The following is a 56,394-nucleotide window of genomic DNA, read 5'->3' as shown; positions in this document are numbered from 1 at the left end:
ACGGGTTGGCCGAAGTGGCTGCCCGTTACCGCTGAGACGCCGGAAACCACTGCGCCTCGGAATGGAGGACCGATCCGGAGAACCGTGACCACCGGAACTTCCGTGACTGCCGAAAGGAGTGCGATGCCCACTCTGACGAGCGCTGAGGCACGTGAGCGGTTCGCCGCGGCGCGCATCGCCCACCTCGCGACGACCGGCACCGACAGCCGCCCGCACCTGGTGCCGGTGGTGTTCGCCCTGGACGGCGACACGGTGATGCTGGCCGTGGACCACAAACCGAAACGGACGATGCGGCTGAAACGCCTGGCCAACATCGCCGCCAACCCATCGGTCTGTCTGCTCACCGACCACTACGAGGAGGACTGGGAACGACTGTGGTGGGTGCGGGCCGACGGTGAGGCCCGCGTGCTCCCCCCGCCGGACCGCTTCCCCGAGGCCGCCCGCCGGGTCGGCCTGCTCACGGCGAAATACCGGCAGTACGCCGACCGCCCTCCCGACGGACCGATGGTCGAAGTCTCGGTGCTGCGTTGGAGCGGCTGGCGCGCGTCCTGAGCCGCGCGGCCATACGACCGGGCGGTTCTCGGCCAACGTCGTCGCAGGCCGGTGCGGGACCTGCCGACGAGGGTTTCGTGGCCGTGGAGCCTCAGAGCGGCTCCCGGATGTCGCCGGCCGCAGCCGTCACTGTGCCCGCCCCGAGCGCCGCCGGCTCCTCCCGCGCGGTCGGCAGTCGCTCCGGCCTGCGGCCCGCGATCATCAGATCCGCGCCGAGCCGGGCCCGGCGCCGAGGTCGACGGGCTTGCGGTACGCGACTGGCCGGGCACCGCGCTGCGCGGCGTCATCGAGGGCTTCTACGGCACCCCGTGGTCGCACGAGGCCCGACTCGACCAGCTCGACTACTACGGCGAGCACAAGATGAACATCTATGTGTACTCGCCGAAGGACGACGCGTACCTCCGCGAGAAGTGGCGCGACCAGTACCCCGCGGAGCAGCTGGCGCAGATCAAGGAACTGACCGACCGGGCCGTGCAGCGGCACGTCGAGTTCACCTACGCCCTCTCGCCCGGACTCTCCGTCTGCTACAGCTCCGACGCCGACGCCACGGCGCTCGTCGACAAGTTCCAGGCGATCTGGGACATCGGCGTTCGCACCTTCGCGGTCCCGCTCGACGACATCAGCTACACCAACTGGAACTGTGCGGCGGACAAGGCGAAATGGGGGACCGGCGGCGGTGCGGCGGGCGCCGCGCAGGCATATCTGAACAAGGTGAACAAGGAGTTCATCGGCACGCACCCGGGCGCCCAGCCGCTCCAGATGGTGCCCACCGAGTACTACAACGTCTCGACCACGCCCTACAAGAAGGCGCTCGCCGAGCAGCTCGACCCGCATGTCCTCGTCGAGTGGACGGGTGTCGGCGTCATCGCACCGACGATGACCGTTGCCCAGGCCAAGACCGCCCGCACGGTTTTCAACCACCCGATCCTGACCTGGGACAACTACCCGGTCAACGACTACGTCACCAACCGGCTGCTGCTCGGCCCGTTCAACGGCCGGGAGAAGGGGCTGCCGGGGGAGCTGGCCGGGATCACCGCCAACCCGATGATCCAGCCGTACGCCTCCAAGCTCTCGCTCTACACGGTCGCGGACTACTCCTGGAACGACGCCGCGTACGACGAACGGGCCTCGTGGCTGCAGGGGCTCCAGGAGTACGCGGGCGGTGACGCCCGCACCGAGAAGGCGCTGCGTGCCTTCGCCGACATCAACTGCAGCTCGGCCCTGAACAAGCAGGAAGCGCCCGACCTGGCGGGCGAGTTCGCCCGCTACTGGCAGTACGGCGACGCGGCCCGGCTCACCTCGGTACTCCGTGACCTGGGCAACGCCCCGGACCGCCTGCGCGGCAGTCTCCCGGACCGCGGCTTCATCGACGACTCGGGCCCCTGGCTGGACGCCACCGAGTCCTGGGCGACCGCGACCCGGACGGCGCTGCGCATGGTCGAGGCGGCCCGCGCCGGAAAGGGCGCGCAGGCGTGGGAGCTCCGCCAGCAGCTGCCCGCACTCGTCGCCGAGGCGCAGTCCTTCACCTACACGGGATTCGACGGCCGCAAGGTGCCGGTCACCGTCGGCAACGGGGTGCTGGACGGATTCATCGACAAGGCCACCGCCGAGCACGACCGGATCATCGGTGTGAGCGGCAGGCCCACGGCATCGACCAGCCTCGGTACGTACCAGACCAACACCGTCGCCCGGATGATCGACGGCGACGACTCGACGTACTTCTGGAGCAGCGGTGCGCCCGCCGCCGGTGATCAGGTCACCGTCGACCTGGGCCGCGTAAGGGAGATCGGCGGCATCAGCCTGCCCATGGCCAAGCCGGGAAGCACCGACGACTACCTCCACGACGGGGTGCTGGAGTACTCCGCCGAAGGGCAGACCTGGCAGCAGCTCACCGCCTTCTCCGGGAAGCCGGACGTCACCGCGACCGCCCCCGCCGGGACGAAGGCCCGCTATGTGCGGGCGCGGGCGACCGCGGGCCAGACGAACTGTGCGGTGACCGGCGGACCGTCCGCCGCCGCCGGATCCGCCCTGCGTTCGGCGGCCGACGGTGACCTCGGCACCGTCTACCGGGCGGCGCGCGCGCCCGAGGCCGGTGAGGCGCTGGAGCTGGGGCTCGGCTCCGCGCGCTCCGTCGGGTCCGTCACCGTCCTGCAGCCGGCCGGGTCCAACGCCCTCGCGGACATCCAGCTGCGGGGCACCGACGGGACCTGGAGGACCGTCGGTGCGCTCGACGGTCCGTACACCAGGGTGACTCCGGCCGACCGGACGGCCGATGCGGTACGTCTCGCCTGGCGCGCCTGGCGCGCCGGGTCCGCAGCACCGCAGATCGCCGAGCTGGTGGTCGGTTGAACCGGTAGGGGCCGTCTCGGAGGCCCATGACCCCGGCCGACCCTGCTCCGGCCGGCCGCGCGCCCGGCATGCCCGTACCTCCCGGGGCGTGCCGGGCGCGCGGTCATCTCTCGGTCCGGTCGAAACGGTCCAGGGCGGGTTGTTCCCAGAGAGGCAAGCGACCGCTTAGTATGCCCGAGAGCAGTGGTAATGCCGACAGTGTTGTGGAGGCCCCTCATGCAGGCATGGCGAGTGCACCGGAACGGTGAGCCGAACGAGGTGATGCGGCTCGAAGAGGCGGACCGGCCCACGCCCGGCGACGGGCAGGTGCTCATCGAGGTGCTCGCGGCGAACATCAATTTCCCCGACGCACTGCTCTGCCGCGGCCAGTACCAGGTACGGCCGCCGCTGCCGTTCACCCCGGGCGTGGAGATCTGCGGTGAGACGCCGGACGGACGCCGGGTGCTCGCCACCCCCGCCCTGCCGAACGGCGGCTTCGCCGAGTACGTCGTCGCCGACGAGGCGGCGCTCCTGCCGGCCCCGGACGCCCTGGACGACGCCGAGGCGGCTGCCCTGCACATCGGCTATCAGACGGGCTGGTTCGGACTGCACCGCCGGGCGCACCTCCGGGCGGGCGAGACTCTTCTCGTGCACGCCGCGGCGGGCGGAGTCGGCAGCGCGGCGGTCCAGCTCGGCAAGGCCGCCGGGGCCAAGGTCATCGGTGTCGTCGGCGGCCCCGAGAAGGCCAAGGCCGCCCATGAGCTCGGCTGCGACCTGGTCATCGACCGGCGCACCGAGGACATGGTCGCAGCGGTCAAGGAGTTCACCGGCGGACGCGGGGCCGATGTCGTCTACGACCCGGTCGGCGGCGACGCGTACGCCAAGTCCGTCAAGTGCGTCGCCTTCGAGGGCCGGGTGATCGTCGTCGGATTCGCGAGCGGCGGCATTCCCACTCCTGCGCTCAACCACGCCCTCGTCAAGAACTACTCGATCGTCGGACTCCACTGGGGTCTGTACAACACCAAGGACCCGGCAGCGGTGCGCGCCTGTCACGAGGAGCTCACCGCGCTCGCGGCGCAGGGCGTCATCAAGCCACTGATCAGCGAGCGTGTCGCACTCGACGCGGCGGCCGCCGCCGTTCAGCGTGTCGCCGACGGCACGAGCACCGGCCGGATCGTCGTCCTTCCGGGGGGTGCCCGATGACGACCGCCGACGCGGCCGAACTCCGGCGCCTCACCCGCGAACTGCTCACTGCCCACCCCCCGGCCACCACCGACCGGACCGACTTCCTGAAGGCCCGCTTCGACGCCGGACTCGCCTGGGTCCACTACCCGGCCGGGCTGGGCGGACTCGACGCACCGCGCTCGCTGCAGCCCGTTGTCGACGCCGAACTCGCTGCCGCGGGAGCCCCCGACAACGACCCGCGCCGCATCGGCATCGGCCTGGGCATGGCGGCCCCCACCATCCTGGGTTTCGGCACCGACGAGCAGAAGCAGCGCTTCCTGCGACCCCTGTGGGTAGGCGAGGAGGTGTGGTGCCAGCTCTTCAGTGAACCGGGCGCCGGGTCCGACCTGGCGGCGCTCGGCACCCGCGCCGTCCGGGACGGCGAGTACTGGGTGGTCGACGGGCAGAAGGTCTGGACGTCCAGCGCACATGTGGCCCGCTGGGCGATCCTCATCGCCCGCTCCGACCCGGACCTGCCCAAGCACCGTGGCATCAGCTACTTCATCTGCGACATGACCGACCCGGGCGTCGAGGTGCGGCCGCTGCGTCAGATCACCGGCGAGGCCGAGTTCAACGAGGTCTTCCTCACCGGCGTACGCATCCCCGACAGCAGGCGGCTCGGACCGGTCGGCGACGGCTGGAAGGTCGCCCGGACCACCCTGATGAACGAGCGTGTCTCGATCGGTGGATCCCGTATCCCACGCGAGGGCGGCATGATCGGCCCCGTCGCCAGGACCTGGCGCGAACATCCCGAACTGCGCACCCACGATCTCCACCAGCGCCTGCTCACCCTCTGGGTCGAGGCCGAGGTCGCCCGGCTCGCCGGTGAGCGGCTGCGCCAGCAACTCGTCGCCGGACAGCCGGGCCCCGAGGGCTCCGGCATGAAGCTCGCCTTTGCCCGTCTCAACCAGGAGATCAGCGGCCTGGAGGTCGAACTCCGCGGCGAGGAGGGGCTGTTGTACGACGACTGGACCATGCGCCGCCCTGAGCTGGTCGACTTCACCGGACGCGATGCGGGCTACCGCTATCTGCGGTCCAAGGGCAACTCGATCGAGGGCGGTACGAGCGAGGTACTGCTGAACATCGTCGCCGAACGCGTCCTCGGACTGCCCGCCGAGCCGCGCAACGACAAGGACGTCGCCTGGAAGGACCTGTCCCGATGACAGCGCAGACCGAAGAGACCCTGGCGCCCGATCTGCTGTACTCGGAGGCCGAGGACGATCTGCGGGCCGCCGTACGGTCGTTGCTGGCCGACCGGGCCGACGCGCCGACGGTGATCGCCCGTATCGAGTCCGACACGCCGTACGACGCGCAGCTCTGGAAGGCCCTCGGCGCGGACATCGGCGCCGCGGGGCTGCTCGTGCCGGAGAAGCTCGGCGGTCAGGGTGCAAGCCATCGCGAGGCTGCGGTGGTCCTGGAGGAGCTGGGCCGCAGCGTCGCCCCCGCCCCCTATCTGACCAGCGCGGTCGTCGCCACCGAGACGCTCCTCGCACTGGGGACGGAGGACGGACCGGTCGGCGAACTCCTCGGCGAGCTGGCGGCGGGCCGCAAGGTCGCGGTCCTCGCCGTGCCGTTCTCCGCAACGGCCGGGACCGTGACGGTGACCGGCACCCTGGACGGGACCGTCACGGCGGCCGCCGACGCGGCCGCGGCCGATCTGCTGCTCGTGCCGACCAGCGACGGCCTGTACGCGGTCGAGGCCGGTGCCACGGGCGTCACCGTCGAGCCGCTCGTCGCGCTCGATCCGACCCGCCCGCTCGCCACCGTCACCCTCACCGCAGCCACCGGCACCCGCCTCGCGGACGCCGAGGCCGCACGCCCCGCCGTACGCCAGGGGCTGCTCGCCGGTGCCGGACTGCTCGCCTCCGAGCAGCTCGGTCTCGCCGAATGGTGCCTGACCGAGACGGTCCGGTACACCCGCGAAAGGCACCAGTTCAACCGGCCCGTCGGCTCGTTCCAGGCGCTCAAGCACCGGATGGCGGAGCTCTGGCTCCAGGTCGTCTCGGCCCGCGCCGCCGCGCGCAACGCCGCGGATGCCCTGGCGTCCGGCAGCCCCGACACGCCGCTGGCGGTGGCCGTGGCGCAGGCGTATTGCTCCGGGGTCGCGGTCCGTGCGGCGGAGGAGTGCATCCAGTTGCACGGCGGCATCGGCATGACGTGGGAGCACCCCGCGCATCTGTATCTGAAGCGGGCCAAGGCCGACTCGATCGCGTACGGCACGGCGGGGCGCCATCGTGAGGCCATCGCCGAGCTGGTGGAGCTGCCCGCACCGTAGAGCAACTGCCTCGCGAACAAAGGGACGTGGGGCGGGGTTGCCTGGCAGCCCCGCCCCTTCGTCGTTCCCGGCGGGCGGTTCCTGGTCGTCCCTGCCCGGTGGCAGCGCCGAGGCGCAGCTGAACCTGTGGAGCTGCAACGGCGGCAACCAGAACCGCGGCGGCGCCAATCCGTGCTGGACGAACCCGGCCCGGCCGGGGAACACCAGTCGACGGGCGGACGACGCCCGGATCAACTCTTGGCAGGTACCTGCCCGGCGGAGGTGCCCCGGACCCATACTCGGTCGGGTCCGCCCGTCCGGTCCGCACCCTGATCCCAGGAGAACCCATGGCGTTCCCGACCCGCCGCCGCGTCGTCACCACCGCCCTTGCCACGGTCGCCGCAGGCGCAGCCATACCCCTCCAGTCGGCCGCGGCCGCGGAGCCCGCCGCAGTCGCCCGCCATCACCCCCGCCCCCTCCGGCAGGCCCACGCGCACAACGACTACCTGCACACGCACCCCCTCCACGATGCGCTCTCCCACAGGTTCACCAGCGTCGAAGCGGACATCTTTCTCGTGGACGGAGAACTCCTCGTCGCCCATGAGGCCTCCGGTCTCGACCCCGCCCGCACCCTCGCGTCGCTCTACCTCGACCCGCTGCTGGCCAGGGTCAGGGCCAACCACGGAGCCGTGTACCCCGGCCACCGCGACCCCGTACAGCTGCTCATCGACATCAAGACGGACGGCGCCGCCGCCTACCTCGAACTCGACCGGCAGCTCCAGCGCTACCGCCGGATGCTGACCTCCTACCACGAGGGCCGGGTCCGCGCAGGCGCAGTCACCCCCGTCATATCGGGCGACCGGGCCGCCCGCGTCCCCCTGGAGGCGCAGCGCACCCGCCTCGCTTTCTACGACGGCCGGCTGGACGACCTCGGCACCGCGGCAACCGCCTCGTTCATCCCGCTCATCAGCAGCAACTGGACCCAGAGCTTCAGCTGGCGGGGCGCGGGCGCCTTCCCCACCGCGGAACGGGACAGGCTCCGCGCCCTCGTCACCGCCGCCCATCGCGAGGGCCGGCGTGTGCGCTTCTGGGCCACGCCCGACGTGGCGGGCCCCGAACGGGACGCCGTCTGGTCCGAATTGCTGGCCGCCGGGGTCGACCACCTCAACACGGACGACCTGGCGGGGCTGGAGCTCTTCCTCCGTGCGAAGGGCAGGGGTGCCCGGGGCGGCATCTGACAGGCCGTACGGCCCGAGGTGGTGACAGCCAGTCAACACCCGGATGGCGGACATGCCAGTCCGCCGGATGGTCCCTCCGCTACGCCACACTGGCGGCCGAATGCCGCATTCCGGCGCGGCGGAGGAGGTTGGCCATGGCCATTTCGATCTCACTGGTGCTGCTTCTGCTGATGCTTGCGGTGCTTTTTCTCCGCAACGGCGGACTGAAACCCTCGCATGCGATCGTCTGCGCGATGCTCGGATTCTTCCTTGCGGGTACGAGTATGGGGCCGACGATCCAGGAGGGACTGACGGCCACGGCGAATGTTGTCAGCAGCCTCCAGCCCTGACGCGGCCGATCCAGGTCCAGCCCTTGTGTTCACGGACGCCCTGCCACACCAGCCCGGCGCCACCGATCTCGAACAGGGCGGCCAGGATGAACAGGGCAATGGAGCGAGCGACAGTCATAGGCGTGGACCGGACGCTACCGACGGGCCTGACCGGTGATCTTCACCGGGTCGTCTGCTGCCTGGCAGCCGCATCCGCCTTGCCCGGCGGTGAAGGCGGCGCAGGAGCGCCGGCGCCGGGAGTACCACCAGGTGCCGACGGCCAGCGCGGCCAGAGCCAGGGCGAGAGCGGGCAGCCACCCCACCACGGCGGAGGCTCCGGCGCCGACGACGCCTGCAGCGATCAGAACAGGCAGCAGGCAGCACGCCACGCAGGCCAGCCCGGCCAGGGACGCGAGGGCCTTCGGGGTGCGTTGCTTGGGACGCGGGTCAGCAGCACGGTCCGGCATGGCGTTTCTCCTCAGCGAGGTCGGTGAAGGGGATGGGACAGCAGGCGCTCTCAGCACAGACGGTCAGGTCGTCGCATCCGGCCTCGACGGCCTCGACGGCCGCGACCAGCGCGGTGCGGATGGTGGTCAGGTCCGCGATCTTCGCGTCGACCTCGGCGAGCTTGGCGGCCGCGCGTTCCTGCAAGCCCGCGATGGGGCGGCCGTGGCGGTGCCGCCCGGCCTCCAGCAGCTCGGCGAACTCATCCAGGGTGAACCCCAGACGCTGGGCTGCCTTGATCACCCGCAGCACGGTCACTGACTCACCCCCGTACAGGCGGTGACCACCCAGGCTGCGCTCCGGCTCCGGCAGCAGGCCGCGCTGCTCGTAGTAGCGCAGGGTCTGGACGTTCACCCCGGCCGCCTCAGCCACCTGGCCACTGCGCAGCGCACCGGCGGGGGTCAGCGCACGGTGGGGCTGCGGCGTTCGACGAGGACCACGTCGCGCCACTTCCCGTGGTGGCGGCCGATGCGCTCGCGGGTGCCGATGACGCGGAACCCGGCCCGGGTGTGCAGGGCGAGGCTGGCGGTGTTCTCCGGGAAGATCCCGGACTGCACCGTCCAGATGCCCGCGGCCTCGGTCGAAGCCAGTAGCGCGGTCAGCAGCGCCAGGCCGACGCCACGGCCACGGACTGCGGGGTGGACGTAGACGGAGTGCTCCACGACGCCGGCGTACGCGCACCGGTCGGAGACCGGCACCACGGTGGCCCAGCCCAGCACCCGGCCGCCGTCATCGAGGGCGACCAGGCGGTGCTCGGGCAGCTTGGCGGCGTCGAAAGCCTCCCAGACCGGGGCGCTTGTCTCGAAGGTGGCGTCGCCCTCGTCGATGCCGAGCTGGTAGACCGCCAGGACCTGCTCGGCGTGCTCGGGCCGCATCGCCGTGACGTGCACGCCGGTCGCGGCGGCGGTCATTCCCCCGCCCGGACGCCGAGCTCGGCGAGCAGGCCGCGGATGCGCCGTTCGATCTCATCCCGGATCGGCCGGACGGCCGCCACACCCTGCCCGGCGGGGTCCTCCAGCTTCCAGTCCAGGTACCGCTTGCCGGGAAAGTACGGGCAGGCGTCCCCGCAGCCCATCGTGATCACCACGTCGGAGGACTGCACCGCTTCGACGGTGAGGACCTTGGGAGTCTCGGCAGTGATGTCGATGCCGACCTCGCGCATGGCCTCCACCACGGCCGGGTTCACGGCGTCCGCAGGGGCGGAGCCGGCCGAGCGGACCTGGACCCGGTCCCCGGCGAGGTGGGTGAGAAACGCTGCGCCCATCTGGGAGCGGCCGGCGTTGTGCACGCAGACAAACAACACGGACGGGGCGGGAGTGCTCATGAGGTCAGGGCGCTTTCTTCAGCAGGTCGGGCGGGTTCGGCGGGCTGCTGCCCGCGGTGCGGGACGACTGCCTCGTCCCCGGTTGCGGGGGCCGGGCGGCCGAAGCAGGCGGCGACCAGGGCCAGGCCGAGGACGGCGCCGATCAGTTGGGCGGCGAGGAACGGGGCGACGGAGGTTGGGGCGATCCCGGCGAAGGTGTCGGTGAACGCGCGGCCGATGGTCACCGCCGGGTTGGCGAAGGATGTGGAGGAGGTGAACCAGTACGCCGCCCCGATGTAGGAGGCGACCGCGACCGGGGCGAGGTGCGCGCGGCCGGTGCGGGCCAGACCGAAGATGAGCCAGACCAGCCCGGCGGTGGCCACCACCTCTCCCAGCCACAGGTGACCGGCCGCCCGGTCGTGGGTGGAGAAGTGCACCAGCGGCCTGGTGAACATCGCGTCCGCGAGCACCGCGCCGCCGATCGCCCCGGCAATCTGCGCCGGTACGTACGCGGCGACATCGCGCAGGCCGGGGCCGTCGCCGGTCCGGCGGCCGGTGAACCAGGCGGCCAGGGTGACCGCCGGGTTGAAGTGCGCCCCGGACACCGGGCCGAGGAACGCGATCAGCACGCCCAGGCCGAAGACGGTGGCCAGCGAGTTGGCCAGCAGTTGTACCCCAACGTCGCGGGTGAGCTCGGTGGCCTGGATGCCGGAGCCGACCACAACCGCGACCAGCGCGGCCGTGCCGAGCCCCTCGACAGCAGCCCGCCGGGCCAGCGGCGCCCCGGCGCTCACGCGAGGGCCTTCGCGGGCACGGCGGAGATCTGGAGCAGGGCGGACAGCTTGGCCAGGGCCTCGGGCAGCACCCAGTAGTACACCCAGGTCCCGCGCCGCTCCGAGCCGACCAGACCGGCCTCCCGCAGCACCTTCAGGTGGTGGGAGATCGTCGGCTGCGAGACGTCGAACGGGCCGGTCAGGTCGCACACGCACGCCTCGCCGCCTTCGCGAGAGGCGATCAGCGACAGCAGCCGCAGCCGGACGGGGTCCGACAGCGCCTTGAACATCCGCGACAGCTCCGCCGCGGACTCCTCACCCAGCGGCTCGCGGACCATCGGCACGCAGCACACCTCGTCCTGCCCGAGCACCGGCAGACCAGATTGTTTCGACATACCTCTATGTTGACAGCCATCTAAGCCGGTGCCAAGGTCGACTGTATCGACAGATGTCGAAACAAGCTGCTTCCTGATGGGAGACCGCCATGTCCCGTGTCCAGCTCGCCCTCCGCGTCGCCGACCTGGAAGGCTCGATCGCCTTCTACTCCAAGCTGTTCAACGCCGAGCCCGCCAAGCGCCGCCCGGGTTACGCCAACTTCGCCATCGTCGAGCCCCCGCTCAAGCTCGTCCTGATCGAGGGCGAGTCGGGCGAGGAGACCCGCCTGGACCACCTCGGCGTCGAGGTCGCCTCCACCGAGGAGGTCACCGCGGCCACCGAGCGGCTGAAGGAGGCGGGCCTGGCCACGTTCGAGGAGAACGACACCTCCTGCTGTTACGCCCTGCAGGACAAGGTGTGGGTCACCGGCCCCGGCAAGGAGCCGTGGGAGGTCTACGTGGTCAAGGCCGACGCCGACACCCTCGGCAAAAGCGCCGTGGACGCCCCGGAGGCGAGCTGCGGCACCACCGCCTGCTGCACCCCCGACAAACAGGCCGCCGACCCGGCCCAGACCCCGGCCGAGGCCAAGGCAGCCGCCGGGTGCGTCTGCGGCAGCTGACCCGAATCGTCAGCTACCCTCCTCCGCCTCGGCCGCCCGCGGGTCATGCAGGGGCCGCAGCCCCCCGCCCGCCGGGGTGGAGGCGCGGAAGCTGTAGCGGCCTACTGGCGCAGAGCACTTGTTCCGCAGCTGTCGTATTCCTGAGCAAGAAGGTCCGGCCGTGCTGACCCTGCTGTCCTGGCCCGGCACCTTCGGCGGTTCCGGGCGCTTGCCGGCGCCGTATGACTCCGTCACTGTGGGTGTCGTCGCGCTCATCGTGTTCGCATGGGCGGTGCGCTCGGGCGTCGACCATCTGCGGACCACTCCGACCGCTCCGACCGCGGCGCCGTCCGTCTGAGCGGATCACGATGCGCCGTACCCCCTGTGTGCCGACCTGACTGACAAGGGGCGCCCTTCCCCTGTCCGCGCGACGGACGACACGACGCGGCCGGCCGGCGGGGGACAGGCGCGAGCCCGCCGCACCACCATGCAGCACTCCCGTGCAGAGCAGGGCTCCCCGCACCGGCAGCCGTGCTCCCGCTCCCCGTACCGTGGCGCTCACCTCGTCATCTCGCCTACAGGAGTACGCATGAGCTTCGATGTCGACGCCGTCCGCGCCCAGTTCCCCGCCCTGAAGTCGGGCTCCGCCCGCTTCGACGCCCCCGGCGGCACCCAGACACCGCAACCGGTGATCGACGCCATCGCGGACGCACTGGCCAATCCGCTGGCCAACCGGGGCCTTACCACCGAGGGCGAGCGCAACGCGGAGGCTGTTGTGACCGGCGCCCGCCGCGCGCTGGCCGACCTGCTGGGCGCCGATCCGCGGGGCATCGTCTTCGGTCGCAGCTCCACCCAGCTCGCCTACGACCTGTCGCGCACCCTCGCCAAGAACTGGGGCCCCGGCGACGAGGTGGTCGTCAGCCGGCTCGACCACGACTCCAATATCCGCCCCTGGATCCAGGCTGCCGAGACTGTGGGCGCCGCCGTCCGCTGGGCAGACTTCGACCCGGCCACCGGTGAGTTGACCACCGACGACATCGCGCAGGTGCTCTCCGCGCGCACCCGCTTGGTCGCCATCACTGCAGCGTCCAACCTGATCGGCACCCGCCCCGACATCCCGGCTGTCGCCGACCTTGTACACCGGGCCGGAGCACTGCTGCATGTGGACGCGGTGCACTACGCCTCGCACGCCGCTGTCGACCTGCCCGGCCTCGGCGCGGATTTCCTGGTCTGCTCGCCGTACAAATTCCTCGGCCCGCACCTCGGTGTGCTGGCGAGCCGCCCCGAGCTGCTGGAGACGCTGCGGCCGGACAAGCTCCTTCCCTCCACCGACGCGGTTCCCGAGCGCTTCGAACTGGGCACGCTGCCCTACGAGTTGCTCTCCGGTGCCCGCGCGGCAGTGGACTTCCTCGCCGGACTGGCCCCCAGCACCGACGGCACTCGCCGGGAACGGCTGCTCGCCGGCTTCGAGGCGATCGAGACCCACGAGGACGCCCTGCGGGCCCGTATTGAGCAAGGACTGGCCGCCCTCGGCGGTGTCACGGTGCACTCCCGGGCCGCCCACCGCACGCCGACCCTGTTGCTCACCCTGGCGGACCGAAGCGCCACCGTCGCCTCGCGATATCTGGCGGAGCGAGGTGTCGACGCTCCCGCCGGCTCGTTCTACGCGCTGGAGGCATCCCGCAGGCTCGGACTGGGCGACGAGGGCGGACTGCGGATCGGTCTGGCCCCCTACAACAGCGCCGAGGACGTCGACCGGCTGCTGGACGCCCTGTCCGGCTTCCTGGACACCTCGCCCGCCACCGGCTGACGCGGGCGGCCCACTCGCGAGGTGCTGGTGTGCGGTGGGTGTCCTGGCGCCGGGCCGTTGCCGACGGCGCGACGAGACGGGCGGCGTCGTCGGCCAGGGCCCTGCCATGCGGGGCCGGGCCTTCGAGCAGGAGAACATCACATGGGCCGAGCGGGCCCTGCGCGCCCTGGAACAGCGCACCGGCGTGTCCCGTTAGGTGGTGGCGGCAGCGACGACCGGCGGAGCAGTCATCCCGGGCGCGCCGCACGCCACACGCCGAGGTCCTGTGCGGCGGCGTCGAGCAGGCGGCCGGGGTGCGCGGTTTGCCCGGCCGGTGCAACGGCCCGGATCCGTCGTCATTCCCCACGCCGCCGGTCCGCCGACGGCTGATCGAGGTGGCGCGCTCCTGGTGGGCCTGGGCTGCTACCGTTGGTCGGATCCCATCATCTTCATTTGCCCGTTCTTGCGGTTTGCCGGCTTCTCCGCCTGCCGGGAATTCCTCGATACGTGCCGCACATCGAGGAAGGCTCGTCATGAAGCACCCAGCTCGCACGGACACCACGCAGGGCGAGTTCGCCCTGCCGGAGACGATCACCCCGGCCCTGCCGGCGGCCGCGTCGTTCGCCGACCTGGATCTTCCGCCCGCCCTGCTGAAGACGCTCACCGGCCTCGGCGTGAACCACCCGTTCCCGATCCAGGCGGCCACGCTGCCCAATTCCCTCGCGGGCCGGGACGTCCTGGGCCGGGGCCGCACCGGATCGGGCAAGACCCTCGCTTTCGGTCTGGCGCTGCTCACGCGGATCGCAGGCCGGCGCGCGGAGCCGAAACGGCCGCTCGGGCTGATCCTCGTACCGACGCGGGAGCTGGCCCAGCAGGTCGGCGAGGCGCTCACGCCGTACGCCCGGGAGCTGAAGCTGCGGATGGTCACGGTGGTCGGCGGCATTTCGATCGGCAGGCAGGCCGGCGAACTGCGGGCCGGGGCCGAGGTCGTTGTTGCGACGCCCGGACGCCTGCACGACCTCATCGGGCGCAAGGACTGTCGCCTGGACCGGGTGCGCATCACCGTCCTGGACGAGGCCGACCAGATGTGTGACATGGGCTTCCTGCCCCAGGTCACCGAACTGCTCGACCAGGTGCGACCCGACGGCCAGCGGATGCTGTTCTCGGCCACCTTGGACCGCGACGTCGACCTCCTGGTCCGCCGCTACCTCCACGACCCGGTGGTCCACTCGGTCGACCCGTCGGCAGGGGCGGTCACGACGATGGAACACCATGTACTGACCGTCCACGGCGCCGACCGGTACGCCGTCACGACCGAGATCGCGGCCCGGGACGGACGGGTGCTCCTGTTCCTGGACACCAAGCACGCGGTCGACCAGTTGACCAAGCACCTGCGGGCCAGCGGTGTCCGCGCCGCCGCGCTGCACAGCGGCAAGTCCCAGCCCCAGCGCACGCGCACCCTCGCACAGTTCAAGAACGGTCAGGTCACCGCACTGGTGGCCACCAATGTCGCGGCCCGGGGCCTGCACGTGGACGACCTCGACCTGGTGGTCAACGTCGATCCGCCCAGCGACCACAAGGACTATCTGCACCGTGCCGGGCGCACCGCCCGTGCCGGTGAATCCGGCAGCGTCGTCACCCTGGTCCTCTCGAACCAGCGCCGCGACATGAGCCGGCTGATGGCCGACGCCGGTATTACGCCGAAGATCGCCAAGGTGCGCTCCGGTGAGGCGGAACTGAGCCGGATCACCGGTGCCCGTGTCCCGTCCGGCCTTCCTCTCGACGGCGGTCCAGCCGCGGCGCGTCCCGCCGGCGGCCACGCGCCGTTCCGTGGCATGGGCACGGCCCGGGGTGATTCCGGGCGCGCCGGTGGCGGGTCCCGCCGCGGAGGCGAGGCCCGCAAGATGGCCGAGGCCCGCAAAGCCGCACGGGTGCGCCGCGGCTCGTAGCGGGGCCGGGACCGGGGAGCGGAGGGACCGCGGACAACGACCGGCTGCATGCGCGCACCGAGCCCGGCGGAACATCGAGGCGTTCCGGCCGGTCCTGAGCCACGTTCCGTCCCGACCGGCACGGGCGTGCCGGAGGTGCTCATGCTGCCAGAGGCCGGTCCCCTGGCGTGATGGGAGCCGGCAGCACGGTGGAGCCACTCAGGAACCGGTCCGTCGCGGCCGCGGCGGACCGGCCCTCCGCGATGGCCCACACCACGAGGGACTGGCCACGTCCCGCGTCACCGGCGATGAAGATCCCGTCCATCCTGGTGCGGACCGTCTGCTCGACCGTCTCGGCAGCGAAAGCGGCATCCCGGGCGAAGTTCCCCCGGTCGTCCAGGGTGAGCCCGAGTTGCTTCATGAGACCGGTGCCCCGTTCGGGACCGTGGAAGCCGAGGGCGAGCAGGACCAGATCCGCCGCCATCAGATGCTCGGTGCCCGGCCGCGGCCTTCTGACCACGGGTTCCACCTTCGCCAGGCGCAGTCCGCGCACGTGGCCGGTCTTGTCCCCTTCGAAACGGAGGGTGGCGGAGGCGAAGACTCTCGGATCCGCGCCCTTCCGCCCCCGGGCCTCCTCATGGGCATGGGAGATCCGATAGACCTTCGGATACGTGGGCCAGGGCTCGGTGTCCCGCCGGGTCTCGCCGGGCTCCGGATTGATATCCAGCTGCACCACGGAGCTCGCGCCCTGGCGCAGGGCGGTGCCGAGACAGTCCGAGCCGGTGTCCCCGCCGCCGATGATCACCACGTGCTTGCCCTCGGCGGTGACGGGAGGCGAGACGTAGTCGCCCTCCCTGACCCGGTTGGCGAGGGTCAGATAGTCCATGGCCTGATGAATGCCGTCCAGCTCGCGACCGGGGACGGGCAGCTCACGTTGTCCCCTGGCCCCTACGGCGACGACCACCGCGTCGTGACGTCTTCTGAGTTCGGTGGCGTCGAGATCGCCGCCGACGTCCACACCCGTGCGGAACTTGGTCCCTTCGGTCCGCATCTGCTCGATGCGGCAGTTCAGGTGGTGCTTCTCCATCTTGAATGCGGGGATCCCGTAGCGCAGCAGACCGCCGATGCGGTCGGCCCGCTCGTAGACGGCAACGGTGTGACCGATGCGAGTGAGCTGTTGCGCTGCCGCCAGTCCGGCGGGTCCGGAGCCGATGACGGCGACCGTCTTCCCACTGAGCCGCTCGGGCGGTTGCGGTGTCGCGTACCCGCACGCCCAGATCTGATCGGCGATCGCCTGTTCGACGTTCTTGATCGTCACTGGATCGGCATTGATGGTGAGCACGCACGCGTCCTCGCACGGCGCCGGGCACAGCCGCCCGGTGAACTCCGGGAAGTTGTTCGTTGCGTGCAGTCGCTCGGCGGCGGCCCGCCAGTCGGCCCGTGCCGCGTAGGCGTTCCACTCGGGGATGAGGTTTCCCAACGGGCAGCCGTGGTGGCAGAACGGTATGCCGCAGTCCATGCAGCGTCCCGCTTGCTCGGACACGAGCGGAAGGCGTGGCTGGCCCGCGTAGACCTCGTCCCAGTCGCTCAGTCGTTCATCGACGGGGCGTGCCGGGGCGGGCCGGCGGGGAACTTTGAGGAAGCCGAAAGGGTCGGTCATGCGCCGCCTCCATCGCCCCTTGCGGTGTACCGGCGTTTCGGCCAGCCTACGCCTGCTTTCTACCGCTTTCATCGGCCTGCGGACTCCGGGACCCGTCCGGGCGGTCCTGCGCGGCTCCTGTGATCGGGTCGTGGACCGAGAACTCTCCGGGCACCTGGTTCCCCTTGAGGCGGTCAGGGGGGTGCTGCCAGGGAATTGCCGCGGGTGGCGCGGGCGCCACCTGGTCTCGTCCGCTACCTCGTACCTTGCGTGCGAGGGCCTCCACGAGGGTCTCCCCGGCCTCGACGGTTCAGGTCGAGGTCTTCGCGGGCTCCGGCTCCGTGGTCCCTGTCGTGGTGGGCTTGTCGAGGCGCTTGCCGAGCAGGACGAACAGCAGGATGAGCCCAACCGTGAGGAGGGTGTGGCCCAGGCCGGCGATCCCCGGCACGGCCTCGGGGACATGCTTGCCGAGCACTGTCTCGGTGCCGTGGACGCCCATCATGATGACGGTGATTGCGATGCCCGCGTTGTAGAACCAGAAGAACGCGGTGAAGAGTTTCGTCCCGGACAGCTGGAACTGCTTGTCGAGGGCGAGGACGATGAGGAAGCCCAGCATGCCCAGGGCGAGCAAGTGGGTGTGCATGACTGCCAGTTGCGTGTCGCCCCGAAAATCGTGGGCCTTGGTGAACTCCCGGTAGAACAGCCCGGAGATCACTCCCAGAATCATGTAGACGTGTGCCGCTATGTACGACTTCCGCATCTCCGCGCCAGCCCCCTGCCGATCAAGTGCCATCCCGACGAGGGTCATTGAAGCACTCCGAGTGGTAGCTGTCTGCCGGGTTCGGGAGAACGCACAAAGCCGGGTCGAGCGGACCTCGCCTGCCCCTGCAGTGGTCTGAGGGTGCGCCGGCCTCCCCGACCCGGGCCGCAGCCCTGCTCGGCGCCGTACACCTCGCCGCCCACCATCACTCTGCCGGTCCTGCGGGCGAAGCAGTCGCCGCACATGACGCACGTCAGCGCAGCACGGAACGCGCGATGCGGAATCCTACGTCGTCGATCTGGAAGGTCGGGTGGCTGCGTCGCCGCACCGAGGCCCGGCAGCTCCAGTGCTCGTCAAACCATCCACCGCCACGCAGTACCCGATAGCTGCCGTAGACCTCGGCATCGTAGATGTCCCAGCACCACTCCCACACGTTGCCCAACATGTCGTACACGCCCCACGCGTTGGGCTGCTTGCCGCCCACGTCGTGAATCCGCTCGCGGGAGTTGCCGCGGTGCCAGGCGATCTCGTCGAGCTGCCCGTACCGCGCGTCGGCCGTACCGGCACGACATGCGTGCTCCCACTCGGCCTCGGTCGGTAGCCGGTACCCGTCAGCAGATGCGTCCCACTCGATGCCCTCGGCGTCCGCGCGGAGGCGATAGGCGGCTGCCAACCCCTCCTGCTGGGAAAGGGTGTTGCAGAATCGGACCGCGTCCCACCAGGACACGCCCTCGACGGGCAACTGGTCGCCTTGCGCGCTGCTCGGGCGCTGACCGGTGACCTGCGCATAGTGCGCCTGAGTGATCGGGAACGCCGCCAACCGATAGGGCGCGAGCTCGGTCGACCAGCTCCGCTGCGTTCGTCGGTCCGACAGTGTCACCCGCCCCGGCGCAACGGCGATCAACTCGATTCCTGCGTTCACGTCCATAAGCAGGCGATCATACTGATGCGTGATCGTCGTCGTCTCGGAGCTGCCCGTGGGTTGGGCTGCGGAATTTCCGGAATCAGGTGTCGGCCGACACCGGCGCAGCAGGCGGGGGCGGCCAGGAATGACGAACGTCTGTGGCGTGGGACGGGCTCCAGAGCGGACACATCGCACCACCCCGACAAGTGACGGCGGGGTGGTGCTCCTCGCGCCCGAGGGCAGTCAAGGGGATGTCGAACGAGGCGATGCCCGTGCCGTTCCTGGTTTGCCGAGAACGTTGCGGATGCGAGTGGCAACGTGCAGGTTGAGCCGGGTCTCGACATCGCTGAGATCGTGGTCGGTGATCTCGCGGATGCGCCGGAGGCGGTAGCGCACGGTGCTTCGGTGGATCTGCAGAACGTCAGCTGTGGTGTCGTAGCTGCCGCCGCTCTCCAGGTAGTGCGAGAGCGTGGTGACCATGTCGGTGTGGTGTCGGGCGTCGTACTCCAGAAGAGCTCCGAGCCATTCCCTGACGAAGCGGTCGGTCTCCCGTTCGCCGTCCCCGGTTCCCATCATCCGGCAGATGCCGATGTCCTGGAAGCTGGTGCTGCCGTGTGGTTCCGGAGATCTGCGCCGTACGGTGAGGGCACGGACGGCCTCGTCGTAGGAGTGCGGCAGGTCGGTGAAGAGGTCGCAGCGGCTGCCGATGCCGACGGCCCCGGTCGCCGTGCCGAGGTCCTGCGCCACGGCTCGGTACAAGGCATCGCCGGGATCGGGACCTGCCACCAGGACGACCGTGGTGGTTTCCCGGGCACCGATGAGCACATCCAGTCCCAGGCACTCGGCCGCCCGCGCGACGGCGTCGCCCAGCGTCACCTCTTCCGCTGCTCCGTCCCACTGCAGCACGGCGATGCGGTGCGGCCCGTGCAGGTCGTGACCGAGGGCGGCGGCATGGACGAACACGCCGTCGGTCGCCTCACCGGAGATCAGTCTTTCGACCAGGTCGTGGCGCAGCCTCGGCTCCAGCTCGGCGAGAGCGCGTTCGTGGGAGAGCTCGGGAGCCAGGGCCAGGCCCGTCTCCTCCAGAGCCGCGGTGTCCAGCTTCCCCGCACGTCGGTCGGGGTCCACCAGGGCGACCAGTCCGAGCAGGTCGCCTGCCGCCGCGATGGGGACGACCAGTCGGTCCCGGTCGCGGACGGCGCCCTGCCGGCGCCGCACCTGCCGCAGCAGCTCGTCCCGGGGCCGGTTCGCCGATCCGGGGCGCGGTCCGCCGCGGCTGGGGCCTGCCCACGCCCGCAGATTGCCGAAGGGATCCTCGGTCAGTGCAGAGAACCCCGTGTGATCGTGCAGGGCCTGGAGCATCCCCTTCTCACCCTTGCCGGAGGCCCCGACACGGGTGAGGGCTCGGTGAAAGGCGTTCTGGTACGAAAGGGCGGACACGGTGGCGCTGAGATCGACCCCCGGTCCGGATTGCTCCGCCGTCGGCCACTGTTCCCTCTCGGCATGGGCGGGCTTCTCGCACGGCCGGCTCAGTCCCGCGAGTGCGGCTGCGGCCTGCCGGGCGAGCAGCTCGGCATCGGTGGTCTCCTCGGCCGAGGGGGTGTCCAGTATCCGAACGACGAGGTAGCCGAGACATCGCCCGCGGTGGCGCAGCGCCAGGGCCCACAGGCAGTGGCCGTCCTGGTCGTCCCAGCGCCCGCTGCGGCCCTCCAGCGCACCGATCCACCGGTCGACGCCGTCAGTGGCCGTCGGGTCGTCGTCCGCCACGGCGGGCTCGGCCGCCGTGGCGTTCACCGCCACGACGCCCGGCCGGGAATGACCGGAGCCGGCCGTGGAACACGGGCGGCACCGCTGGGCGACGCCGTGGTGAGCCGCATAGGCCGCTTCTGCCGCGAACGGCCCGGTGACGGCGATCGCAGCCATGGCCGCCCACACCACCTCGCGTTCGTCGGTGGCGTCGAACATCGCCGTGGTGAGTCGGAGGAAAGTGTGCCGGCCGGCCCAGCGCTGCGGGATCGGGCGCACAGCACCCACCGTCGATGATCCGGAGCGGACAGCATCCATCGGAGATCCATTCGTGTCTCGACACAGCAGCTCTCCGCCTTTCACGCTACGCCGTCCGGCGCAGGGCCACCTCAGCCGGCCCTGCGGATGCCCTGACCTCGCGGGACGGGCGGGCCTGCCCGGATTGGTCCTGCCGGGGCAGGGAAACGCGTGCGTCACCGCGCCACCCTTTCCCCATGTGTGGCCGCGAGCGGGACCGTGCCCCCGGCAGCCGCGGTGTTCGGTCAGTGCCGCGACGGAGGAGAATCTCATGGCCAAGGCAGTAGGTATCGACCTCGGCACCACCAACTCGGTCATCGCGGTCTGGGAGGGCGGTGAGCCCACCGTGATCCCGAGTGCGGAGGGAGCCAGGACCACCCCCTCGGTGGTCGCCTTCTCCGACACCGGCGAGCGGCTGGTCGGACAGCTGGCACGCCGGCAGTCGATCCTCAATCCCAAGGGCACCATCACGTCCGTGAAGCGGTTCATCGGCCGTCGCTTCGACGAGGTCCCCGAGGAGGCCAAGGCGGTCTCCTTCGACGTGGTCGAGGGACCGGGCGGGGTGGCCCGCTTCGAGGTGAACGGCAAGCACTACGCGCCGGAGGAGATCAGCGCGCAGGTGCTGCGCAAGCTGGCCGAGGACGTGGGGAAGTCGCTCGGTGAGCGGGTGACAGAGGCTGTCATCACCGTACCCGCCTACTTCAACGACGCTCAGCGACAGGCCACGAAGGACGCGGGAAAGATCGCCGGTCTGGAAGTTCTGCGGATCATCAACGAGCCGACCGCCGCAGCCCTGGCCTACGGTCTGGACAAGAAGGGCCATGAGGCAGTCCTGGTCTTCGACCTCGGTGGTGGCACCTTCGATGTCAGCATCCTCGACATCGGCGACGGCGTGGTGGAGGTAGGGTCCACGGCCGGCGACTCCCATCTGGGCGGCGACGACTTCGACCGCCGGCTGGTGGACTATCTGGCGGACGCGTTCCAGAAGACCGAGGGCATCGACCTGCGCAAGGACCCGCAGGCCCTGCAGCGCCTGTTCGAGGCGGCCGAGAAGGCGAAGACCGAACTGAGTTCGGTCACCCAGACCCGGGTGAGTCTGCCGTTCGCCACGGCGGATGCCTCCGGGCCCAAACACCTCACCGAGACCGTCCGCTGTTCCACCTTCGAACAGATCACCGCGGATCTGGTGGAGCGCTGCCTGGCCCCGGTCAAGCAGGCGATGGGCGACGCGAAGATCAGCGACAACGACATCGACGAGGTCATCCTGGTCGGCGGCTCGACGCGTATCCCGGCCGTACAGGCTCTGGTACGGCGCCTGACCGGCGGCAAGGACCCCAACATGAGCGTCAATCCGGACGAGGTGGTGGCGCTGGGCGCCGCCGTTCAGGCCGGGGTGCTCAAGGGCGAGGTCAAGGACGTCCTCCTGCTGGACGTCACCCCGCTCTCGCTGGGCGTGGAGTCCGCGGGCGGCGTCATGACGAAGATCATCGAGCGGAACACCACCATCCCCGCCCGACGGTCCGAGGTCTTCTCCACGGCCGAGGACAACCAGCCGGCCGTCGACATCGTGGTGCTCCAGGGCGAACGCGAACTGGCCGCCGACAACAGGGTGCTGGGCCGCTTCAGGCTGGAGAACCTCAGGCCCGCCCCCCGCGGGGAGACCCGGATCGAAGTCACCTTCGACATCGACGCCAACGGCATCCTCAAGGTCAGCGCCAAGGACAAGGACACCGGCGCCGAACAGTCGATCACGATCAGCGAGGGATCCAACCTCGACCAGGCCGAGGTCGATCGGATGATCGAGGAGGCCGAGCGCAACCGCACCGCCGACCAGGCGCTGCGCCAGGCCGTCGACGCCCGTAACGAACTCGATGCTGCCGCGTACCAGGTGGAGCGCCGGCTGGCAGAACTCGGTGACGCCGCGCCGCAGCACGAGCGCGCCCGCGCCGAAATGGTCATCGAGGAGGCGCGTACCGCCGTCAAGGACGAGGCGCCGGTGGAGCGCGCCCGCGCCCTCACCTCCGAACTCCAGCAGATTTACGCCGCACTGGCCACCCACTCCGCCGCGGCGGCACAGACCGCGGACCAGGGCGCAACGTCCGCCTGGGGCGGACCCTCAGGTGGCGACGACGACGTCGACGCCGAGTTCGACCGGGGCTGAGGTGACGTCATGCCGGAACATGACCAGGCACCTCCCGCCGAGGACGCAGCCCGGACGGAGCATCCGCGGGACGAGGCACCCGCACCGCAGGGCCCGTCGGCCCTCGACGCCGAAGAGCTGGAGGACCGGTGGCGGCGAGCCCTCGCCGATCTGGACAACCTCCCCAAGCGGTATGCCCGCGACCGCCCCGGGGAGCTGGAGGCGGAACGAGCCAGGGCCACGGCCGCCTGGCTCCCGGTCGTCGACAACCTCGAACTGGCCCTCGCCCACGCCGACGCGGATCCCGAAACGATCGTCATTGCACGGTCCTTCGAGCCCGGTGAGGACTGGCGCTGGTGTTTCGTCCACGAAGCCATGGTCTGAGGTCCCGCCCTCATCTCCGCCCGAAGGGAAGTGCACCGTGACCGCTGAAACGCCCACGCCGTACGACGCGTACCCGCAATTGACGGATGACCAGATCCAGGTGCTGAGCGCCTGTGGACAGCGGTGGCCGACCGTCGAAGGCGAATTGCTCTATCAGGCGGGCCGACCCAGTCAGGAGTTCTTCGTCGTCCTCAGCGGCACGGTGGCCGTGGTAGAAGGCCATGGCGGTCGGGAGAGGACCTACCAGCTCCATGGCCCAGGGAGTTTCCTCGGCGAGCTCGGCCTGCTGGAGGGTCAGGCCGCCTCCCTCACCGCCGTGGTCCGTGCCCCCGGTGAGGTCCTGGCGGTCGGTTCGGCCGAACTGCGCGACCTGCTCGTCCGCGAACCCGCGCTCGGCGACCTCATCCTGCGCGCCTGCCTTCTGCGTCGGACACTGCTGGCCGGGATGTCCACCGGATTCAGGATCATCGGCTCCGCGTTCTCCCCGGACACCCGGAGGCTGCTCGAGTTCGCCGCCCGTAACCGGCTCCCGCATCGCTGGATCGATCTGGAGAAGGACACCGAGGCCGAGGTGCTGCTGCGCCGTGTGGGAGTGACACCCGAAGAGACCCCCGTGGTGGTCTGGCATGACGACCGGGTGTTGCGCAACCCCACCGACGCAGAGCTGGCACGGGTGATAGGCCTGCGCTCCGACACCCCCACAGAAGCCGTCTGCGACCTGCTGGTGGTCGGCGCGGGACCCGCGGGTCTGGCCGCGGCCGTGTACGGGGCCTCCGAAGGACTGGCCACGGTCGTCCTGGAAGCCGTGGCCACCGGCGGTCAGGCCGGAACCTCCTCCCGGATCGAGAACTACCTTGGATTCCCCGCCGGGATCTCCGGCACCGAACTCGCCGAACGCGCCGCCGTCCAGGCCGACCGGTTCGGCGCCCGGATCACCGTCCCCGCCGAAGCCGCACGCCTGGAACAGCGGGACGGGTCCCACGTCGTGACGCTCACCGACGGTGCCACGATCTCCGCCCACACCGTCGTGGTGGCCACCGGCGCCCGGTACCGGCGCCTGCCCGCAGCCGGCGTCGAACGCCTCGAAGGAGCCGGGGTCCACTATGCCGCCACCCTCTGGGAGGCGAGAAACTGCCGTATGGACCCCGTGGCCGTCGTCGGCGGCGGCAATTCCGCCGGCCAGGCCGCGCTGTTCCTGGCACGTCAGTCGCCCGCCGTGCATCTGCTCGTACGTGGCGGCGACCTCATCCACAGCATGTCCCGCTACCTGATCGACCGGATAGAACGGCACCCCCGGATCGATGTGCTCGTGCACACCGAGGTCCGGCAGGTCACCGGCAGCGACCGGGTCGAGTCCGTTCTCGTCCAGGACAACAGAACCGGCGAACGGCAGGTGCTGGCAGCGAGCGCCCTGTTCGTCTTCATCGGCGCGCACCCCGCCACATCCTGGCTCGACGCGGCTGTCGGCCTGGACCCGCACGGCTTCATCCGCACGGGCCAGGACGTGGTCGACGTCCCCGCGAACCTCTGGCGCCACCTCGCCCGTGCCCCACTCGCCCTGGAGACAGGTCTCCCGGGACTCTTCGCCGTCGGCGACGTCCGCAGCGGCTCGGTCAAGCGGGTGGCCTCCGCGGTGGGCGAGGGCGCGATGGCGGTCCGCCTGGTGCACGAGCACCTCCGGGGGGTGGGATCTCCGGGCATACGTCGACACGCGACGAAGGCCACGGCGACCCGAGGGTGAATGACTTGGTGACGCTCTTCCGACATGCCCTCCGGCAGGTGGTCGTCAGCCGGGAGAGACCGCGGTCACGGCGTCCAGGAGGCCCCGCGTCCAGGAGGTCTAGGCGGGCCGCTCTCCGCCTGGCTTCACCGTGCCGGAGGCCGCACGGATGCTGCTGAGGGCTGCAGCAACCACAGCCTGCGGCGTGATGTCGAATTCCCGGTAGAGGCGCTGATAGTCGGCGGAGGCGCCGAAGTGCTCCAGACCGACGATGTGGCCGGCGTCGCCCACGATGTCGCGCCAGCCCTGACCAACGGCCGCCTCGACGCTCACGCGGGCGCGCACAGCGGGCGGCAGTACCGCGTTCTGATAGGCAGAGGGCTGAGCGTGGAACCACTCCCGGCACGGCATGGACACCACGCGTGCCTCGTACCCGTCGGCAGCCAGCAGGTCACGCGCCTGCAGGGCGATGTGCACCTCCGAGCCGGTCGCGACAAGGACGACGTCGGGCTGCCCGTCGGCACGGTCCACGAGGACGTACGCGCCGCGGGCCGCTTCCTCGGCCGGGGCATGGGTGTCGGCGCCCCGTTCCAGGACGGGCAGCGGCTGCCGGGTGAGCACGAGACCGGCGGGCCTGTCCTGATGCTCGATGATGGTGCGCCAGCAGACGGTGGTCTCGTTCGCATCGGCCGGCCGTACGACGTCGAGGCCAGGAATCGCGCGTAGCGCGGCCAGGTGCTCGACGGGCTGATGGGTGGGCCCGTCCTCGCCCAAACCGATGGAGTCATGCGTCCAGACGTAGGTGGCCGGGAGGCGCATGAGCGCTGCCAGACGGACAGCCGGACGCATGTAGTCGCTGAAGACGAGGAATGTGCCGCCGTAGGGACGTGTCAGACTCTGCAACGCGATGCCGTTGAGGATTGCGGCCATGGCGTGCTCACGGATGCCGAAGTGCAACGTCCGCCCATAGGGATTGCCCTGCCACTCGGACGTCTGCTTGGCGACCGGGATGAAGGAGGGTTCCCCCTTCATCGTGGTGTTATTGCTCCCCGCAAGATCGGCGGACCCACCCCACAGCTCGGGCAGGACGGGCGCCAGCGCCGTCAGTACCTCGCCGGATGCCTTGCGGGTGGCCATTCCGGCAGGGTCGGCGGGGAAAGTCGGCAGCTTGTCGGCCCAGCCGTCGGGCAGACGCCGGTCGCGCAACCGGTCAAGCAGCGCGGCCCGGTCAGGATGGGCAGCGCGCCACCTCTCATACACGCTCTCCCACTGGCGACGGGCGGCAGCGCCCCGCTCCCGCACCTTCCTGACGTGGGCCAGGACTTCATCCTCCACGACGAAGCTCCGACCCGGGTCGAAGCCCAGCAAGGCCTTGGTGGCGGCGACTTCTTCGTCACCGAGCGCTGCGCCATGGGCCTTTCCGGTGTTCTGCTTCGTGGGGGCGGGCCAGCCGATGACCGTACGCAGCACGATCATGGACGGCCGCGAAGTGTCCTGCTTGGCGGCCGTGATCGCCGCCGAGAGGGCGTCGACGTCCTCGACATAGGAGCCCGTGAGTGTGAAGTCGACTGTCTGCACCTGCCATCCGTACGCGGAGTAGCGCGCGGCGACATCCTCGCTGAACGAGATCTCGGTGTCGTCCTCGATCGAGATGTGGTTGGAGTCGTAGAAGACGACCAGATTGCCCAGTTCCTGGTGCCCGGCGAGCGAACTCGCCTCCGATGTGACTCCTTCCATGAGGTCGCCGTCCGAGGCGACGACGTACACGTGATGGTCGAATGGGCTCTCACCCGGCGGGGCGTCGGGATCCAGCAGCCCGCGCTCGCGCCGTGCCGCCAGCGCCATCCCCACCGCGGCGGCCAGCCCTTGGCCCAGCGGTCCCGTGGTGACCTCCACACCCCGGCTGTGGCGGTATTCCGGATGCCCCGGCGTTGCGGAGCCCCAGGTACGGAGCTGCTCGAGATCCTGCAGCTCCAGTCCGTACCCGCTGAGGTACAGCTGGATGTACAGAGTGAGACTTGAGTGCCCGCAGGAGAGCACGAATCGATCGCGCCCCAGCCATTGGTCATCGGCAGGGTCGTGGCGCATGACCTGCTGGAACAGCAGATAGGCCAGCGGGGCCAGGCTCATCGCCGTTCCCGGATGACCGTTTCCCACCTTCTGGACCGCGTCAGCGGCCAGAACGCGTACGGTGTCCACCGCTCGTACATCCAGCGGACCCCAGCCCACCGTGTCCGCGACCGGAAGTGCGAGCTTCGCATCACGACCCGCAAACATTCCGGTGGCTTCCTGTCGCTCATCCATGGCACTGCCTTTCTGGTTGCTTCGACGACCTTTTGGGCGCCTCGGTCTGCCCAGCGCCACACCGCTGGCCCGCGTATCCGCGCTTACGGGGGAGGTAACGGCCCCGCCCCGGCTGCTTTCACCGGAGATCGACGTCGTGCGGCGGGATTTCTGATGGCCCCGGATGAGAGGGAGAGGCAGTCGGTCCTCGATGCCGGTCGACCGATGCGCAGCGCCCGCAGGCTTGGATTCAGGTGAGCCGCGCCGACGCAAAGGCCGTGCGCCCGCCCGCGGCAGCCAGGAACCGCCCGAACCCCTGGCACGGGCTGAAGCGTCCTCGCTGAGCTCGCCGGTACGGCCGCATGCGCTCACTGCTCCGAGCAGGGGCACCAGCAGTCCGATGCGCAGTCGTCGGCCCCGCATCGGGCTCCCATCGCCGCTCTGCCGTGACGCGTCATTATCAACAGGCGTCGCCGTGGCTGAATGCCGCGACATGCCGTTGACGGACGTCTCCCGGCGGAAGGCCGGCGAACCGATGGGCTGGGCCGATGACTCCCTCGGACACCGCAGCGCCGGCCCGACGGGCGGTGTGCGGGCCGACAGCGTGGTCGTGCGCCGTTGGCGCATCGAACCGGTGCACCTCTGGCGCACGGTCTGCTGCAGTCGCTGCCTTTCCTGATCGGTCGGCCGGTGCGAACCCGCACGGCCCAGCATCGTTGGCGTCACACCCCGGCAGGTAATAGGACAGGGATAACGGTGGCACGGAGGAGTGGACCCGAATGCAGATCGTTGTCGACCTCAATCGGTGCCAGGGTTATGCGCAGTGCGTGTTTCTCGCTCCCCAGGTGTTCGAACTACATGGCGAGGAGGCCCTGATGTTCAGGCCGAACGTGCCCGACGATCAGCATGAGCGCGTCCGACGCGCGGCGGCGGCCTGTCCGGTACAGGCCATCCTGGTCGGCGAGCCGGCAGGCCTCGGCACCTCGTGATCGGCGAGGGCCGGATCGTCGTCGTTGGCGCGTCGCTGGCCGGTCTGCGCGCCGCCGAGACGCTGCGCGAGGAAGGCTTCGCGGGATCGCTGACCCTGGTCGGGGAGGAGCCGCACTCCCCGTACGACAGACCACCACTGTCCAAGCAGGTGCTGCTCGGGCGGGTGCGCGCGCAGGACGTCGCGCTGCCGAGCCGTCGTGCGGTGGACGCCCGGTGGAAGCTCGGTGTACGTGCCGTTGGCGTCGACCCGATCGAGAAGCGGGTGATCCTCGCCGACGGTGAACAACTCGCCTACGACCGGCTGCTGATCGCCACCGGAACCCGGGCCCGACCCTGGCCGAACGCCGACGAAGCCCGCCTGGACGGCGTACTCACCCTGCGTACGATCGACGATGCGGCCCGCCTCGCCGAACGCCTCGACGCCGGACCGCGCAGGGTGCTGGTGATCGGCGCCGGATTCATCGGCTCGGAGATCGCCTCCGCCTGCCGGGAGCGCGGTCTCGCCGTAACGGTCGCCGAACGCGGACCCTCGCCCCTCGTCGGCGCGCTCGGCGGGACACTCGGAACCCATGCCGGGAAGCTGCAACGCGCGCACGGAGTCGACCTGCGCTGCGGCGTGACCGTCACCGCGCTGAAGGGCGGCAACGGCCGGCTCACCGGCGCCGAATTCTCCGACGGCGGCCGGATCGACGCCGATGTCGCCGTGGTCGCTCTGGGCGCCCTCCGCAACACCGAATGGCTTGACGGATCAGGCCTGGCCGCGGGCCCCCGAGGCGTCGCGTGCGACGCGGGGTGCCGAGCCTTCGACATGTACGGGATCGTCACCGACGATGTCTTCGTCGCCGGAGACGTGGCACGCTTCCCGCACCCGCTCTTCGAATACCAGATGCTCTCCCTCGAACACTGGGGCAATGCGGTTGCGCAGGCCGAGGTGGCGGCCCACAACATGATCAACCCGGGGCCACGCAGGCGCCCGCACCTGACCGTGCCCGCCTTCTGGTCCAGCCAGTTCGGCGTGAACATCAAGTCCGTGGGCGTACCGACCTTCTCCGACCAAGTGGTCATCGCCCAGGGCTCGTTGCGCGAGGGTCGCTTCGTCGCCGTCTACGGCTACCGGGGGCGCATCACCGCGGCGGTCAGTGTGAACCGCGCCAAGTGGCTGGAGTACTACCAGTACCTCATCGAGACGGCGGCACCGTTTCCCCCCGCGCCCGGTGCCGCCGACCGGCCCGGTTCGGACGATCCCGTCCCCTCCGACGTCCCGTCCCCACAGCTGCTCTCGCACGGCCCGACCGTGGCTCTCACCGGTCATCTGCCGGACAGGCACCTGACTCTGGTGCGGCACGAACCGTCCCCGACCGCCACCCACCGTCGATGAGGAGCCCCACGCATGCCCCCGGACACTCTCTTTGAGCGCATCACCGATTACGCGAACCGCGCCGACCCGTATCCGCTCTACGCGGAACTGCGCGAGAGCGGGGTGGTACGACAGGACAACGGCAGCTACCTGGTGGGCACTTACCATGAGATCGCCGCTCTGCTTCATGACCCACGGATCAGCTCGGACCTCCGTAACCGTAAGGACCCGGACCCGGACGCGGCTCTGGCCAGGTCGGACGAACTGCCGCCGGCCTTCATCGGTGTCGACGACCCCGAACACGACCGGCTCCGCCGCATCGCCATGCGCCCCTTCGGTCCGCCGCACTCCCCGGGACGGATCGACGCCCTGCACGGCGACATCACCCGGATCGCCGAGGAACTGATCCGCTCGTTCCAGGACAAGGACCGGATCGACCTCGTCGACGATTTCGCCTACCCGCTCCCCGTCACCGTGATCTGTCGGCTCCTGGGCGTGCCCCAGGAGGATGTGCCCCGTGTCCGCGCCTGGACGAACGCGATCATCGCCGGTTTCGACCCCACGCCCGGGGACGACCCGGAGCAGCGTCGGCGGTCGGCCCAGGAGGCACGGATGGCGATGGCGCACTATCTGGGCGGACTCGCCGAAGAGCGGCGCGGCCACCCGTCCGGGGACCTGCTCTCCGCCCTGGCCAATGACGAAGGCCCCGAAGGGCGCCTCACACATCCGGAACTGATGGCCACAGCGGTCCTGCTGCTCATCGCCGGTCACGAGACGACCGTCAACCTGATCACCAACGGGATGCTCACCCTGCTGCGTCACCCCGACATCCTGGAGCAGCTGCGCGCCGCGCCCGAACTCATGCCGAGGGCGGTGGAGGAACTGCTGCGCTACGAGCCCCCCGTCCACTTTCTGCCACAGCGCTCACCGCTCACCGATATCGACGTCGCGGGCATCACCGTTCCCAAGGGCGCACCCCTGATCCTCGTGCTGGCTTCCGGCAACCGGGACCCCCTGCGATTCCATGACCCCGACCGGTTCGACCCGATGCGCGAGGACAATCAGCACTTCGGCTTCGGCAGCGGCATCCACAACTGCTTCGGCGCCCCGCTCGCCCGTATCGAGGCGCAGGTCGCGTTCGACGCCCTCCTCCGCCACCTCGACGACCTCCGTCTGGTCGAGGACCCGCCTCCGTACCGGCGCAGCCCCGTGCTGCGAGGTCCCCGCCATCTCCTGATCGAGCGCGCCGCAGGAGCGTAGGCCGCCGGTCGCGCCCGACCGGCCGCTGCCTCTGCCGAATCCGGCGCGACGGGGACGCCGCCCGACGGGCGAGGGCCGTCGGCGCTCAGTGCCGTCCTTCGACGCAGTGGCGCCGCGAAACACCGGACGCCCGCAACGGACACACGCCGCGACACCTGAGTGCCCCGGTCACTGCCCCACCCTCGGCCACTGTCTTCGCCCCCTTGTTGTACTGCCGTTGTCGCCCGGTGATCACATTATCCGGCTGACTCCGTGCGCGATACGACGGGATTCGGGGCGGCCGGCTGCGGACGGTGGTGCAGCCAGTACCCCTCCCGGCAAGCTTTGTCCCGTCGCACCGCCCACCACGCCCGCTCGCCGCGTTGGCCAAAAGCCCTGGTGGCCCCTTCCCCAAGCTCTCAACTGCGTTCGAGCAGGGGAGACCCCACTGGGGGGCTTCCGGCCGCCTTGCGATCGCACGCACTGGACGACGCTCCTCATGGGGCAGACATTGCCGGTCACGGCACTGGCAACACACGTCGCGGGCCGGCCGTGTCGGTATCCGCAGAACCCGTCGAGCCCGGTCGATGGCGTTGGCAGGGGCCCATCATGAGCGGCGGTGGACTCGCCGCGATCAGCCATGGGTCAGGACCGAGCCGAAGTCGGATACGGAGAACCGTGACCATGCCGTGGAACCGGATGATTCGGCCATTCTTGAAGGGTCCCCACGCCGAGTCGGCCGCTGCCCCCCGGCTTCAGGAGCCGACCGAGGGAAGGGCCAAAGAGGTCAGCTCGCGATAGCGGCGTGCGGGCTGGAGCGCGCCCTGGTGGCTGATGGAGCATGCTGCGGGAGACGGAAAGGCGATCGACGAGGTGACCGGCCACGCGATTGCCCGCATTGCCTTCCGGGTGATATTCCTGCCGCGGACGGGTGTCGGAAACTGCAGCCGCCGAGCTGGGTGCACAGGCTGTTCGACCAGGATGAGCCGGCTTTCAACGGAGGCCGGGCCGATCCTCATCAGAAAGGAAATTTCCATGGATGAGCAGGGTGAGCGCTTCGACGTCGTCGTACTCGGAGCAGGCCCAGGCGGATATGTCGCCGCCATTCGCGCCGCCCAGCTGGGCAAGCGCGTCGCCGTCGTCGAGGCCAAATACTGGGGCGGCGTCTGTCTGAATGTCGGTTGCATCCCCACCAAGGCCTTGCTGCGCAACGCCGAACTGGCGCACATCGTCACACGCGAGGCCAAGACCTTCGGCATCAAGGTCGAAGGGCAGGTGTCCTTCGACTACGGCGAGGCGTTCCGGCGCAGTCGCCGTGTCGCGGACGGCCGGGTCAAGGGCGTCCACTACCTGATGAAGAAGAACGGGATCACGGAGATCAGCGGCCGTGGCACGTTTGTGGACTCGCACACGCTCGACGTGGCCCTCTTCGACGGCTCGACCCGGACGATCAGCTTCGACCACTGCATCATCGCGGCCGGAGCGACTCCGAAGCTGCTGCCGGGGACCCGCCGCACCTCACGCGTGGTGACGTACGAAGAGCAGATCCTTGCCGAGGACCTGCCGCAGTCCATTCTGATCGCGGGCGCCGGCGCCATCGGCGTCGAATTCGCGTATGTCCTGCACAACTACGGCGTCGAGGTCACCGTCGTTGAGTTCCTGGACCGGATGGCGCCGCTCGAGGACGCGGACGTCTCTGCCGAACTGGCTCGGCAGTACCGGAAGTTGGGCATTGGTGTGCTCACCTCCACCCGCGTCGATTCGATCGACGAGTCCGGCCCGCAGGTTCGCGTCACGGTCACCGGCAAGGACGGCGCCCAGCAGATCCTGGAGGCCGACAAGGTTCTGCAGGCGATCGGCTTCACACCGAACGTCACCGACTACGGTCTGGAGAGCACGGGCGTACGCATCACCGAGCGCGGCGCGATCGATGTCGACGGCCGCTGTCGCACATCCGTTCCGCACATCTACGCGATCGGCGACGTCACCGCGAAGCTGATGCTCGCGCACGCCGCCGAGGCGATGGGCGTGGTCGCGGCCGAGACCATCGCGGGAGCCGAGACCATGGAGCTCGACTACCCGATGATCCCGCGCGCCACCTACTGCCAGCCGCAGATCGCGAGCTTCGGCTGGACAGAGGCGCAGGCGTGCGAGAAGGGCTTCGATGTCAAGGTGGCCAAGTTCCCCTTCACCGCGAACGGCAAGGCGCACGGCCTGGGCGACACGACCGGCTTCGTGAAGCTGATCAGTGACGCGAAGTACGGCGAGATCATCGGCGCCCACCTCGTCGGCCCGGACGTCACCGAACTGCTGCCGGAGCTCACCTTGGCCCAGCAGTGGGACCTGACGGTCCACGAGGTCGCTCGCAACGTCCACGCCCACCCGACGCTCGGCGAGGCGGTCAAGGAGGCCGTGCACGGACTCGCCGGGCACATGATCAACATGTGAGAGAGCGGCGCCCCACGTTTGCCCCCGGACTCCGTCGGCTGCGTTCCCGGGGGCCGGGGCAGGCCATGAAACCGGGGGACCTGTCAGCGGGTTCGGCTCTTCTCCGCTGATGCGAGGGGAGGACGGACGTCAGCGGGCGACGAGCAGGGCAACGCCGAGGACGCCGGTCACCACACCGATGCCGGCTGTGACGGCCAACAGACAGCGCGTTCTGAGAAATCGGTAGCGGGTGGCGTACTCGATGACGAGTTCGGCCGACCGAGCGGAGACCCGGGCTTCGATCGCCCGCGAAGCGGCAGTCCAGTCGGCAGCGAAGGCACGTTCGACGTCGGCCCGCTGAGCAGCCGTCAGCTGGGGCAGCCGCTCAGCGAAGCGGACGGCCCGGCGGCGCGCCTCCTCGTCCTCGGCACTCGACAGGAGGTAGTCGTCGAGCCGAGCGAGCGGACCGTCGTCCTCCATATCAGCCCCTAGGAACACGCTGTCCTCCGGCACGTGTCCTCACTGCTGTTCGTCCCCCGGCGCCGCTGTCGCCGAGGCGGCCGGATGTCTGTCGATCTCCTCGATGGTGCTGATCTCCGGGTGATGGAGGTCGAATGCCGGGGATTCGGAGCGGATCCGTGGCAGCGTGAGGAAGTTGTGCCGCGGCGGCGGGCACGACGTCGCCCACTCCAGCGAACGGCCGTAACCCCACGGATCGTCGACCGCAACCGGTTTCCCGTACTTGGCGGTCCTCCACACGTTGTAGAGGAACGGCAGCATCGACAGTCCGAGCAGGAACGAGGAGATCGTCGAGATCGTGTTCAGCGCGGTGAAGCCGTCGGCGGCGAGGTAGTCCGCGTAACGACGCGGCATGCCCTCCGCGCCGAGCCAGTGCTGCACCAGGAACGTGCCGTGGAAGCCCACGAACAGCGTCCAGAACGACATCTTGCCGAGCCGCTCGTCCAGCATCTTGCCGGTGAACTTCGGCCACCAGAAGTGGAATCCGGCGAACATCGCGAAGACCACGGTGCCGAACACCACGTAGTGGAAGTGCGCGACGACGAAGTACGAGTCCGAGACATGGAAGTCCAACGGCGGCGAGGCCAGGATGGCGCCGGTCAGACCGCCGAAGAGGAAGGTCACCAGAAAGCCGATGGACCAGAGCATCGGAGTCTCGAAGGACAGCGAACCGCCCCACAGCGTGCCGATCCAGTTGAAGAACTTCACCCCGGTCGGAACGGCGATCAGGAACGTCATGAAGGAAAAGAACGGCAACAGCACACCGCCGGTGACGTACATGTGGTGCGCCCATACGGTCACCGACAGGCCTGCGATGGCAATTGTCGCGGAGATCAGACCGACATAGCCGAAAATCGGTTTGCGGCTGAAGACGGGAATGATTTCGGAAACGATCCCGAAGAACGGCAACGCGATGATGTACACCTCTGGATGGCCGAAGAACCAGAAGAGGTGTTGCCAGAGCAGCGGGCCGCCATTGGCCGCGTCGAACACATGCGCACCGAACTTGCGGTCCGCCTCCAGCGCGAGGAGCGCGGCGGCGAGCACCGGGAAGGCCAGCAGGACCAGCACGGCGGTCAGCAGGACGTTCCACACGAAGATAGGCATCCGGAACATCGTCATGCCGGGTGCGCGCATGCAGATGATCGTGGTGATGAAGTTGACCGAACCGAGGATCGTGCCGAAGCCGGAGAGGGCCAGACCCATGATCCACAGGTCGCCGCCGATGCCCGGCGAACGGACGGCGTCCGTGAGCGGGGAGTAGGCGAACCAGCCGAAGTCGGCCGCACCCTGCGGGGTGAGGAAGCCGCTGACGGCGATGATCGAGCCGAAGAGGTACAACCAGTACGCGAACATGTTCAGCCGCGGGAACGCCACGTCGGGCGCGCCGATCTGCAGCGGCATGATCCAGTTCGCGAACCCGGCGAACAGCGGCGTCGCGAACATCAGCAGCATGATCGTGCCGTGCATCGTGAACGCCTGGTTGAACTGCTCGTTCGACATGATCTGCGTGCCGGGACGGGCCAGCTCGGCGCGCATCAAGAGCGCCAGCACACCGCCGATGACGAAGAACGCGAACGACGTGACCAGGTACATCGTGCCGATCGTCTTGTGATCGGTGGTAGTCGCCCATTTCACGACGATGCTGCCCGGCAGCTTTTGCTTTGCCGGCAGTTCGTCCTCGTATGAATCGTCGGAATCAGCCGGTCCGACGGTGACCCTGTTCGCCACTTCAACTCTCCTTCGGCCGACGGCATACCGGCCACGCTGGCACTGTAGGCGAGAGGGTCACGGCTGACGAAATGAGCCGCTGGGCATTCGGCTGATCGGAGTAGAGATCAGGGCCGCACCCGGGGTGATTGCGCTTTCATATGCCCAGGGTTGGGGTGAACAGAAGAGCGAATTTGTTTTCCTGTTCAGGAAGTGCCCCGCCAAAGCCGTATACCTCGGCGGCCTGCCAGACAGCGTCCGGACCGTCCGCGGCCACGTCGACCGCGTACCCCTCCTCGGTCAGCCCGCGCCGCAGCAGCTCCGCCGTGCGGACATCGTCCTCGACCACCAGCACCCGCATGCCTCCACCGTAGGAGCATCGCGGGCGCACCACATGTCGTGATGCGCCTGTCCGCACCCCCTCGGTCACAGGCGGCCCTGCGCATGGTGGGGCTCACCACGGGCGCTGACCCGTGCGCCCGATTCGGCTCGACCGCGAGCGCGTGCCGGGTGACGATGGGCCGCGACGGTGTCGCGGCGGGAACACTTGGCGGATGACATGGAGCGGGCCGAGAGGCAGGAGGCCGGGGTGCTCGGTCGTCTGGAGCGTAGGCATTTCCTCGCTGTTGCCGTGGCTGGTGCGATGGCGGCCGGCTGCCGCTCCTCCGTTGCGAAGGGGCCCCGCACCGCGACCACCCCGCCCGGTTCCACCCCGTCCACCGGGGACGGTGAGCGGACCCGCGCGGGAAACCCCGACTGGCGTATCCGTTCGGAGGGAACGCCCGAGGCCGTCCAGGGATATACCGACAGAGTCAGCGTGCTGCCGGGCGAGGAGTTCGGTCTGTACGTCTCCACGACCGCTTCCGGCTTCCGGGTCTCGGCTTACCGGGTCGGCTGGTACGGGGGACACCAGGCGCGCCTGGTGTGGCGTTCGCGCCGTATCGCCGGCTCGGTCCAGGCGCGGCCCCGGCTGCTGGAGGCCACTCGTACAGTGCGGGCCGACTGGAAGCGCGCGCTCGGCGTACGCACCGACGGCTGGCCGGAGGGCGCGTACCTGCTCCGACTGGAAGCAGACAACGGCCACCAGCGCTATGTGCCGTTGATCGTCCGTTCGGTGTCCGGCGCGGGCAGGACAGTGCTGATGCACGCGGCGTCGACCTGGCAGGCGTACAACGCTTGGGGCGGATACAGCCTCTATCAGGGCGAGGACGGTGCGTACGGGACACGGTCGCTCGCTGTCAGCTTCGACCGGCCCTATGACCGCAGCGGCGCCGAGAAGTTCATGGTCTACGAGAGGGCGGTAGTCGTTCTCGCGGAGCGGCTGGGAATTCCGCTCGCCTACACCACGGGGGTGGACGTCCACCGCGAACCCGCCGTGCTTCACGGCGCCAGCGCGGCGCTCTCCCTGGGCCACGACGAGTACTGGAGCCCACAGCAACGGGACCACGTGACCCGGGCGCGTGACTCCGGTACCAATGTGGCCTTCCTCGGCGCAAACGCCTGCTTCCGCCGGATCAGGCTGGAGCGGGGACCCACCGGCGACGCACGCACAGTGGTCTGTTACAAATCGGACTACCGGGCAGACCCGTACCTCACTGACCATCCGGCCATGCCGACACACGACTTCCGGCAGCCGCCCGGAGCCGACCCCGAATCCTCCCTCACCGGCGTCCTTTACGAGGGCTATCCGGTCGACGCTCCGTATGTGGTCCATGCCGACGACCACTGGCTCTTCGATGGGACCGGGGTCAGGAGCGGAGACTCCTTCGACCATCTGGTCGGGGTGGAGTACGACCGGGTCACGCCGGGGATGCCCACCCCGGCGCCGCTTGAGGTCCTTGCGCACTCCCCTCTTTTTTACAAGGGCATGCCAAGCCATTCCGACTCCGCGTACTACACCGTGCCGAGCGGATCGGGCGTCTTCGCTTCCGGGACGATGCGATGGGTCGAGGCCCTCATGGCCGGAACTCAGGACAACGGACGCAACCATGGCATGGACGCACGCACCGGGCGGTTCGTCACCCGCACGACGGAGAACCTGATCCGGGCGTTCGCGGAGGGCCCGTGCGGCAGGAACAGGCCGAAGCCCCGGAACAATGCGAGCACCCTCTACCCGTCGCCGCCACCCTGAACTTCTCCGCCGTCTCCGATGACGTTCCGCAGACGTTCGTTGTCCTCCGCATCCGGTCGGGGCCATCCGGCCTGCGCAAGCCCAGCTCTCGAACCGCCACGAACCGACCCGCTGGGCCACCGCCTGCCGACTCGTCCGGGGACGGCAGCGCACCGGCGCGTCGGAGCCCCGCGCACGGAGACCGGGCCAGGAGGACACGGGCCGACAGTTCCTGGCGTCAACACGGCGTTCCCGGTTTCTCGCGTTCGACGTAAAAAGGTGGAAAAGCGGGTAACCATCGCAGTGCGTACGGCATCCTCCCAGGCGTGATGAGCCTGACGGGGACACCTTTCTCCCTGACCACGATCGCGCTGGCCGCGGTCACCGTGCTGCTGCCCCTGCTGCTGTGGGGCCGGGTGCGCGGCCCCGCCCTGGTGCGCGGCGCGGTGCGCCTGGCGATGGTCGTCCTCGCCCAGGCGTCGGCCGTGCTGAGCGTCTTCGTGATGGTCAACAACACCAACGGCCTGTATGACAGCTGGGCCGACCTGCTCGGCACCGGACACCACATCGTCGCCGCGCCCGACCTCGGGCGCGACGGACTCGGGGACCGCAAACGACCGGCGAACGAGCCGAAGGTCGTCCAGGACTTCAGTCCAGCGCGTGACGCCCGGATGGGCCGGGGCGTCCGCGTCACCCGGCTGAGCGGTCGGGTGTCGGGGGTGCGCGGCGAGGTGTACGTATGGCTGCCGCCCCAGTACAACCAACCGGCCTTCCGGCACCGGAAGTTCCCCGTGGTCGAGCTCCTCGGCGGCTTCCCCGGATCGGCGAAGGCGTGGTTCAGCAGCCTGCGGGTGCAGTCGCAGCTGGAGGCCGGGATGCGGAGCGGGGAGATCGCCCCGTTCATTCTCGTGGAGCCGCGCACCAATCTGCTGGCGGGCCAGGACACGGGGTGCGCCAATGTGCCGGGTGTCGTGGACGCCGAGTCCTGGCTGAGTGTGGACGTCCGGCAGATGGTGACCGACACCTTCCGCGCGCAGAGGCGTGCGCGTGGCTGGGCGGTGGCCGGGTACTCGGCCGGGGCACACTGCGCCGTGAAGATGGCGCTCGCCCACCCCGACCGGTACCGGGCCGCCGTGGGCCTCTCCGGCTACAACGACCCGGCCGCCGAGCGGGTCTCGCTCACGGGCGGGAATCCGGAGCTGCGGCGGGTCAACAACCCGCTGTGGATTCTGCGCCACGCCACCACCCCGCCGCGCGTCGCGCTCTACCTCTCGGGCGGGCGCAACGACGGCTACCGCGACGGCCTCGCGCTGCGGCGGGCGGCAGCGCCCCCGACACGGGTGGTGGTGGCCGAGGCGAGCGGGCCGCACACCATCGGGCTGTGGAAGCGCCAGGTGCCGCAGGTCTTCCGCTGGCTGACGGCCGAACTGTCGCGCTACGCGGGCCGGGTCGCTCCCGCGAAGGGCATCTGACCGATGAGGACGAGCCGGACCGGGGCGCCCGGGTGGGCGCGTGGATCATCTGCGGTGAGGACGCCGTCGTGGGCGGCGGTCAGCTCGGTGAGCGCGGCGGCGACGACGGAGACCCAGCACTGTTGGGTTGAACCTGCGAGCCGGGCCAGGGCACGGCTCGGCTCGCTACCGCTCGTCGGCCTCGAAGGGGAGGACGCGTGAGGGGTGCGCCGTGTCGGCCCGCCGTCAGCGGCGGGTGCGTCGCAGCCGGCGGCCGAGGAGGACGGCCCCTGCGCCGGCGGCCAGGGACGCTCCCGCGAAACCAGCGAGGGCGGCCTTGGCGCGGACGTCATTCGCGGACCCGGCGACCGCCCGGGACGGCCGGGCGGAGGAGGGAGCTCCGGCTGCCTGGAGGATGAGGTCGGCGACCGCCGCGGGATGGGCGATCAAGGACACGTGGGAGGAGTTGATCTCCACCGTGTGCGAACCGGCGCGCTTCGCCTGGAAGCGTTCCTGATCCGGGCTGATGGTCTTGTCCTGCCGGCCGACGAGCGTCCAGGACGGGATGTGCTTCCAGGCCGCGACCTTGGCCTTCTCGGAGAACGCGGTCGTAGCGGCGGGCCGCTGGGTGGCCGCCAGCAGATTCGCCTCGCTCACCGGTAGGTCGGCTGCGAAGACCTGGTGAACCTTGTCGCGCTTGAGGTGCAAGTCGGTCCCGCTGCGGCCGTTCTCCCGGTACGGGACGGACGTGGTGGCGGTGCCCAGTTCAGTGGGGAACCGCGCGGCCAGCGACATGCCGCTCTCGCCCACGTCGGGCATCAGCGCCGACACGTACACGAGCGACTTCACCCTGGGGTTGCCGGCCGCGGCCGAGCTGATCACGGAGCCGCCGTAGGAGTGGCCCACCAGCACGACCGGGCCCTTGATGCTGTCGAGTACCGAGGCGATGTAGGTCGAGTCGCTGTACAGGCCGCGCAGCGGGTTGGCGGGCGCGATGACGGTGTAGCCGCTGCGCTCGAGGCGTGAAATGACCCCGTTCCAGCTGGAGCCGTCCGCGAACGCGCCGTGCACCAGGACCACGGTGGGTTTCGTGACGGTCGTGTCGCCTTCCGCGGCAGCCGGAGCCGCCGCTGACGCGCACAGGGCCAGTGCACATCCGGCGACGGTGATGTGTGCGCGCAGTATTCGACGCCGTGTGCCGGAGATCGCCCATGCGGTCATCCCGTTCTCGCTTCCCTTGAGGTCAACAGCACCTCAGCGTTCACTCATTGGCGCCACCGGGCCCGGCGGCGCTGTCCAACCGGGTGAAACGGGCGGGGCATCGGAGTGAAGGGCTGGCCTCGCCAGGCATGCCAGGACCTGCTTGAGGCATCTCCTGGCGCTGCTGCTGATGCTGAAGTCGTACCAGCGCATGGGGTGTTTCCCCGCGGTGGAGGACGTCCCCGAGATGGTGGTGGACTTCGTGCGGCGGCAGGGGCCCCGCCGCCGTGGTCCTCGCAACAGATGTCGATCGGAGTGCCATTCTCCTGGCCGACGTTGACCATCGCCATGCGTGCCACGACTCCGCAGTACGGATACGGCCCATTTTCAGCCCTGCCGCGTTGCTTCATGAGCCGGCGCGGCCAAGGGGTGTCCCGTCAGGGACTACGGGACAGCCCTTACGTACGTACCATCTCAGCAAATACACCGAATGGCTTGCTCCGCCACCTGGGCCTCAGCATTGGATTTGAGTGGATCGTTGTCCGACGAACCCCCAACGAGCGGCCAGGCTTGGGAGTCCGTGAACCGCACCGGCATGCAAACGCCAACGAACTCGCCGACATCACCCTGGACGGCACGGGCCCTGCCTCAGTTTCTGCGAGCACAGTGCCCTGCACGGCAGAGAGTCTTGTTCACGTGCGCGTGCCCAGGCGCCCACGCTCGTACATGCTGAAGAGAAGGACCAGCGAAGGAACGATCAGGCCACAGCAGCACATGCCACGCCGACAAGAACCCAGAACGTCGAGTCCGGCGCGGTTGCGTCCGTGATCTGCACATGCGTCCCCAGCAGGTAGGGATACTGCACCACCCCCCGGCCCGCCACGACAGCGACCACCGCAACCGCTGCTGTCGCACAGCCCGATGACGTCCGCACCGACCTTGGCGTGCAGTGGCCGTGCAGTGTCAGAGGTTCTGCGGTGCACACATGAATCCGACCTCGATGTGGAGTCGATGCATGACGCAGGCCCCCGAGCTGTGGCTCACTCAGCAACGAAGCCTCAAGTCCTCTTTTCCCGTTCTGCTTTTGGCCATGGCGACGGGAGCGGTCGACGCGATCAGCTTCATGACCCTCGGCGGTGTGTTCACCAGTGTGATGACCGCAAACCTTGCTCTGTTCGGTCTCGCCATCGCCACCCACAACGTGCTGCTGGCCGGTCACGCAGCACTGGCGATCATCGGGTATACCTGCGGCGTGCTTCTCGGTAGTCGGGTTGCTTCCCTCCCGGGCCGCGCACGATGGAGGGGTGCCCGGATCGCACTGCTCGCAGAGGTGATCGTCATGACTGGTGCGCTGACGACCTGGGCCGCTCTGGACGGCGAGCCGGCCGGCACCAGCCAACTGGTCCTCCTGGCGGCCATGGCCGTGTGCATGGGCTGCCAGGGCGGCATGATCCGTGTCGCCGGCGGGCCGAATCTCTCGACCACCTACATGACTGGCGCTCTCACCGGCGCGCTGGTTGCACTCGCCGTCAAGAAAGAGGTGGAGCGATACAGCTTTGCGGTGATCGCGATGCTGTCGACAGGGGCAGGGTTGGGAGCGCTTCTTGTCACCCACGCACGGGCGGCTGCTCTGGCCCTGCCCTTGGTGTTGCTGACTGCAGCCCTCACGCTGTCTTTCCGGCGCCCTGTGCCGCACTAGCCTTGCTGTCGGACAGGCTGCCGCAGCCTGATGCGTTCAGTCGCCAGGCGTACTACCACCACCCCGCCACAAGCTGGGGAGCAGCGTCACATGCTCGAGCGCGTGGCGGGTGCCGCCCGCCGTCGTCCGGTGGCCCTCTGCCTCAGCTCTCGCGCAGGCCGGGCGCCAGCCGCACCGTCACCGTCTTGGGCCGTTGGTACTCCTGGAGCGCCAGCGTGTTCAGGTCCGTGCCGTGGCCGGACGAGCCACGCCCGCCGTGCGGGAGCTCCGCCGTCTGCACAAGATGGCAGTTGAGCCAGGCCTCACCCGCGTCGAAGCGGGCCGCGAGATCGAGCCCCGTGCCGAGGTCGGTCGTCCAGACACTGGCCGCCAGGGCCTGGGGGACACTGTTTGCCAGGTCCAGGGCCGCCTCCACGGTGTCCGCATGCTGGACTGTGAGGAGCGGGCCGAAGACTTCCTCGGTGACCGTCGGGTCGCCGTGCGGGAGATCCGCCAGGAGAAGGGCCGCGCGCCAGTGGCCGTGCTCCTCGCCGGGCGGGGTGGCGATGTCCGCCGCCAGCAGTCGCTTCGCGGACGAGGAAGCGACCAGGGCGTCGTAACGTGCCACCTGGTCCGGGCTGTTCAGCGGGCCGAAGTCACGGCCTGCCAGCCGGTCCCTCATCGTCTCCGCCGGGCGGGCGACCGTCGACTCGTAGTTCTCCGTGAGCGTGATGACCCGGGCCGGTGCCGCGCAGCTCGGTGCATCTCCTGCGCCAGCATCGGGAGGTTTTTCGGGCCGCCGAACACGGGGTCGCCGCCCGAGAGCGGCCCTGACCCGCGCCGGGAGCCCGACGCCCTCCGGGCTCGCGTCGTGCAGCACATGGACCGCGGGCGGGCACGCCTGACCGCCGCGAGGCGGCGGTCAGGCCGCGGTGTCCGTCAGTCGAGGGCGCGGCGGCCGGCCGTCGCCAGGCTCGGGTCCCAGCCGCGACGCGGTACGGAGTCGAGGAGCAGACGGGTATACGGATGCTCCGGGGTGTCCAGTACGCGATGCGTCGGGCCCGCCTCGACAACTCGGCCCGACCTGAGCACGATGACATCGTCGGCGATGTGCCGGACCACGGCGAGGTCGTGGGTGACGAAGAGGTAGCCGATGCCCGACTCGCGCCGGATCGTGGCGAGCAGGTCGAGGATCTGTGCCTGGATGGACACGTCGAGCGCCGCGACCGCCTCGTCGAGGATGAGGACGCGGGGTTCGACCGCGAGGGCCCGGGCGATGGCGACGCGCTGGCGCTGTCCGCCGGAGAGCCGCCGGGGCAGGGCCCCGGCCTCCCGTTCGCCGAGGCCCACCTGGTCCAGGAGTTCGGCGACCCGCGAGCGACGGGCGGCCGCGTCCAGCCGGGTGTGCAGGCGCAGTACCTCGTCGACGCAGTCGGAGACCGTCACCCGTGGGTCCAGCGAGAGATACGGATCCTGGAAGACCATCTGGATCTCGCGGGCGCGCGCGAGCCGTTCGGCCCGGCTCCGGGCGCGGGCGGAGCGGTCCCGGCCGTCCAGGCGGACGGTGCCGCCGTCCGGTCGTGTCAGGCCCACCAGCATCCGTACGGTCGTCGTCTTCCCGCTGCCGGACTCGCCGACGATTGCCAGCGAAGCCCCCGGTGCCAGGGTGAACGACACGTCGTCGACCGCCGTGTGGTCCCCGTACCGCTTGCACAGCCCCTCGACCACGAGCCCCTTCGTCGTGCCGGTCACAGTGTGATCCCTTCGTCGGCGCGGTGGCACGCGGCGAGACCGTCGCCGTACCGCGCCAGTACGGGGGGCTCCTCGGAGCAGCGCGGTTGTGCGTGGGCGCAGCGGGCCGTGAAGGCACACCCCGGAGGTGCCTCGGCGAGGGAGACGGGGCGGCCCGGGATGGGCCGGGGCGCCGGTGCGCCCGGTTCGATGCGGGGGGTGCAGGCGAGGAGTCCCGCCGTGTACGGATGGCGGGGCCGGTCGAACAGCTCGTCGGTGCCCCGGGTCTCGACGATCCGGCCCGCGTACATCACGTACACGCGGTCGCAGATGGCCGAGGCCAGTTCGAGGTCGTGGGTGACGAAGAGAAGCCCGGTGCCCTGCTCGGCCCGCAGCCGGGTGAGGATCGCGATGATCTCCGCCTGGGTCGTGACGTCCAGGGCGGTGGTCGGTTCGTCGGCGACGAGCAGGGCTGGCTCGCCCGCCAGGGCCGCGGCGATGACCATCCGCTGGAGCATTCCGCCGGAGAACTGGTGCGGATAGCGGCGCAGCGCGCCCCGCGGATCGCGGATGCCCACGGCGTCGAGGAGTTCCTCGGCCCGGGCCGAGGCCGACGCGGCGGGCGTGCCGACCGCGCGCAGCCCTTCGGTGAGGAAGTCGCCGACGCGGCGGAGGGGATTGACGGAGGCGCGCGGGTCCTGGAAGACCATCGCAACCTGCCGGGTCCGCAGCGCGGCCAGCTCCCCCCGGCTCATGGTCAGCACGTCGCGGCCGCCGACCCGCACCTCACCGCTCGTCCGCGAGCCGGCGGGCAGCAGCCCGAGCACGCTGCGGCAGGCCACCGACTTGCCCGACCCGGATTCGCCGACCAGGCCGACGGTCTCCCCGGGCAGGACCCGGAGGCTGACACCGTCCAGGATCGGCCGGGCCGCCTGCCCGTCCGGTAGCCGTACGCCGAGCCCGTCGATCTCGAGTACGGGGGAGTGGTCCCCCGTGCCGCGCACCGGAGTGCTGTTCTCGGTCATGGCGCTCACCGCTCCCGCTTCGCGATCCGGTCGGCGAGCCCCTCGCCGACGATGCCGAACGCCACCACGGCGAGGACGATGCACGCTGACGGCGCGAGGGCGGGCAGCATCGCCCCCTGCTGGAGGGCCGACTGCCCTTCGTTGATCATGGCGCCCCAGTCGGCGGTGGGCGGCTGCACACCGAAGCCGAGGAAGGAGAGCGCCGCCAGGTCCATCAGCGCGTACCCGAAGTTCATCGCGGACTGCGCGAAGACCGTCGGGGCGACGTTGGGCAGTAGGTGCCGCAGGCAGATCGTCCAGCCCGACCAGCCCTGCACCCGGTACGCCTCGATGTACGGGCGGGCCTTCTCCTGACGCGCGATGCCGCGCACCAGCCGTCCCACGTAAGGGGTGTAGGCCACGGCCATGGCGATCACCGGGGCGGTCATGCCGGAGCCGACCACGGCCACGAGAAGTATCGCGAGCAGCAGTCCGGGGATCGCGAAAGCCAGGTCCATCGACCGGGACAGGACCGCGTCCGCCCACCCGCCCCGCCAGGCGGCGACCACGCTGAGCAGGGTGCCGAGGAGCGTGGAGACGCCGACGACGAGCAGCGGTCCGAGCAGGCCGGTCCGGGCGCCGTGGAGCAGTCGGGACAGGATGTCCCGCCCCGACTGGTCCGTGCCCAGGAGGTGGTCTCCCGTCGTCCCGGCCAGGCTCGCCGAGAGGTCGAGGGCCTCGGGGTCGTACGGTGCGAGGACGGGTGCCAGGACAGCGATCAGGACGAGCGCGGCCAGGACGGCGACGGCCGCCGTGAACAGCGGGCCCTGGCCGAGTACCCGCAGGCCGCGTAGCCCGGGGCGATGGCGCAGCGCGCCGGTTGCGTCGGCGGCGGGAGTTGCTGTGGTGGTCATGAGGAGCCTTCCCCGTGGAGGGACAGCCGGGGGTCGATGAGTGGGACGAGCAGGTCGACGACGAGGTTCACCACGACGAAGGCCGCCACGCTGAGCAGCGTGATCGCCTGGACGACGGCGAAGTCCTTGGCCGTCACCGACTGCACGAGCAGGGAGCCGATGCCGGACACGTCGAACGCGGTCTCGACGATCGAGGTGCTGATGAGCAGACCGGCGAGCATGGTGCCGCCGACGGTGACGACGGGGCCCAGTGCGTTGCGCAACACGTGACGGCGCACCACGGCCCGCCCCGCGACACCGCGGGCGCGCGCCACCTCGACGTGTTCGCGCCCGAGTTCGTCGAGCATCGCCGAACGGGTCACCCGGGCGAGCAGCCCGGCGAAGGTCAACGCCAGGGCGAAGGCCGGCAACGTCAGGTGGTACAGCCGGTCCGTGAAACCCTCCGGGGTGCCGCCCGGCCCCGGGAACCAGCCCAGCTGGACGGAGAACAGGGAGACGAGCGCGATGGCGCTGACGAAGGAGGGGGTCGCCGTGGCCACGCCCGTGCCGAGGAGCACCGCCCGGTCCACCGGGCCGGGGCGCAGCGCGGCGAGGACGCCGGCCGTCAAGCCGATGAAGGCGACGAGCAGAGCCGCGTACCCGACCAGCAGGGCGGTGCCCGGAAGCCGGGAGCCGATGAGGCTCCCGACGTCCTGGTGGAACTGGGCGGACCGGCCGAAGTCGCCCTGCAGCACGGCGCCGAGCCACTTCGCGTACTGCACGGGCAGCGGGTCGTCCAGGTGGTATTGGGCGCGCAGCGCCGCTGTGACCTCCGGGGTCGCCGGGCGGCCGTGGAGCAGGAAGGACACCGGGTCGCCGGGGGCCAGGTGGACCGTGCCGAAGACCACGAGCGAGGTCACGAACAGCACGGTCACCAGGCCGAGGAACCGTCCGACGAGGTAGCGGGTCATGGCTTCGCGGCCCCGATCGTCGCGGCCCACGGGTAGTACAGCTGCGCGATGCCGGTGGGGGCGCCGGTGATCCGGTTGCCGAGGAAGACCGAGTACGGCGCCTCGTACAGCGGGATTATCGGGAGCTCGCGCACCGCGATCCTTTGGAGCTCGGCGGTCAGGTCGGCGCGGGCGGCGGGATCGGTCTCCGCGTTCGCCCGGTCGAACGCGGCGTCGTACTCGGCGTTGGACCACTTGCCGTAGTTCCCGAAGTCGCCGGTGCGCAGGTACTGGTAGAACTCCAGCGGGTCGGGGGTGTTGTCGTAACCGTTCGTGATCACCAAGTCGAGGCCCTTGCGCGCTTCGGGGTCGACGAAGATGCTGCTGTACGCCTCCGGGGCGACCGCTTTCAGTTGGACGTCGAGGCCGATCTGCCGGCCGGCCGCCTGGACGGCGTTGGCGACGACACTGATCTCGGGCGCGAGCGAACTGGTGACCAGGGTGACTTTCCGGCCCGTGGCGCCGGCCTCGACGATGAGCTTCTTCGCAGCCTTCAGGTCGTACACCGGCTCCGGCAGGGCCTTGAAGTAGCCGTCGGTCCTCTCCGGGGCCAGCGCCCAGGCGCTGCGCGCGGCGGGGGCTTTGGCGGGGACGCCGATGCCGCCGGCTGCCGCCTTGACGATGTTCTTGCGGTCGAGCGCCATGGACAGGGCCTTGCGGACCTTGAGGTCCCCGAGGGCGCCGTGGAAGTCGAGGACCGCGAGGTCCGCCGCACCGGTGTTGGGACCGAACAGGACCGTTCCCTTGCCGCTGGAGCGCAGCTGCGCGAACGAGGCGGAGGGCACCAGGTATCCGCCGTCGGCCGTACCGGAGAGGAAAGCATTGGTCCGGGCAGCCGGGTCCTCGATGAAGGTGAACGTCACCTTGTCCGTCTTCGGGGACAGCGACTGGTCCCAGTACGCGGCGTGCTTCTTGAGGGTGATGCTGTCGCCCTGGGTCCAGCTGTCGAGGGCGTACGGGCCGGTGCAGTTGACCTTGCCCTTGGGGCCGCCGTAGTCCTTGCCGGCCTTGGCCAGGAAGGCGGCGCTCTCGATGGTGCCGGGAGAGGCGGCCATCAGCTCGTTGAGGAGGACGTCGGGCTTGCGGAGCCGGATCGTCACCTCCAGGGGGCCGGTCTTCTCGATGGCGTCGACGTTCTTGAACGTCGTGCTCCAGGGCGAACCGGTGGCCGGGTCCATCTGACGCTTGAGGGAGGCGACCACGTCGCCCGCGGTCATGGTCGTCCCGTCGTGGAACTTCACTCCCGGCCGCAGGGTGTACACCAGGGTTTTGGGATCCGGCTGGGTGTACTTGACAGCGAGACCTGGCTTGATCTTCATGTCGGGCGTGACCCGCAGAAGCTGCTCGCACACGTTGGCGAGCACGGTGTTGGGCGGGTAGTCGTAAGCAAGGGCGTAATCGAGCGTGTAGGGCTCGGCGTAGAGGGACCAGGTGAAGGAGTTCAGCGGACCCTTCGCCGGCGGTGAGGTCGGGGTGACCTTGTAGGCGGGGTCGGCGCCGTTCCCGGCGGACCCGGGGCCCGTGGCGCCGGAGCAGGCGGTGGCGGTGGTCGCGACGGCGACGGAACAGACGAGCAGCGCGAGGGCTCTGGGCATGCGCATGGAGACCCACCCCTTTACGGGTGTAGTGACGGGCGCTGGGGGATGGAGCGAGTATGGGTGCGGGAACGTTCCCGCACAAGCCTTTGCGGGAACGGTTTTGCTGAGGTCACGGGGGTGGCAGCATCAGCTCATGACAAAAGCTGCTTCAGGGCGTGGTGGGCCTTCCTCGCCACCCACTCCTCCGCGCGTACGGCTCGTCGACGTGGCCCGCGAGGCGGGACTGTCCAAGACCACCGTCTCGGCGGCCCTCAACGGCACCGGGCGGCTCTCTCCCGCAGTACGGGAGAAGGCCAGGGAGACCGCGCGGAGGATGGGCTACCGGCCCAACGCCACCGCGCGGCAACTGCGCGCGGGACAGGCCCGGTTGATCGGATACGTGGTGGGCGAGTTCGCCGGCGCCCCCTGGACGTTCCTGGAGTCGCCGTACTTCGCCCAGCTGACGAGCGCCACCGCGGCGGCCGCGCTCAAGCGCGGCTACGCCCTGGTGCTGCTGCCCGCGGGTGAGCTGCACGGCGAGTGGGCCGACCTGCCGCTCGACGCGGTGATCGTCGCCGACCCGGTCACCGACGACCGCATCGTGGAGGACCTGCTCGCCGCCCGGATCCCGGTGTTAACCGACCGCTCCGTCGAGGGACGGCCGGGGGCACACTGGGTGGACGTCGACGTCGTGGCGGCCGTGCGGGAGACGCTCGACCACCTCGAGGCGGAGGGCGCCCGGCGGCCCGTGCTCGTGCTGCCCGACAGTACGACGCGATTCCACGTGGGGGTCCTCGCCGCCTACCGCGAGTGGTGCGCCGCGCAGGGGCTGCCGGAGAAGGTCGTGCTCGCCGTCGCGGCCGGCAACGGACCGGCCGTACGAGCCGTGGAGGACGCCCTGACCGGGGCCGACCGGCCCGACGCCCTGCTCGTCGTGGCCGAGGTCAGTCCACCCCTCGTGCTGGAGGCGGCGCGCCGCCACGGATACGACGTGCCCGACGATCTGCTCCTGGTGTGCGTCAGCGAGGACACGGCGGCCGTCCACACGCAGCCGCCGGTGACGACGCTGAGCCTGGGACCCCGGGAGGTTGCGGAGGCCGGGATCGAACTCCTTGTCGCCGCACTGGAACACGGGCGCGCCGGGCAGGCCGGTGTGCTGGTGCCGACCCGGCTCCAGGTGCGGGCGTCCTCGCTGCGTACGAGCCAAGACTGAGCCGGCCCGGGGGGCAGGCTCAGGCGTCATGTACGAGCGTGCCGCCGACGTAGGTCCGCAGGACGCGTGCCTCGGCGATCTCCTCCGGCGGCGCCGTGAAGATGTCGCGGTCCAGAACCACCAGGTCGGCGAGGTTGCCGGGACGCAGACTGCCGGTGTCGTCCAGGCCGTTCACATGGGCGGTGCCCGCGGTGTAGGCGGCGACGGCCGTCGCCAGGTCCAGGCGCTGCTCGGGGAGGAAGACCCGGCCGTCGGTGGCCCCGGGCTCCATGCGGTTCACCGCCACATGGAGGCCCGCGATCGGGTCGGGGCTGCTGACGGGCCAGTCGCTCCCGGCGGCCAGGGTGGCGCCCGCGCGCAGCAGGCCGCCGAACGGGTACTGCCAGGCCGCGCGCTCGGGGCCGAGGAAGGGGATGGTCAGTTCGTCCATCTGGGGCTCGTGGGCGGCCCACAGCGGCTGGATGTTGGCGATGGCACCGAGCCGGGCGAAGCGCGCGAGGTCGTCGGGGTGCACGACCTGGAGATGGGCGAGATGGTGGCGGTTGCCGCGGTGCCCATTGGCCTCGATCGCGGCTTCTATCGCGTCGAGTGCCTCGCGGACGGCCCGGTCGCCGAGCGCGTGGAAGTGGACCTGGAAGTCGAGGGCGTCGAGCCGGGTGACATGGCTGCGCAGGGCGTACGGGTCGACGAAGCTCAGACCGCTGTTGGCGGTGGCGCAGCCGCAGCCGTCGAGGTACGGGGAGGTCATCGCGGCGGTGAAATTCTCGGCGATGCCGTCCTGCATGATCTTCACCGAGCCGGCCCGAAACCGTCCGTGGCTCAACTTCTCGCGCAGCGCGACCAGTTCGTCGATCTGCTCGGCGCCACGCTCGCGGTCCCACCACAGCGCGCCGGTGACCCGGGCGGTGAGCGAGCCGTCGCGGGCGGCGGCCAGATAGGCGTCCGACGGATCGGCCTTGCCGGTGAACACACCGAGCAGGGCATCCTGCCAGCCGGTGATGCCGAGGGAGTGCAGCAGCTCCTGCGCGCGCAGCAGACCCGCGAGCCGGTCCGCGGAGGTGGTCGCCGGCACCAGCCGGGAGACCAGCGCCGTGGCGCCTTCCTGGAGCATCCCGCTGGGCGAACCGTCCGGCTCGCGCTCGATGCGACCGTCGACGGGGTCGGGGGTGGCGGCGGTGATCCCGGCCAGTTCGAGCGCCCGGGTGTTGGCCCAGGCGCCGTGGTGGTCGCGGTTCGCCAGCAGGACAGGGCGGTCCGGGACCACGGAGTCGAGCAGCTGCCGGGTGGGCAGTCCGCCGTCGAAGCTCTCCATCGACCACCCTCCGCCGGTGATCCACGCGTGGTCCGGGTGGGCGTCCGCGTAGGTCCGGATCAGGGCCAGGTACTCGTCGACGCCGACGGTGCCGGTCAGATCGCACTCGGCCAGCTCCACCCCGGCGTACACCGGGTGGATGTGGGCGTCCTGGAAGCCGGGGAGCAGCAACTTCCCCGTGAGGTCGACGACTTCGGTGCCGGGGCCGATGAACTCGCGCACGTCGTCGTGCCCGACGGCGGCGATCCGGTCGCCGACGACAGCGAGTGAGGTGGCCCGGGAGCGGGCCGGATCGGCAGTGAAGACGGGGCCGCGTGTGAAGACCAGATCGGCCGTGGTCATACGGGTCCTCCAGAACATGAGGGAACGTGAGGTGGGCGCCATGGAAGCGGCTCGGGCGTTACGCGTCAACGGTGTTGTCATAAGGCCGCCCCCAATTGCCGGTCGGTCTAAGTCGGCGCGTGGTCAACCGCGTGGTTCCCGAAAGCGAGCGGCGGGGCCGCAGGCCGACTGATTCCGGACGCGATGGCGGCGCGCCTGCCCGCCACGAGCGTCCCGGCGGACGGCTCCCGGGACCGTCGCGCCCGGGCCCGGCGGCCGTGAGGATCAGCCGGTGGGCACGGGGGAGAAGCGGCCCACCGCGGCGAGGTCGGCGCTGATCCGCGCGGCGGTCTCCAGCAGATGAGGGAGGAGCGCCGCCAGGCTCTCCTCGCCGGTGGCGCGGCCGGCGTGGAGCGCCACGTTGACCGCGGCCACCACCTGGCCGCCGCCGTTCGTGACCGGCGCCGCGACCGAACGCAGCCCCTCCTCCAACTCCTGGTCCACCCACGCGTAGCCGCGCCGGGCGGTGGCCGCCACCGCGTCGGCGAGGGCCTCGGGCGTGGCCACCGTGCGAGGCGTGAGCGCCTCGGGCGTCACCCGGGCCAGCCGCGCCGCGCGCCGGTCGTCGGGGAGGGCCGCGAGCAGCACCCGGCCCATCGAGGTGGCGTACGCGGGCAGCCGGGTGCCCACCGTGATGTCGATGTGCATGATCCGGGTGCTCGCGACCCGGGCGACGTAGCGGATGTCGTCGTCGTCGAGCACGGCCAGGGAGGCGGACTCGTGGACCCGGCCGACCAGTTCGGCGAGGTGCGGGGTGGCGATCCCGGCGAGCGTCAGGCCCGAGAGCCGGGCGTAGCCGAGCTCCATGGCCCGCGGCAGCACCCGGAAACCGTCCGCGTCCTCTCGTACGTACCCCAGGTGGCGCAGCGTGATGAGCGACCGGCGGGCGGTGGCGCGGGGGAGCCCCGTGAGGCGGGCGAGGTCGGCCGGGCGGGCCGGGCCGTCGACCGAGCCGAAGGCGCACAGCACGTCGAGACCCCGGGCGAGCGACTGGAGGAAGCCGGCGCCGAGTTCCTCCTTGAGCGCGCTGCCCGAGTGGGGCGGGCGGACCGCCGCGGCGGTGGCCGGCGTCCCGGTGGCCGACGGGGTGCGCAGGGCAGCCTCCATGGCGGCGACGGCCGCGCGCAGCGGGGGCAGGACCCGCGCCGTCAGGGACTCGGTGCTGTGCCGGCTGGTGTGGCTGACCACGCTGACGGCGCAGACCACCGCGCCCGCCGGGTCGCGGACCGGCAGCGAGACGGCTATCAGCCCGGGCTCGATCAGCCGGCTGTCGACGGCGAATCCGTCCTCACGTGCCTGCCGGACCCGGGCGAGGAAGCCGGCCTCGACCTCCTCGGACGCGGACTCCGCCACGGCCGGCCGGGGCGGCAGGGCCGGGAAGCCGGTGTCCAGCGGGTCGTGCAGGCGCCGAGCCCGCCACCGCTCCCGCTGTACGTCGTCCCAGTCGGCGGCGAACAGGGCGCCGGGCGCGCAGCGTTCGGCAGGCAGCAGATCGCCGACCCGGAACGAGATCGCCATGGCCCGGCGGCGGGCCGCCTGGGCGATGAAGCGGACCCCGTCGCCGTCGGGAACGGCCACCGACACCGACTCGTCCAGCTCGTCGGCGAGGGCCTCGGCGTGCGGGCCGAGGGCTTCGAGGAGGGCGCAGCCGGCCAGATAGGCGTTGCCCAGCTCCGCCGAGCGCGGGGCCAGCAGCAGATCGCGGTCCTCGGTCCGCAGGAACCCGAGGCGGACGAGCGTGGTGGCGACCCGGTCGACCGTCGATCGGGCGAGCCCGGTGGTGCGGACGAGATCTCCGGGGCGGTGGCGCGTCCCCGGTCCCGCGGCCACGGCGCGGAGCACGGCCAGTCCGCGCTCCAGCGGTCCGACCAGCTCGTCGGGCACCGTCGTGGCCTCGGGTGCCGCCGCCTCCGGCGCCGTCGTCATCTCGGTGAGCTGGGACATCGTCCGGCCTCCTCGGAGCGTCGTGGGCTGATCACCGTGCAGAAACCGTACCCGCTGCCGTTGACACAGCCCGAAGTGTGGGCGGACACTCAGCCCGCCGCCAATTATGAACAAAAGTTCACCAGGCGAACGCGCCCGCACGGTGAACCCCGAATGAAAAGGGTTGTTATATGGACAAAGTCATGGCGACAGCTGCCGAAGCGGTGGCGGACATCGGAGACGGCGCCTCGCTCGCCGTCGGAGGTTTCGGGCTGAGCGGGGTACCGGACGTCCTGATCCGCGCCCTGCATGCCCACGGCTCCGGCCGGCTGAGCGTCGCCTCCAACAACTGCGGCGTCGACGGCGGCGGCCTGGGTATCCTGCTCGCGGCCGGCCGGATCAGCCGTGTCACCGGCTCCTACATCGGCGACAACAAGGAGTTCGCCCGCCGCTACCTGGGCGGCGAACTGGAGCTGGAACTCACCCCGCAGGGCACCCTCGCCGAGCGCCTGCGGGCCGGCGGCTGCGGCATCCCGGCCTTCTTCACCCCGGCGGGCGTCGGCACCCAGGCCGCCGAGGGCGGACTGCCCTGGCGGTACGCGCCGGACGGCGGCGTGGCGGTCGCCTCCCCGCCCAAGGAGACACGCGAGTACGACGGCAGGGCGTACGTCCTCGAACACGGCATCACCACCGACTTCGCCTTGGTGCGCGCCGCCCGGGGCGACCGCCACGGCAACCTCGTCTTCGCCCGCGCGGCCCGCAACTTCAACCCGCTCGCCGCCATGGCGGGCCGGATCACCGTCGCCGAGGTCGAGGAGCTGGTGGAACCCGGCGAGCTGGACCCCGACCAGGTCCACCTCCCCGGCGTGTTCGTACAGCGAGTGCTGGCACTGACCCCCGAACAGGCCGCCGACAAGGGCATCGAGCGAAGGACGGTACGCACCCGATGAGCTGGACCAGGGACGAGATGGCGGCCCGCGCCGCCCGGGAACTCACCGACGGCTCGTACGTCAACCTCGGGATCGGACTGCCCACTCGTGTGCCGAGCTTCCTCCCCGAGGGCGTCGACGTCGTCCTCCACTCGGAGAACGGACTCCTCGGCGTCGGCCCGTACCCGTACGAGGACGAGGTCGACCCCGACCTGATCAACGCGGGCAAGGAGACGGTGACCGTCGTACCGGGCGCCGCCTTCTTCGACTCCGCGCTCTCCTTCGGCATGATCCGCGGCGGTCACATCGACACCGCGGTCCTGGGCGCCATGCAGGTCTCCGCCCACGGTGACCTTGCCAACTGGGCAATCCCCGGCAGGATGGTCAAGGGTATGGGCGGGGCCATGGACCTCGTCCACGGCGCCCGCCGGGTGATCGTTCTCATGGAGCACACCGCCAAGGACGGCGCCCCCAAGATCGTCGACACCTGCACGCTGCCGCTCACCGGCCGGGCCTGCGTCCACCGCGTCATCACCGACCTGGCCGTCCTCGACATCACCGACGAGGGACTGCGACTCGTCGAGACCGCCCCCGGCGTGAGCGTCGACGAGGTCGCGCGCCGGACGGCCGCGCCCGTGAAGCCCAAGGAGACCCGGTGACAGGCCCCCCGGCGCCGCCGAACTCGCCGAGGAACTCCGGGTCTTCCCCGACCGGATGCTCGACAACCTGCACCGTACCCGCGGCCTGATCGCGAGCGAACGCCTCGCCGCGGAACTGGGCGGCCTCCTCGGCCGTACCGCTGGAACTGCTCGCCCCCGCGACCCGGCAGGCCGCCGACGAGCAGCGGCACCTCGGAGACGTCCTCACCGATCTCATCGCCGAGGACCCCGCGCTCACCGGCCGGATCGACCCGGCACGGCTGCGCGCCCTCGGCTACCCGGCCACCGGCACCGGCTCCGCGCCCCTGCTCGTCGACCACGCCCTGCGGAGAGAGACCTCGTCCTCCGCTGTCACGGAAGGCCATCCATGACCCCCTCGCTCCACCACCGGATCGACGGCCCCGCCGACGCACCGGTCCTCATCCTCGGCCCCTCCCTGGGGACCTCGCTCGCCGTCTGGGACGCCCAGACCCCCGCCCTGGCCCGCCGTCACCGGGTGATCCGCTGGGACCTGCCGGGCCACGGCGGCAGCCCCGCCGGCGCTCTGCGCGACACCGGGCCCGGCTCCACCGTCGTCGCCGACCTTGCGGCCCTGGTCCTGGACCTCGCCGACCGGCTGGGCGTGACCCGCTTCGCCTACGCGGGCATCTCCCTCGGCGGCGCGGTCGGCGCCCACCTCGCCGTACACCACCCCCAGCGGATCACCGGCCTTGCCCTGGTGTGCTCCTCCGCCCGCTTCGGCGAACCCGCCGCTTGGCGCGAACGGGCCGCACTCGTCCGCGCGGAGGGCACCGAAGCCCTGGCGGCCGGCGCCCCCGGACGCTGGTTCACCGCCGGATTCACCCGTACCCAGGTGGCCGGACAACTCGTCGACGACCTGCGCGCCGCCGCCCCCGAGGGGTACGCGGCCTGCTGCGACGCCCTTGCCGCGTACGACCTGCGGCCCGATCTGCACCGGATCACCGCGCCGACGCTCGTCGTCGCCGGCCGGGACGACCCCGCCACCCCGCCCGGCCACGCCCGGGAACTGGCCGACGGCATCCCCGGAGCGACCCTGCTGGAACTTCCCGGAGCCTCGCATCTGGCGCCCGCCGAACGCCCGCAGGCCGTCCTCGGCGCCCTCCTCGGCCACTTCGAGGCCCCCGCCGACGACGGCAGCAGGCACGCCGAGGGGATGGCGGTCCGCCGAGCGGTCCTCGGCGACGCGCACGTCGACCGGGCCGTCGCCCGCACCACCGAGTTCACCGCCGACTTCCAGGACTACATCACCCGCTGTGCCTGGGGAGAGATCTGGACCCGTCCTGGTCTCGACCGCCGCACCCGCAGCTGCCTCACGCTGACCGCCCTGATCGCCCACGGGCATCAGGAGGAACTCGCCCTGCACGTACGAGCGGCGCTGCGCAACGGGCTCACTCCGGAGGACATCAAGGAAGTCCTGCTGCACTCCGCCGTCTACTGCGGTGTGCCGGCGGCCAACTCCGCCTTCGCCACGGCCCAGCGCGCCCTCGCCGAGGACGGCGTCCCGTCCCCCTTCTGATACAGCCGCGCCCAGCACCCCTTTTACCTCTCTTGGAGCCCTCATGCCCCGTACCACCGTAGGAATCATCGGTGCCGGCCCCGCCGGACTCCTGCTCTCCCACCTACTCCACCGGCAGGGCATCGACAACGTCGTCCTCGAACTGCGCAGCCGCGACTACGTCGAACGCCGCCAGCGCGCCGGCATCCTCGAACAGGACACCGTCGACGTGCTGCGCGACTCCGGGGCCGGCGAGCGGATGGACCGCCAGGGGCTGGAGCACCACGGCATCGAACTGCGCTTCGACCGGCGCTCCCACCGCATCGATTTCCCGTCCCTCACCGGTGGCCGGTCGGTCATGGTCTACGCGCAGACCGAAGTGGTCAAGGACCTCATCGACCGGCGCCAACAGGACGGCGGAACCGTCCTGTTCGAGGCGGAAGCGCTGTCCGTCGACGGCATCGAGACCGACAGCCCGAGCATCCGCTACCGCCACGAAGGCGCCGAACACACCCTGG

51 protein-coding genes and 2 pseudogenes (2 of these 53 cut by a window edge) are annotated in these 56,394 nt (G+C 70.5%); 28 read left to right on the top strand and 25 right to left on the bottom strand.

The window, feature by feature from the left end:
• From OH809_RS03835 to OH809_RS03800, 8 genes and pseudogenes are all read left to right on the top strand, one after another.
• Positions 1–35: the 3' portion of a hypothetical protein gene (locus OH809_RS03835; protein WP_406514838.1), read on the top strand. Its footprint begins 115 nt before the window's first position; the window shows 35 of its 150 coding nt (coding positions 116–150); the start codon falls outside the window, past its left edge; it ends in the stop codon at positions 33–35.
• A gap of 88 nt (positions 36–123) precedes the next feature.
• Entirely contained in the window at positions 124–552 is a 429-nt protein-coding gene (locus OH809_RS03830; RefSeq protein ID WP_406424006.1) for a TIGR03668 family PPOX class F420-dependent oxidoreductase, read from the top strand.
• A 207-nt stretch (positions 553–759) separates the two neighbouring features.
• Positions 760–2,901: pseudogene (locus tag OH809_RS03825) on the top strand (beta-N-acetylglucosaminidase domain-containing protein); the annotation flags it as partial.
• Positions 2,902–3,117: 216 nt separating this feature from the next.
• Positions 3,118–4,083, top strand: a complete 966-nt coding sequence (locus OH809_RS03820) for an NADPH:quinone oxidoreductase family protein (RefSeq protein WP_406424008.1) — start codon at positions 3,118–3,120, stop codon at positions 4,081–4,083.
• Positions 4,080–5,267, top strand: a complete 1,188-nt coding sequence (locus tag OH809_RS03815; RefSeq protein WP_406424010.1) for an acyl-CoA dehydrogenase family protein — start codon at positions 4,080–4,082, stop codon at positions 5,265–5,267. Before OH809_RS03820 ends, OH809_RS03815 begins: the two co-directional genes overlap by 4 nt.
• Positions 5,264–6,379: an acyl-CoA dehydrogenase family protein gene (locus OH809_RS03810; RefSeq protein WP_406424012.1), complete on the top strand. Its 1,116-nt coding sequence runs from the start codon at positions 5,264–5,266 to the stop codon at positions 6,377–6,379. The genes OH809_RS03815 and OH809_RS03810 overlap by 4 nt, the downstream gene beginning before the upstream one ends.
• A gap of 326 nt (positions 6,380–6,705) precedes the next feature.
• Complete coding sequence (locus OH809_RS03805; protein ID WP_406424014.1) at positions 6,706–7,596, top strand: phosphatidylinositol-specific phospholipase C/glycerophosphodiester phosphodiesterase family protein; 891 nt, start codon at positions 6,706–6,708, stop codon at positions 7,594–7,596.
• Positions 7,597–7,730: 134 nt separating this feature from the next.
• Positions 7,731–7,925: a hypothetical protein gene (locus OH809_RS03800; RefSeq protein ID WP_266978044.1), complete on the top strand. Its 195-nt coding sequence runs from the start codon at positions 7,731–7,733 to the stop codon at positions 7,923–7,925.
• A 4-nt stretch (positions 7,926–7,929) separates the two neighbouring features.
• On the opposite strand, the pseudogene OH809_RS03795 reads toward OH809_RS03800, so the two are convergent.
• The 7 genes and pseudogenes from OH809_RS03795 to OH809_RS03765 form a co-directional block, all read right to left on the bottom strand.
• Positions 7,930–8,043: pseudogene (locus tag OH809_RS03795) on the bottom strand (hypothetical protein); the annotation flags it as partial.
• Positions 8,044–8,059: 16 nt separating this feature from the next.
• Positions 8,060–8,371 (bottom strand): hypothetical protein, encoded by a 312-nt coding sequence (locus tag OH809_RS03790; protein WP_406424016.1) that lies wholly within the window; start codon positions 8,369–8,371, stop codon positions 8,060–8,062.
• Positions 8,352–8,780 (bottom strand): MerR family transcriptional regulator, encoded by a 429-nt coding sequence (locus OH809_RS03785; protein ID WP_406514837.1) that lies wholly within the window; start codon positions 8,778–8,780, stop codon positions 8,352–8,354. The genes OH809_RS03790 and OH809_RS03785 overlap by 20 nt, the downstream gene beginning before the upstream one ends.
• A gap of 29 nt (positions 8,781–8,809) precedes the next feature.
• On the bottom strand, positions 8,810–9,319 hold the full coding sequence (locus OH809_RS03780; RefSeq protein WP_406424020.1) for a GNAT family N-acetyltransferase: 510 nt from the start codon (positions 9,317–9,319) through the stop codon (positions 8,810–8,812).
• Entirely contained in the window at positions 9,316–9,732 is a 417-nt protein-coding gene (locus OH809_RS03775; RefSeq protein ID WP_406424022.1) for an arsenate reductase ArsC, read from the bottom strand. The genes OH809_RS03780 and OH809_RS03775 overlap by 4 nt, the downstream gene beginning before the upstream one ends.
• Positions 9,729–10,505 (bottom strand): aquaporin, encoded by a 777-nt coding sequence (locus OH809_RS03770; protein ID WP_406424024.1) that lies wholly within the window; start codon positions 10,503–10,505, stop codon positions 9,729–9,731. Before OH809_RS03770 ends, OH809_RS03775 begins: the two co-directional genes overlap by 4 nt.
• Positions 10,502–10,879, bottom strand: a complete 378-nt coding sequence (locus tag OH809_RS03765) for an ArsR/SmtB family transcription factor (RefSeq protein WP_406424026.1) — start codon at positions 10,877–10,879, stop codon at positions 10,502–10,504. The genes OH809_RS03770 and OH809_RS03765 overlap by 4 nt, the downstream gene beginning before the upstream one ends.
• 89 nt (positions 10,880–10,968) lie before the next feature.
• Here OH809_RS03765 and OH809_RS03760 point away from each other — a divergent pair, with 89 nt between their 5' ends.
• From OH809_RS03760 to OH809_RS03740, 5 genes are all read left to right on the top strand, one after another.
• Complete coding sequence (locus tag OH809_RS03760) at positions 10,969–11,478, top strand: ArsI/CadI family heavy metal resistance metalloenzyme (protein WP_406424028.1); 510 nt, start codon at positions 10,969–10,971, stop codon at positions 11,476–11,478.
• A 160-nt stretch (positions 11,479–11,638) separates the two neighbouring features.
• Positions 11,639–11,815 carry a hypothetical protein gene (locus OH809_RS03755; RefSeq protein ID WP_406424030.1) on the top strand — a complete coding sequence of 59 codons (177 nt, stop codon included), beginning with the start codon at positions 11,639–11,641 and terminating at the stop codon, positions 11,813–11,815.
• Positions 11,816–12,046: 231 nt separating this feature from the next.
• Positions 12,047–13,267: a cysteine desulfurase-like protein gene (locus tag OH809_RS03750; protein WP_406424032.1), complete on the top strand. Its 1,221-nt coding sequence runs from the start codon at positions 12,047–12,049 to the stop codon at positions 13,265–13,267.
• 34 nt (positions 13,268–13,301) lie between these two features.
• A complete protein-coding gene (locus tag OH809_RS03745) occupies positions 13,302–13,463 on the top strand; it encodes a hypothetical protein (RefSeq protein ID WP_406424034.1) in 162 nt (53 codons plus the stop codon).
• A 316-nt stretch (positions 13,464–13,779) separates the two neighbouring features.
• Positions 13,780–15,195 carry a DEAD/DEAH box helicase gene (locus OH809_RS03740; protein ID WP_406424036.1) on the top strand — a complete coding sequence of 472 codons (1,416 nt, stop codon included), beginning with the start codon at positions 13,780–13,782 and terminating at the stop codon, positions 15,193–15,195.
• A 139-nt stretch (positions 15,196–15,334) separates the two neighbouring features.
• On the opposite strand, the gene OH809_RS03735 is transcribed toward OH809_RS03740, so the two are convergent.
• The 4 genes from OH809_RS03735 to OH809_RS03720 form a co-directional block, all read right to left on the bottom strand.
• Positions 15,335–16,834 (bottom strand): glutamate synthase subunit beta, encoded by a 1,500-nt coding sequence (locus OH809_RS03735; RefSeq protein WP_406424038.1) that lies wholly within the window; start codon positions 16,832–16,834, stop codon positions 15,335–15,337.
• Positions 16,835–17,123: 289 nt separating this feature from the next.
• Positions 17,124–17,606, bottom strand: coding sequence for a DUF2871 domain-containing protein (locus OH809_RS03730; RefSeq protein ID WP_406424040.1), 483 nt, complete (start codon positions 17,604–17,606; stop codon positions 17,124–17,126).
• Positions 17,607–17,826: 220 nt separating this feature from the next.
• Positions 17,827–18,501: a formylglycine-generating enzyme family protein gene (locus OH809_RS03725; protein ID WP_406424043.1), complete on the bottom strand. Its 675-nt coding sequence runs from the start codon at positions 18,499–18,501 to the stop codon at positions 17,827–17,829.
• 219 nt (positions 18,502–18,720) lie between these two features.
• A complete protein-coding gene (locus OH809_RS03720) occupies positions 18,721–20,541 on the bottom strand; it encodes a PucR family transcriptional regulator (protein WP_406424045.1) in 1,821 nt (606 codons plus the stop codon).
• A gap of 250 nt (positions 20,542–20,791) precedes the next feature.
• Between OH809_RS03720 and dnaK the strand changes: the two genes are divergently transcribed.
• Genes dnaK through OH809_RS03705 form a run of 3 tightly spaced genes read left to right on the top strand, consistent with a single transcriptional unit; the run spans position 20,792 to position 24,785 of the window.
• Entirely contained in the window at positions 20,792–22,681 is a 1,890-nt protein-coding gene (gene dnaK / locus OH809_RS03715; RefSeq protein ID WP_406424047.1) for a molecular chaperone DnaK, read from the top strand.
• Positions 22,682–22,690: 9 nt separating this feature from the next.
• Entirely contained in the window at positions 22,691–23,044 is a 354-nt protein-coding gene (gene grpE / locus OH809_RS03710; protein WP_406424050.1) for a nucleotide exchange factor GrpE, read from the top strand.
• Between the two features lie 37 nt (positions 23,045–23,081).
• Complete coding sequence (locus OH809_RS03705) at positions 23,082–24,785, top strand: FAD-dependent oxidoreductase (protein ID WP_406424052.1); 1,704 nt, start codon at positions 23,082–23,084, stop codon at positions 24,783–24,785.
• Between the two features lie 99 nt (positions 24,786–24,884).
• Here OH809_RS03705 and tkt read toward each other — a convergent pair whose 3' ends face one another.
• Positions 24,885–27,068, bottom strand: coding sequence for a transketolase (gene tkt, locus OH809_RS03700; protein WP_406424054.1), 2,184 nt, complete (start codon positions 27,066–27,068; stop codon positions 24,885–24,887).
• Between the two features lie 758 nt (positions 27,069–27,826).
• Here tkt and OH809_RS03695 point away from each other — a divergent pair.
• The 3 genes from OH809_RS03695 to OH809_RS03685 are packed head-to-tail and all read left to right on the top strand — an operon-like array spanning position 27,827 to position 30,654.
• A complete protein-coding gene (locus OH809_RS03695; RefSeq protein WP_406424056.1) occupies positions 27,827–28,036 on the top strand; it encodes a ferredoxin in 210 nt (69 codons plus the stop codon).
• Positions 28,033–29,415 carry an NAD(P)/FAD-dependent oxidoreductase gene (locus OH809_RS03690; RefSeq protein ID WP_406424058.1) on the top strand — a complete coding sequence of 461 codons (1,383 nt, stop codon included), beginning with the start codon at positions 28,033–28,035 and terminating at the stop codon, positions 29,413–29,415. The genes OH809_RS03695 and OH809_RS03690 overlap by 4 nt, the downstream gene beginning before the upstream one ends.
• A 12-nt stretch (positions 29,416–29,427) precedes the next feature.
• On the top strand, positions 29,428–30,654 hold the full coding sequence (locus tag OH809_RS03685) for a cytochrome P450 (RefSeq protein ID WP_406424060.1): 1,227 nt from the start codon (positions 29,428–29,430) through the stop codon (positions 30,652–30,654).
• A gap of 734 nt (positions 30,655–31,388) precedes the next feature.
• Here OH809_RS03685 and OH809_RS03680 read toward each other — a convergent pair.
• Positions 31,389–31,670, bottom strand: coding sequence for a hypothetical protein (locus OH809_RS03680; protein ID WP_406514836.1), 282 nt, complete (start codon positions 31,668–31,670; stop codon positions 31,389–31,391).
• Between OH809_RS03680 and lpdA the strand changes: the two genes are divergently transcribed.
• Positions 31,669–33,081 carry a dihydrolipoyl dehydrogenase gene (lpdA, locus tag OH809_RS03675; RefSeq protein ID WP_406424061.1) on the top strand — a complete coding sequence of 471 codons (1,413 nt, stop codon included), beginning with the start codon at positions 31,669–31,671 and terminating at the stop codon, positions 33,079–33,081. The genes OH809_RS03680 and lpdA overlap by 2 nt on opposite strands.
• A gap of 129 nt (positions 33,082–33,210) precedes the next feature.
• Here lpdA and OH809_RS03670 read toward each other — a convergent pair whose 3' ends face one another.
• The 3 genes from OH809_RS03670 to OH809_RS03660 all read right to left on the bottom strand — a co-directional run bounded on the left by OH809_RS03670 (position 33,211) and on the right by OH809_RS03660 (position 35,650).
• Positions 33,211–33,540 (bottom strand): hypothetical protein, encoded by a 330-nt coding sequence (locus tag OH809_RS03670; protein ID WP_406424063.1) that lies wholly within the window; start codon positions 33,538–33,540, stop codon positions 33,211–33,213.
• Between the two features lie 39 nt (positions 33,541–33,579).
• The gene (gene ctaD / locus OH809_RS03665; protein WP_406424065.1) at positions 33,580–35,310 is read right to left on the bottom strand and encodes a cytochrome c oxidase subunit I; all 1,731 of its coding nucleotides are present in this window, start codon (positions 35,308–35,310) and stop codon (positions 33,580–33,582) included.
• A 136-nt stretch (positions 35,311–35,446) separates the two neighbouring features.
• Positions 35,447–35,650 (bottom strand): hypothetical protein, encoded by a 204-nt coding sequence (locus OH809_RS03660; protein WP_406424066.1) that lies wholly within the window; start codon positions 35,648–35,650, stop codon positions 35,447–35,449.
• Between the two features lie 198 nt (positions 35,651–35,848).
• On the opposite strand from OH809_RS03660, the gene OH809_RS03655 reads away from it, so the two are divergent.
• Entirely contained in the window at positions 35,849–37,420 is a 1,572-nt protein-coding gene (locus OH809_RS03655; RefSeq protein WP_406425394.1) for a N,N-dimethylformamidase beta subunit family domain-containing protein, read from the top strand.
• Between the two features lie 308 nt (positions 37,421–37,728).
• On the top strand, positions 37,729–38,871 hold the full coding sequence (locus OH809_RS03650; protein WP_406425396.1) for an alpha/beta hydrolase: 1,143 nt from the start codon (positions 37,729–37,731) through the stop codon (positions 38,869–38,871).
• Positions 38,872–39,096: 225 nt separating this feature from the next.
• Here the strand turns inward: OH809_RS03650 and OH809_RS03645 are convergent, their stop codons facing one another.
• Positions 39,097–40,071 (bottom strand): alpha/beta fold hydrolase, encoded by a 975-nt coding sequence (locus OH809_RS03645; protein WP_406424068.1) that lies wholly within the window; start codon positions 40,069–40,071, stop codon positions 39,097–39,099.
• Between the two features lie 994 nt (positions 40,072–41,065).
• Between OH809_RS03645 and OH809_RS03640 the strand changes: the two genes are divergently transcribed.
• Complete coding sequence (locus OH809_RS03640; protein WP_406424070.1) at positions 41,066–41,749, top strand: YoaK family protein; 684 nt, start codon at positions 41,066–41,068, stop codon at positions 41,747–41,749.
• A gap of 142 nt (positions 41,750–41,891) precedes the next feature.
• Here OH809_RS03640 and OH809_RS03635 read toward each other — a convergent pair whose 3' ends face one another.
• From OH809_RS03635 to OH809_RS03610, 6 genes are read right to left on the bottom strand one after another with little or no spacing between them, the layout of a single operon-like run.
• A complete protein-coding gene (locus OH809_RS03635) occupies positions 41,892–42,608 on the bottom strand; it encodes an aldehyde dehydrogenase family protein (RefSeq protein ID WP_406424072.1) in 717 nt (238 codons plus the stop codon).
• Positions 42,609–42,667: 59 nt separating this feature from the next.
• Positions 42,668–43,480: an ABC transporter ATP-binding protein gene (locus OH809_RS03630; RefSeq protein WP_406424074.1), complete on the bottom strand. Its 813-nt coding sequence runs from the start codon at positions 43,478–43,480 to the stop codon at positions 42,668–42,670.
• Complete coding sequence (locus OH809_RS03625) at positions 43,477–44,484, bottom strand: ABC transporter ATP-binding protein (protein ID WP_406424076.1); 1,008 nt, start codon at positions 44,482–44,484, stop codon at positions 43,477–43,479. Before OH809_RS03625 ends, OH809_RS03630 begins: the two co-directional genes overlap by 4 nt.
• 5 nt (positions 44,485–44,489) lie before the next feature.
• Complete coding sequence (locus tag OH809_RS03620; protein WP_406514835.1) at positions 44,490–45,377, bottom strand: ABC transporter permease; 888 nt, start codon at positions 45,375–45,377, stop codon at positions 44,490–44,492.
• The gene (locus OH809_RS03615; RefSeq protein WP_406425398.1) at positions 45,374–46,327 is read right to left on the bottom strand and encodes an ABC transporter permease; all 954 of its coding nucleotides are present in this window, start codon (positions 46,325–46,327) and stop codon (positions 45,374–45,376) included. The genes OH809_RS03620 and OH809_RS03615 overlap by 4 nt, the downstream gene beginning before the upstream one ends.
• Positions 46,324–47,967, bottom strand: a complete 1,644-nt coding sequence (locus OH809_RS03610) for an ABC transporter substrate-binding protein (RefSeq protein ID WP_406424081.1) — start codon at positions 47,965–47,967, stop codon at positions 46,324–46,326. The genes OH809_RS03615 and OH809_RS03610 overlap by 4 nt, the downstream gene beginning before the upstream one ends.
• Positions 47,968–48,169: 202 nt before the next feature.
• On the opposite strand from OH809_RS03610, the gene OH809_RS03605 reads away from it, so the two are divergent.
• On the top strand, positions 48,170–49,156 hold the full coding sequence (locus tag OH809_RS03605; RefSeq protein ID WP_406514834.1) for a LacI family DNA-binding transcriptional regulator: 987 nt from the start codon (positions 48,170–48,172) through the stop codon (positions 49,154–49,156).
• Positions 49,157–49,175: 19 nt separating this feature from the next.
• Here the strand turns inward: OH809_RS03605 and OH809_RS03600 are convergent, their stop codons facing one another.
• Positions 49,176–50,810, bottom strand: coding sequence for an amidohydrolase (locus OH809_RS03600; protein ID WP_406424086.1), 1,635 nt, complete (start codon positions 50,808–50,810; stop codon positions 49,176–49,178).
• A gap of 264 nt (positions 50,811–51,074) precedes the next feature.
• Positions 51,075–52,793: an IclR family transcriptional regulator C-terminal domain-containing protein gene (locus OH809_RS03595; RefSeq protein WP_406424088.1), complete on the bottom strand. Its 1,719-nt coding sequence runs from the start codon at positions 52,791–52,793 to the stop codon at positions 51,075–51,077.
• 170 nt (positions 52,794–52,963) lie between these two features.
• On the opposite strand from OH809_RS03595, the gene OH809_RS03590 reads away from it, so the two are divergent.
• The 4 genes from OH809_RS03590 to OH809_RS03575 form a co-directional block, all read left to right on the top strand.
• On the top strand, positions 52,964–53,722 hold the full coding sequence (locus OH809_RS03590; protein ID WP_406424090.1) for a CoA transferase subunit A: 759 nt from the start codon (positions 52,964–52,966) through the stop codon (positions 53,720–53,722).
• Entirely contained in the window at positions 53,719–54,360 is a 642-nt protein-coding gene (locus OH809_RS03585; RefSeq protein ID WP_406424092.1) for a CoA transferase subunit B, read from the top strand. Before OH809_RS03590 ends, OH809_RS03585 begins: the two co-directional genes overlap by 4 nt.
• 367 nt (positions 54,361–54,727) lie before the next feature.
• Positions 54,728–55,897, top strand: coding sequence for a 3-oxoadipate enol-lactonase (gene pcaD, locus OH809_RS03580; protein ID WP_406424094.1), 1,170 nt, complete (start codon positions 54,728–54,730; stop codon positions 55,895–55,897).
• 43 nt (positions 55,898–55,940) lie between these two features.
• Positions 55,941–56,394: the 5' portion of a 4-hydroxybenzoate 3-monooxygenase gene (locus OH809_RS03575; RefSeq protein ID WP_406424096.1), read on the top strand. Its footprint extends 716 nt past the window's final position; the window shows 454 of its 1,170 coding nt (coding positions 1–454); it begins with the start codon at positions 55,941–55,943; its stop codon lies beyond the right edge, outside the window.

This window comes from Streptomyces sp. NBC_00873, assembly GCF_045207415.1.
GTDB lineage: Bacteria > Actinomycetota > Actinomycetes > Streptomycetales > Streptomycetaceae > Streptomyces.
The sequence above is the reverse complement of the archived record's forward strand: the minus strand, read 5'-3'. Positions and strand labels throughout refer to the sequence as shown.

Bases quoted from the DNA above. Each gene is read 5' to 3' on its own strand.
- OH809_RS03600 (WP_406424086.1), bottom strand. From the start codon at position 50,810: ATGACCACGGCCGATCTGGTCTTCACACGCGGCCCCGTCTTCACTGCC.
- OH809_RS03790 (WP_406424016.1), bottom strand. From the start codon at position 8,371: ATGCCGGACCGTGCTGCTGACCCGCGTCCCAAGCAACGCACCCCGAAG.
- OH809_RS03645 (WP_406424068.1), bottom strand. From the start codon at position 40,071: ATGACCGCATGGGCGATCTCCGGCACACGGCGTCGAATACTGCGCGCA.
- OH809_RS03760 (WP_406424028.1), top strand. From the start codon at position 10,969: ATGTCCCGTGTCCAGCTCGCCCTCCGCGTCGCCGACCTGGAAGGCTCG.
- grpE (WP_406424050.1), top strand. From the start codon at position 22,691: ATGCCGGAACATGACCAGGCACCTCCCGCCGAGGACGCAGCCCGGACG.
- OH809_RS03590 (WP_406424090.1), top strand. From the start codon at position 52,964: ATGGACAAAGTCATGGCGACAGCTGCCGAAGCGGTGGCGGACATCGGA.
- OH809_RS03625 (WP_406424076.1), bottom strand. From the start codon at position 44,484: ATGACCGAGAACAGCACTCCGGTGCGCGGCACGGGGGACCACTCCCCC.
- OH809_RS03660 (WP_406424066.1), bottom strand. From the start codon at position 35,650: ATGCGGGTGCTGGTGGTCGAGGACGATGTCCGCACGGCGGAGCTGCTG.
- tkt (WP_406424054.1), bottom strand. From the start codon at position 27,068: ATGGATGAGCGACAGGAAGCCACCGGAATGTTTGCGGGTCGTGATGCG.
- OH809_RS03615 (WP_406425398.1), bottom strand. From the start codon at position 46,327: ATGACCCGCTACCTCGTCGGACGGTTCCTCGGCCTGGTGACCGTGCTG.
- OH809_RS03830 (WP_406424006.1), top strand. From the start codon at position 124: ATGCCCACTCTGACGAGCGCTGAGGCACGTGAGCGGTTCGCCGCGGCG.
- OH809_RS03695 (WP_406424056.1), top strand. From the start codon at position 27,827: ATGCAGATCGTTGTCGACCTCAATCGGTGCCAGGGTTATGCGCAGTGC.
- OH809_RS03810 (WP_406424012.1), top strand. From the start codon at position 5,264: ATGACAGCGCAGACCGAAGAGACCCTGGCGCCCGATCTGCTGTACTCG.
- lpdA (WP_406424061.1), top strand. From the start codon at position 31,669: ATGGATGAGCAGGGTGAGCGCTTCGACGTCGTCGTACTCGGAGCAGGC.
- OH809_RS03650 (WP_406425396.1), top strand. From the start codon at position 37,729: ATGAGCCTGACGGGGACACCTTTCTCCCTGACCACGATCGCGCTGGCC.
- OH809_RS03740 (WP_406424036.1), top strand. From the start codon at position 13,780: ATGAAGCACCCAGCTCGCACGGACACCACGCAGGGCGAGTTCGCCCTG.
- OH809_RS03800 (WP_266978044.1), top strand. From the start codon at position 7,731: ATGGCCATTTCGATCTCACTGGTGCTGCTTCTGCTGATGCTTGCGGTG.
- OH809_RS03610 (WP_406424081.1), bottom strand. From the start codon at position 47,967: ATGCGCATGCCCAGAGCCCTCGCGCTGCTCGTCTGTTCCGTCGCCGTC.
- OH809_RS03680 (WP_406514836.1), bottom strand. From the start codon at position 31,670: ATGGAAATTTCCTTTCTGATGAGGATCGGCCCGGCCTCCGTTGAAAGC.
- OH809_RS03775 (WP_406424022.1), bottom strand. From the start codon at position 9,732: ATGAGCACTCCCGCCCCGTCCGTGTTGTTTGTCTGCGTGCACAACGCC.
- OH809_RS03750 (WP_406424032.1), top strand. From the start codon at position 12,047: ATGAGCTTCGATGTCGACGCCGTCCGCGCCCAGTTCCCCGCCCTGAAG.
- OH809_RS03735 (WP_406424038.1), bottom strand. From the start codon at position 16,834: ATGACCGACCCTTTCGGCTTCCTCAAAGTTCCCCGCCGGCCCGCCCCG.
- OH809_RS03765 (WP_406424026.1), bottom strand. From the start codon at position 10,879: ATGTCGAAACAATCTGGTCTGCCGGTGCTCGGGCAGGACGAGGTGTGC.
- OH809_RS03620 (WP_406514835.1), bottom strand. From the start codon at position 45,377: ATGACCACCACAGCAACTCCCGCCGCCGACGCAACCGGCGCGCTGCGC.
- OH809_RS03725 (WP_406424043.1), bottom strand. From the start codon at position 18,501: ATGGACGTGAACGCAGGAATCGAGTTGATCGCCGTTGCGCCGGGGCGG.
- dnaK (WP_406424047.1), top strand. From the start codon at position 20,792: ATGGCCAAGGCAGTAGGTATCGACCTCGGCACCACCAACTCGGTCATC.
- OH809_RS03820 (WP_406424008.1), top strand. From the start codon at position 3,118: ATGCAGGCATGGCGAGTGCACCGGAACGGTGAGCCGAACGAGGTGATG.
- OH809_RS03815 (WP_406424010.1), top strand. From the start codon at position 4,080: ATGACGACCGCCGACGCGGCCGAACTCCGGCGCCTCACCCGCGAACTG.
- OH809_RS03780 (WP_406424020.1), bottom strand. From the start codon at position 9,319: ATGACCGCCGCCGCGACCGGCGTGCACGTCACGGCGATGCGGCCCGAG.
- OH809_RS03640 (WP_406424070.1), top strand. From the start codon at position 41,066: ATGACGCAGGCCCCCGAGCTGTGGCTCACTCAGCAACGAAGCCTCAAG.
- OH809_RS03685 (WP_406424060.1), top strand. From the start codon at position 29,428: ATGCCCCCGGACACTCTCTTTGAGCGCATCACCGATTACGCGAACCGC.
- OH809_RS03730 (WP_406424040.1), bottom strand. From the start codon at position 17,606: ATGGCACTTGATCGGCAGGGGGCTGGCGCGGAGATGCGGAAGTCGTAC.
- pcaD (WP_406424094.1), top strand. From the start codon at position 54,728: ATGACCCCCTCGCTCCACCACCGGATCGACGGCCCCGCCGACGCACCG.
- OH809_RS03585 (WP_406424092.1), top strand. From the start codon at position 53,719: ATGAGCTGGACCAGGGACGAGATGGCGGCCCGCGCCGCCCGGGAACTC.
- OH809_RS03720 (WP_406424045.1), bottom strand. From the start codon at position 20,541: ATGGATGCTGTCCGCTCCGGATCATCGACGGTGGGTGCTGTGCGCCCG.
- OH809_RS03805 (WP_406424014.1), top strand. From the start codon at position 6,706: ATGGCGTTCCCGACCCGCCGCCGCGTCGTCACCACCGCCCTTGCCACG.
- OH809_RS03595 (WP_406424088.1), bottom strand. From the start codon at position 52,793: ATGTCCCAGCTCACCGAGATGACGACGGCGCCGGAGGCGGCGGCACCC.
- OH809_RS03655 (WP_406425394.1), top strand. From the start codon at position 35,849: ATGGAGCGGGCCGAGAGGCAGGAGGCCGGGGTGCTCGGTCGTCTGGAG.
- OH809_RS03670 (WP_406424063.1), bottom strand. From the start codon at position 33,540: ATGGAGGACGACGGTCCGCTCGCTCGGCTCGACGACTACCTCCTGTCG.